General features: G+C 68.5%; 49 protein-coding genes, 2 tRNA genes and 1 pseudogene (1 of these 52 only partly in view). 26 read left to right on the top strand and 26 right to left on the bottom strand.

Annotated elements, in window-relative coordinates; all coding sequences use genetic code 11:
- From HMPREF0321_RS12735 to HMPREF0321_RS12715, 5 genes are all read right to left on the bottom strand, one after another.
- Nucleotides 1-694, bottom strand: the 5' portion of a protein-coding gene (locus HMPREF0321_RS12735; RefSeq protein WP_006947054.1) for an MFS transporter. 527 nt of this gene lie to the left of the window's left edge; 694 of the gene's 1,221 nt are visible here — the first part of the coding sequence; its start codon is at nt 692-694; the stop codon falls past the left edge of the window.
- Nucleotides 695-890: 196 nt separating this feature from the next.
- Entirely contained in the window at nt 891-1,979 is a 1,089-nt protein-coding gene (gene cydB, locus HMPREF0321_RS12730) for a cytochrome d ubiquinol oxidase subunit II (RefSeq protein ID WP_006947079.1), read from the bottom strand.
- Between the two features lie 16 nt (nt 1,980-1,995).
- Nucleotides 1,996-3,534, bottom strand: a complete 1,539-nt coding sequence (locus HMPREF0321_RS12725; protein ID WP_006947034.1) for a cytochrome ubiquinol oxidase subunit I — start codon at nt 3,532-3,534, stop codon at nt 1,996-1,998.
- A gap of 138 nt (nt 3,535-3,672) precedes the next feature.
- Nucleotides 3,673-4,362: a hypothetical protein gene (locus HMPREF0321_RS12720; protein ID WP_139023662.1), complete on the bottom strand. Its 690-nt coding sequence runs from the start codon at nt 4,360-4,362 to the stop codon at nt 3,673-3,675.
- Nucleotides 4,363-4,540: 178 nt separating this feature from the next.
- The gene (locus HMPREF0321_RS12715) at nt 4,541-5,287 is read right to left on the bottom strand and encodes a hypothetical protein (protein WP_006947109.1); all 747 of its coding nucleotides are present in this window, start codon (nt 5,285-5,287) and stop codon (nt 4,541-4,543) included.
- A 200-nt stretch (nt 5,288-5,487) separates the two neighbouring features.
- On the opposite strand from HMPREF0321_RS12715, the gene argS reads away from it, so the two are divergent.
- Entirely contained in the window at nt 5,488-7,272 is a 1,785-nt protein-coding gene (gene argS, locus HMPREF0321_RS12710) for an arginine--tRNA ligase (protein WP_006947076.1), read from the top strand.
- A 128-nt stretch (nt 7,273-7,400) separates the two neighbouring features.
- Here argS and HMPREF0321_RS12705 read toward each other — a convergent pair whose 3' ends face one another.
- From HMPREF0321_RS12705 to HMPREF0321_RS12680, 6 genes are all read right to left on the bottom strand, one after another.
- Complete coding sequence (locus HMPREF0321_RS12705) at nt 7,401-7,916, bottom strand: alpha-ketoglutarate-dependent dioxygenase AlkB (protein WP_006946980.1); 516 nt, start codon at nt 7,914-7,916, stop codon at nt 7,401-7,403.
- Nucleotides 7,917-8,044: 128 nt separating this feature from the next.
- Nucleotides 8,045-8,680, bottom strand: a complete 636-nt coding sequence (locus tag HMPREF0321_RS12700) for a bifunctional 2-polyprenyl-6-hydroxyphenol methylase/3-demethylubiquinol 3-O-methyltransferase UbiG (protein ID WP_006947104.1) — start codon at nt 8,678-8,680, stop codon at nt 8,045-8,047.
- 167 nt (nt 8,681-8,847) lie between these two features.
- A complete protein-coding gene (gene galE / locus HMPREF0321_RS12695) occupies nt 8,848-9,867 on the bottom strand; it encodes a UDP-glucose 4-epimerase GalE (RefSeq protein WP_006947110.1) in 1,020 nt (339 codons plus the stop codon).
- Nucleotides 9,868-9,992: 125 nt separating this feature from the next.
- Nucleotides 9,993-10,721 carry a histidine phosphatase family protein gene (locus HMPREF0321_RS12690; RefSeq protein WP_006947105.1) on the bottom strand — a complete coding sequence of 243 codons (729 nt, stop codon included), beginning with the start codon at nt 10,719-10,721 and terminating at the stop codon, nt 9,993-9,995.
- Complete coding sequence (locus tag HMPREF0321_RS12685; protein ID WP_006947134.1) at nt 10,718-11,890, bottom strand: phosphotransferase family protein; 1,173 nt, start codon at nt 11,888-11,890, stop codon at nt 10,718-10,720. Before HMPREF0321_RS12685 ends, HMPREF0321_RS12690 begins: the two co-directional genes overlap by 4 nt.
- On the bottom strand, nt 11,887-13,164 hold the full coding sequence (locus tag HMPREF0321_RS12680; protein ID WP_006947022.1) for an acyl-CoA dehydrogenase family protein: 1,278 nt from the start codon (nt 13,162-13,164) through the stop codon (nt 11,887-11,889). The genes HMPREF0321_RS12685 and HMPREF0321_RS12680 overlap by 4 nt, the downstream gene beginning before the upstream one ends.
- A 40-nt stretch (nt 13,165-13,204) precedes the next feature.
- Between HMPREF0321_RS12680 and HMPREF0321_RS12675 the strand changes: the two genes are divergently transcribed.
- The 3 genes from HMPREF0321_RS12675 to HMPREF0321_RS12665 all read left to right on the top strand — a co-directional run bounded on the left by HMPREF0321_RS12675 (nt 13,205) and on the right by HMPREF0321_RS12665 (nt 15,777).
- Nucleotides 13,205-13,918, top strand: coding sequence for a TetR/AcrR family transcriptional regulator (locus HMPREF0321_RS12675; RefSeq protein WP_006946931.1), 714 nt, complete (start codon nt 13,205-13,207; stop codon nt 13,916-13,918).
- Between the two features lie 2 nt (nt 13,919-13,920).
- The gene (locus HMPREF0321_RS12670; protein WP_006947019.1) at nt 13,921-14,886 is read left to right on the top strand and encodes an NADPH:quinone oxidoreductase family protein; all 966 of its coding nucleotides are present in this window, start codon (nt 13,921-13,923) and stop codon (nt 14,884-14,886) included.
- A gap of 315 nt (nt 14,887-15,201) precedes the next feature.
- The gene (locus HMPREF0321_RS12665) at nt 15,202-15,777 is read left to right on the top strand and encodes a DivIVA domain-containing protein (protein ID WP_006947100.1); all 576 of its coding nucleotides are present in this window, start codon (nt 15,202-15,204) and stop codon (nt 15,775-15,777) included.
- Between the two features lie 56 nt (nt 15,778-15,833).
- On the opposite strand, the pseudogene HMPREF0321_RS17470 reads toward HMPREF0321_RS12665, so the two are convergent.
- Nucleotides 15,834-15,926, bottom strand: a pseudogene (locus HMPREF0321_RS17470) (hypothetical protein); the annotation flags it as partial.
- Here HMPREF0321_RS17470 and HMPREF0321_RS12660 point away from each other — a divergent pair.
- On the top strand, nt 15,895-16,488 hold the full coding sequence (locus tag HMPREF0321_RS12660) for an NUDIX domain-containing protein (protein ID WP_371168047.1): 594 nt from the start codon (nt 15,895-15,897) through the stop codon (nt 16,486-16,488). The pseudogene HMPREF0321_RS17470 and the gene HMPREF0321_RS12660 sit on opposite strands and share 32 nt — an antisense overlap.
- Nucleotides 16,489-16,491: 3 nt before the next feature.
- Here the strand turns inward: HMPREF0321_RS12660 and HMPREF0321_RS12655 are convergent, their stop codons facing one another.
- Both HMPREF0321_RS12655 and HMPREF0321_RS12650 read right to left on the bottom strand, forming a co-directional pair.
- The gene (locus HMPREF0321_RS12655) at nt 16,492-16,896 is read right to left on the bottom strand and encodes a phage holin family protein (protein ID WP_006946934.1); all 405 of its coding nucleotides are present in this window, start codon (nt 16,894-16,896) and stop codon (nt 16,492-16,494) included.
- A gap of 68 nt (nt 16,897-16,964) precedes the next feature.
- A complete protein-coding gene (locus tag HMPREF0321_RS12650) occupies nt 16,965-18,020 on the bottom strand; it encodes an esterase family protein (RefSeq protein WP_006947057.1) in 1,056 nt (351 codons plus the stop codon).
- A 100-nt stretch (nt 18,021-18,120) separates the two neighbouring features.
- Here HMPREF0321_RS12650 and hisC point away from each other — a divergent pair, with 100 nt between their 5' ends.
- The 4 genes from hisC to HMPREF0321_RS12630 all read left to right on the top strand — a co-directional run bounded on the left by hisC (nt 18,121) and on the right by HMPREF0321_RS12630 (nt 23,213).
- Nucleotides 18,121-19,227: a histidinol-phosphate transaminase gene (gene hisC, locus HMPREF0321_RS12645; RefSeq protein WP_006946968.1), complete on the top strand. Its 1,107-nt coding sequence runs from the start codon at nt 18,121-18,123 to the stop codon at nt 19,225-19,227.
- A gap of 250 nt (nt 19,228-19,477) precedes the next feature.
- Nucleotides 19,478-20,695, top strand: coding sequence for a thiamine pyrophosphate-dependent dehydrogenase E1 component subunit alpha (locus HMPREF0321_RS12640; protein ID WP_081873553.1), 1,218 nt, complete (start codon nt 19,478-19,480; stop codon nt 20,693-20,695).
- Nucleotides 20,692-21,732, top strand: a complete 1,041-nt coding sequence (locus HMPREF0321_RS12635) for an alpha-ketoacid dehydrogenase subunit beta (RefSeq protein ID WP_006946950.1) — start codon at nt 20,692-20,694, stop codon at nt 21,730-21,732. Before HMPREF0321_RS12640 ends, HMPREF0321_RS12635 begins: the two co-directional genes overlap by 4 nt.
- Nucleotides 21,733-21,746: 14 nt before the next feature.
- Nucleotides 21,747-23,213: a dihydrolipoamide acetyltransferase family protein gene (locus HMPREF0321_RS12630; protein ID WP_006947082.1), complete on the top strand. Its 1,467-nt coding sequence runs from the start codon at nt 21,747-21,749 to the stop codon at nt 23,211-23,213.
- Between the two features lie 45 nt (nt 23,214-23,258).
- On the opposite strand, the gene HMPREF0321_RS12625 is transcribed toward HMPREF0321_RS12630, so the two are convergent.
- The 3 genes from HMPREF0321_RS12625 to HMPREF0321_RS15095 form a co-directional block, all read right to left on the bottom strand.
- Nucleotides 23,259-24,191, bottom strand: coding sequence for a hypothetical protein (locus tag HMPREF0321_RS12625; RefSeq protein ID WP_006946946.1), 933 nt, complete (start codon nt 24,189-24,191; stop codon nt 23,259-23,261).
- A gap of 282 nt (nt 24,192-24,473) precedes the next feature.
- A complete protein-coding gene (locus tag HMPREF0321_RS12620) occupies nt 24,474-26,369 on the bottom strand; it encodes an MDR family MFS transporter (protein ID WP_006947141.1) in 1,896 nt (631 codons plus the stop codon).
- Between the two features lie 18 nt (nt 26,370-26,387).
- Nucleotides 26,388-26,879 carry a MarR family winged helix-turn-helix transcriptional regulator gene (locus HMPREF0321_RS15095; RefSeq protein WP_006947128.1) on the bottom strand — a complete coding sequence of 164 codons (492 nt, stop codon included), beginning with the start codon at nt 26,877-26,879 and terminating at the stop codon, nt 26,388-26,390.
- A 213-nt stretch (nt 26,880-27,092) separates the two neighbouring features.
- Between HMPREF0321_RS15095 and HMPREF0321_RS12610 the strand changes: the two genes are divergently transcribed.
- The 3 genes from HMPREF0321_RS12610 to HMPREF0321_RS12600 all read left to right on the top strand — a co-directional run bounded on the left by HMPREF0321_RS12610 (nt 27,093) and on the right by HMPREF0321_RS12600 (nt 32,846).
- Nucleotides 27,093-29,273: a cytochrome c oxidase assembly protein gene (locus HMPREF0321_RS12610; RefSeq protein ID WP_006946962.1), complete on the top strand. Its 2,181-nt coding sequence runs from the start codon at nt 27,093-27,095 to the stop codon at nt 29,271-29,273.
- A gap of 2 nt (nt 29,274-29,275) precedes the next feature.
- Nucleotides 29,276-30,301, top strand: coding sequence for a nitrilase-related carbon-nitrogen hydrolase (locus HMPREF0321_RS17150; protein ID WP_006947062.1), 1,026 nt, complete (start codon nt 29,276-29,278; stop codon nt 30,299-30,301).
- 634 nt (nt 30,302-30,935) lie between these two features.
- Entirely contained in the window at nt 30,936-32,846 is a 1,911-nt protein-coding gene (locus tag HMPREF0321_RS12600; RefSeq protein WP_040015046.1) for an NHL domain-containing thioredoxin family protein, read from the top strand.
- Nucleotides 32,847-33,006: 160 nt separating this feature from the next.
- On the opposite strand, the gene HMPREF0321_RS12595 is transcribed toward HMPREF0321_RS12600, so the two are convergent.
- The gene (locus HMPREF0321_RS12595; RefSeq protein ID WP_006946988.1) at nt 33,007-33,369 is read right to left on the bottom strand and encodes a nuclear transport factor 2 family protein; all 363 of its coding nucleotides are present in this window, start codon (nt 33,367-33,369) and stop codon (nt 33,007-33,009) included.
- 149 nt (nt 33,370-33,518) lie between these two features.
- Between HMPREF0321_RS12595 and HMPREF0321_RS12590 the strand changes: the two genes are divergently transcribed.
- From HMPREF0321_RS12590 to HMPREF0321_RS12565, 6 genes are all read left to right on the top strand, one after another.
- Entirely contained in the window at nt 33,519-34,901 is a 1,383-nt protein-coding gene (locus HMPREF0321_RS12590; RefSeq protein WP_006946954.1) for an MFS transporter, read from the top strand.
- A 77-nt stretch (nt 34,902-34,978) separates the two neighbouring features.
- Nucleotides 34,979-35,422 carry a type II 3-dehydroquinate dehydratase gene (gene aroQ / locus HMPREF0321_RS12585; RefSeq protein WP_006946921.1) on the top strand — a complete coding sequence of 148 codons (444 nt, stop codon included), beginning with the start codon at nt 34,979-34,981 and terminating at the stop codon, nt 35,420-35,422.
- 97 nt (nt 35,423-35,519) lie between these two features.
- Complete coding sequence (locus tag HMPREF0321_RS12580; protein ID WP_136788130.1) at nt 35,520-35,864, top strand: hypothetical protein; 345 nt, start codon at nt 35,520-35,522, stop codon at nt 35,862-35,864.
- A 95-nt stretch (nt 35,865-35,959) separates the two neighbouring features.
- Nucleotides 35,960-36,892: a DDE-type integrase/transposase/recombinase gene (locus tag HMPREF0321_RS12575; protein WP_006946973.1), complete on the top strand. Its 933-nt coding sequence runs from the start codon at nt 35,960-35,962 to the stop codon at nt 36,890-36,892.
- 162 nt (nt 36,893-37,054) lie between these two features.
- On the top strand, nt 37,055-39,130 hold the full coding sequence (gene pta, locus HMPREF0321_RS12570; protein ID WP_006947093.1) for a phosphate acetyltransferase: 2,076 nt from the start codon (nt 37,055-37,057) through the stop codon (nt 39,128-39,130).
- Entirely contained in the window at nt 39,127-40,362 is a 1,236-nt protein-coding gene (locus tag HMPREF0321_RS12565) for an acetate/propionate family kinase (protein WP_006947118.1), read from the top strand. The genes pta and HMPREF0321_RS12565 overlap by 4 nt, the downstream gene beginning before the upstream one ends.
- Before the next feature lie 164 nt (nt 40,363-40,526).
- On the opposite strand, the gene HMPREF0321_RS12560 is transcribed toward HMPREF0321_RS12565, so the two are convergent.
- The gene (locus tag HMPREF0321_RS12560) at nt 40,527-42,374 is read right to left on the bottom strand and encodes an acyl-CoA dehydrogenase (protein ID WP_006946982.1); all 1,848 of its coding nucleotides are present in this window, start codon (nt 42,372-42,374) and stop codon (nt 40,527-40,529) included.
- Between the two features lie 257 nt (nt 42,375-42,631).
- On the opposite strand from HMPREF0321_RS12560, the gene HMPREF0321_RS12555 reads away from it, so the two are divergent.
- Nucleotides 42,632-43,147 carry a Fur family transcriptional regulator gene (locus tag HMPREF0321_RS12555; protein ID WP_254653998.1) on the top strand — a complete coding sequence of 172 codons (516 nt, stop codon included), beginning with the start codon at nt 42,632-42,634 and terminating at the stop codon, nt 43,145-43,147.
- Nucleotides 43,148-43,191: 44 nt separating this feature from the next.
- On the opposite strand, the gene HMPREF0321_RS12550 is transcribed toward HMPREF0321_RS12555, so the two are convergent.
- A tRNA-Gly gene (locus HMPREF0321_RS12550) sits at nt 43,192-43,265 on the bottom strand.
- 200 nt (nt 43,266-43,465) lie between these two features.
- On the opposite strand from HMPREF0321_RS12550, the gene dcd reads away from it, so the two are divergent.
- Nucleotides 43,466-44,041 (top strand): dCTP deaminase, encoded by a 576-nt coding sequence (gene dcd, locus HMPREF0321_RS12545; protein WP_006947114.1) that lies wholly within the window; start codon nt 43,466-43,468, stop codon nt 44,039-44,041.
- A gap of 2 nt (nt 44,042-44,043) precedes the next feature.
- Nucleotides 44,044-45,276, top strand: a complete 1,233-nt coding sequence (locus HMPREF0321_RS16825; protein ID WP_006947111.1) for an alpha/beta hydrolase — start codon at nt 44,044-44,046, stop codon at nt 45,274-45,276.
- A gap of 115 nt (nt 45,277-45,391) precedes the next feature.
- Here the strand turns inward: HMPREF0321_RS16825 and HMPREF0321_RS12535 are convergent, their stop codons facing one another.
- The 4 genes from HMPREF0321_RS12535 to HMPREF0321_RS12520 all read right to left on the bottom strand — a co-directional run bounded on the left by HMPREF0321_RS12535 (nt 45,392) and on the right by HMPREF0321_RS12520 (nt 50,391).
- The gene (locus HMPREF0321_RS12535) at nt 45,392-46,867 is read right to left on the bottom strand and encodes a hypothetical protein (RefSeq protein ID WP_131940421.1); all 1,476 of its coding nucleotides are present in this window, start codon (nt 46,865-46,867) and stop codon (nt 45,392-45,394) included.
- Nucleotides 46,864-47,298, bottom strand: coding sequence for a hypothetical protein (locus HMPREF0321_RS12530; protein WP_006947121.1), 435 nt, complete (start codon nt 47,296-47,298; stop codon nt 46,864-46,866). The genes HMPREF0321_RS12535 and HMPREF0321_RS12530 overlap by 4 nt, the downstream gene beginning before the upstream one ends.
- Nucleotides 47,295-47,675, bottom strand: a complete 381-nt coding sequence (locus tag HMPREF0321_RS12525; RefSeq protein WP_040015042.1) for a hypothetical protein — start codon at nt 47,673-47,675, stop codon at nt 47,295-47,297. Before HMPREF0321_RS12525 ends, HMPREF0321_RS12530 begins: the two co-directional genes overlap by 4 nt.
- 370 nt (nt 47,676-48,045) lie before the next feature.
- Nucleotides 48,046-50,391: a (Fe-S)-binding protein gene (locus HMPREF0321_RS12520; RefSeq protein ID WP_006947058.1), complete on the bottom strand. Its 2,346-nt coding sequence runs from the start codon at nt 50,389-50,391 to the stop codon at nt 48,046-48,048.
- A 219-nt stretch (nt 50,392-50,610) separates the two neighbouring features.
- Here HMPREF0321_RS12520 and cysK point away from each other — a divergent pair, with 219 nt between their 5' ends.
- Nucleotides 50,611-51,543, top strand: coding sequence for a cysteine synthase A (gene cysK, locus HMPREF0321_RS12515; protein WP_006946929.1), 933 nt, complete (start codon nt 50,611-50,613; stop codon nt 51,541-51,543).
- A gap of 116 nt (nt 51,544-51,659) precedes the next feature.
- A complete protein-coding gene (epsC, locus tag HMPREF0321_RS12510) occupies nt 51,660-52,259 on the top strand; it encodes a serine O-acetyltransferase EpsC (RefSeq protein ID WP_050786596.1) in 600 nt (199 codons plus the stop codon).
- Between the two features lie 171 nt (nt 52,260-52,430).
- Here epsC and HMPREF0321_RS12505 read toward each other — a convergent pair whose 3' ends face one another.
- Nucleotides 52,431-52,706 carry an HU family DNA-binding protein gene (locus HMPREF0321_RS12505; RefSeq protein WP_006947090.1) on the bottom strand — a complete coding sequence of 92 codons (276 nt, stop codon included), beginning with the start codon at nt 52,704-52,706 and terminating at the stop codon, nt 52,431-52,433.
- A 171-nt stretch (nt 52,707-52,877) separates the two neighbouring features.
- Nucleotides 52,878-53,312: a hypothetical protein gene (locus HMPREF0321_RS16175; protein WP_006946922.1), complete on the bottom strand. Its 435-nt coding sequence runs from the start codon at nt 53,310-53,312 to the stop codon at nt 52,878-52,880.
- A 195-nt stretch (nt 53,313-53,507) separates the two neighbouring features.
- Here HMPREF0321_RS16175 and HMPREF0321_RS12495 point away from each other — a divergent pair.
- The 3 genes from HMPREF0321_RS12495 to HMPREF0321_RS12485 form a co-directional block, all read left to right on the top strand.
- A tRNA-Ser gene (locus HMPREF0321_RS12495) sits at nt 53,508-53,592 on the top strand.
- 308 nt (nt 53,593-53,900) lie between these two features.
- Complete coding sequence (locus HMPREF0321_RS12490; protein WP_006946936.1) at nt 53,901-55,097, top strand: pirin family protein; 1,197 nt, start codon at nt 53,901-53,903, stop codon at nt 55,095-55,097.
- Between the two features lie 123 nt (nt 55,098-55,220).
- The coding region (locus tag HMPREF0321_RS12485) for a GNAT family N-acetyltransferase (RefSeq protein WP_006947083.1) at nt 55,221-56,613 on the top strand (1,393 nt) is incomplete at its 3' end.

Here is a 56,613-nt window from a genome sequence, read left to right as displayed (position 1 = left end):
CGACCTGCGCTGAGCGAAAACGGGCTTCATGACCTGGTCGGACGACGGCGCGCTGCGGTCGATACCTCGGGCGCTCGTTCGCCGGTGTTGCCGGGTTGGTCTCGGGAACCAACGTGAGCGCGAGGCCCACCCCGGCGAGCAGGACGAAGAAGACCACGTAGGGCGTCCTCAAGGGGGCCGGGGCCCACTGCACGAGGACTCCACCGACGAGGGGGCCGAGGGCCAGCCCGCCAGTGTTCACGCTCGAGGCCACCGTCGAGGCGAAACTGCTCGGCTCGTGCGGGCGATGAACGCGCCGCAATTCACCGAGCATCGCCGTTGCTGCCGGAGTCAGTATGCCGATCCCCACACCACACAGCAGCCGGGCGACCAACAGCGCCGGCACGGACGGCGAACCGATGAAGATCGCGGCGCTCACCAGGGAGACGGCGGTGGCGATCGCGATCATGCGGCGTCGCCCGAACTGGTCGCTCAGGTGGCCCGCGAGGTAGAGGCTTGCCATGACGCCCAGCCCGTAGGCCGCGAAGATGGCGGTGATCATCACGGTGGGGAAGTGATCGTGGTGTTGGTAGAGCGGATAGATCGGCGTCGGCACGGTCGAGTAGGCCATGAGGATGGGAAACGCCGCAGCAAGCAGCCAGAAACCGCGGGCGTGGCGCTCAGCGGCCGCAGGCGCGGTGGGTGTCGTGGTCACGGGGTCAGGATGATACGGGAGCGTCGCGAGAACGACGGCACGAGCTCTTTCGCTTCGTTCTTGTTGATCCCATGCACTCGTCGGTCCATGGCGGACGACGCAGCAAGCGCCACCATCCCGCTCGGGGTGGTGGCGCTTGCTGTTGCACCTTCGCTCACAGCGAAGTCATGGGGCGATCGTGGCCTGACGTGAGTCGTCAGTGGACCTTGATCGGGTCGGGGCGGCTCGGGTCGACCGCCTTGGGGATGTGACGCGTCGTGATGCGCTTGCGGAACACCCAGTACGTCCAGCTCTGATAGATGAGGACGATCGGGGTGAAGATCAGCGCGACCCACGTCATGATGACGAGCGTGTGGTGCGAGCTCGCCGCGTTCGTCGTCGTCAGCGACCACGCCGGGTTCGTCGAGCTCGGCATGACGTTCGGGAACAGCATGAGGAAGTACGTCAGCACGAACAGGGCGATCGCGACGAACGTGCACAGGAACGCCAGGCCCTCCTTGCCGCGCATGTTGAAGAACAGCCCGGTGAGGAAGATGACGGCGAGTGCGACGGTCGTGATCCACGACCACACCGACCCGCCTTCGATGCCCAGCCACAGCAGCAGGACGACGGCGGCGACGGCGGCCGCGAGGCCGATCTTCGTGCCGAGCGCGCGAGCGTCGTGACGGATGGCGCCGTCGGTCTTGAGCGCGACGAAGAAGCAGCCGTGCGTCATGAACACGAGCATCGTCGTGACGCCGCCGAGCAGCGACACCGGGTTGAGCATGGTGAGCAGGTTGCCCGTGTACTCCATGTCCTGGTTGATCGGCAGGCCGTGGACGATGTTCGTCAGCGCGACGCCCCAGAGGATCGCCGGCAGGAACGAACCGAACACGATGGCGGCGTCCCAGCCGCGGCGCCAGCCGTCCGAGTCACGCTTGTGGCGGTACTCGAAGCCCATGTTGCGCACGATGAGTGCGACGAGGATGAGCAGCAGCGGCAGGTAGGCGCCCGAGAACAGCGTCGCGTACCAGTTCGGGAACGCGGCGAAGGTCGCGCCACCAGCAGTGAGCACCCACACCTCGTTGCCGTCCCAGACCGGGCCGATCGTATTGAGCATGACGCGGCGGCGTCGCTCGTTCTCGCCGATGTGGTCGGTGACCGGGTCGGTGACGCCCGTCGCCTCCGCCTTGCCCTTGCCGAGCACGGGAAGCAGCATGCCAACACCGAAGTCGAAGCCCTCGAGGACGAAGTAACCCGTCCAGAGCACGCCGATGATGATGAACCAGAAAGTGGTGAGTTCCATCGTTCAACCTCGCCTATCAGTACGCGAACGCGAGTTCGTCATCGTCGGAACCGGCGGAGCCGTGGCCATCGTCGTGACCACCGGGCAGATCCTCACCGTCGGAGGCGACGGGCTCGGCGCCCTTCTTCATGTAGTCCATGAACAGCTTCACCTCGACGACGGCGAGTGCGCCGTACAGCAGTGTGAAGACGATCATCGACGTCAGCACCTCACCCGAGGTGACGCTCGGACTGACGCCCTGCTTCGTCGTCATGAGGCCGTTGACGATCCACGGCTGACGGCCGATCTCGGTGAAGATCCAGCCGATGCTCATCGCCGCGACCGGCGACAGCGCGCCGACGAGGGCGGCCGGTCCCATCCAGCGGTTCGTCGCGTTGCGGCCCTTGCGGGTCAGCCACAGCACCCAGCAGGCGATGAGCATGGAGATCGCGCCCCAACCCATCATCCAGCGGAAGCTCCAGTACGACCACATGATGTTAGGCGCGTACGTGTCCGCCGCCGTCAGCTCGTTGCCGCTGTACTTGGCCCTCTGGGATTCCTCGAGGTTGTTGATGCCCTCGACCTTGCCGTGGAAGTCACCCGTCGCGAGGAACGACAGCAGGTTGGGCACGGTGACCGCGAACTTCTCCTGCTTGCCGTCACGCGTACCGACGGTGAAGATCGAGAACGGCGCGTCCTTCTCCTGCGTCTCGTACAACGCCTCGGCGGCAGCCATCTTCATCGGCTGCACCTCGGTCATGACCTTGCCCTGCAGGTCGCCGGTGATGACGACGAACAGGCTCGAGACGAGCAGGACGATCGCGCCGACGCGCGAGCCCTTGCGGTACATCGTGAGGTCGTCGGAGGTCGACGCCAACTTCGTCGCGCCCGTCGAACCGTCGGAACGGCCTTCGAGAGTTTCACCCTTGATTGCTTCGGCAGCAAGAGTGCGCTTGCGCAGATTCCACAGCATGACGCCCATGACGACGGCGCCACCGACCATGTACGAGCTCGCGATGACGTGCGGGAACGTGACGAGCTGGACCTTGTTCGTCAGGACGGCGACGAAGTCGGTGAGCTCCGCGCGGTGCGTCGTCGGGTTGTACTTGTAACCGACGGGGTTCTGCATGAACGAGTTCGCGGCGAGGATGAAGTACGCCGACAGCACCGTGCCGATGTGGACGATCCAGATCGTCGCGGCGTGCAGCTTCTTGGGCAGTCGGCCCCAGCCGAAGATCCACAGACCGAGGAACGTCGACTCGAGGAAGAACGCGAGCAGCGCCTCGATCGCGAGCGGCGCGCCGAAGATGTCGCCGACGAAACGCGAGTAGTCGCTCCAGTTCATGCCGAACTGGAACTCCTGCACGATGCCGGTGACGAGACCGAGCGCGAAGTTGATCGTGAACAGCTTGCCGAGGAACTTCGCGACCCTCAGATGCTGCGTGTTACCCGTGCGCAACCATGCGGTGTGGTAACCGGCGACGACGGCAGACAAGCCGATCGTGATCGGCACGAACAGGAAGTGGTAGACCGTCGTGATGGCGAACTGCCATCTCGCCAGCTCCAAGGCATCCATGAGTGACCCCTCGACGAGACGAATGTGAAGACTTTCACAACCACGCTACGGGGTGAGTTCCGCAATCCGTGGGGACCATGGTCCTGACGTAGGCGTGTCGTGCCTCACGCGGCGCCCGAACCGGCGGCCGGCCACGCGTCAGGTCGTGGCCTCGCCGGACGGTGACGGGTCCGGCGCCATCTCCCCACCGTCGAGAGCGCCGACGGGGCGCGGCACCGCGATCTTCTCGTTCCAGCGTGAGAACGTCGCCGTGCCCAGGTCGTCCGTGCCCGCGGCCTCGTCGACGACCTTGAGGAGGTCGTGCGTGTCGTCGGTGGTCACCCAGGCGCGAGTGTCTCCGTCAGCGCTGACGATCTTGTACGCCGGCCTGCCGTCGAGCGTCTCGGGCGTCAGGGTGCCGTCGCCGAGGTGACCCCACTTGGCGTCGGTGGTGTCGCCCATGGCCTCGATGTACGACTTGGCGCTGAGGTCGGACAGGTCCTTCTGGGCGAAGGCGCTTTCGGGCACCTTGATCCACCGGTTCGCCGGTGGGCTCGAGCCCTGGAGGGACGGGTCGTCCTTGTCGACGGAATCCCAGTACGTGCGATCGCCCTTGAGGTAGACGTCATGGGAGATGCGACGCATCGTCACGTGGCCCACCTCGTCACCCTCGTAGGACATCTCCGACGGCTCGCCGTCCAGCTCGCCGAGGAAGGTGGCCCTGGGGCCGGAGCCGTCCGCGCTGTCCGTTCCTGTCAACGACAGGGAGGTGTAACCGCACACCGACTGTTGGGTGCGCGACCAGACATCCTTCGCGCTCGGCTGTTCCGCAGGGGCCGAGGCGCTCATCGATGCGGTGCCTGGTGCCGTCGAGCTCCCCGACGGGCCCTTCACCGGACCCGACGCGGGCTGCCCCGCGTCATGCCCCATCGTGCAGCCGCTCAGCACCACCGCCGTCACGGCGATGGTGCTGAGCGTGCGGGACGTGGGCAACGCGGTCGTCCTGTCAGGGAGGTGGAGGAACAGCTCAGCTGCCCATTGCGTCCGTGATGGACGTGGCACCGCTCGGTGCCTTGATGCCGTAATCCTTGTCGTGCGACAGGAACGTCACCGTCTTCATCGACTCATCGGACTTCGCCGACGAGCCCGACGTGGAGGCGACGGAGGCGCTGTCGAAGCCCTCGGTCTTGAGGATGTCGCGGCGATCCTCTTGCGACACCCACGCGGTGACCTTCTTGTCCTCACTCTGGATCTTCCAGGCATCCTTGCCGTCGATCTTGTCCTCCGACACGGTGGCCTTGTCGGAGAGCAGCTTCTTGTTCGGCTCCGAGGAGTCGTTCTTGATGTTGTCGATGAGTTCCTTGAACCCGGTGTTGGACGAACCGTCCGCCGGCATCTCGAGCCACTTGTCGGCGATCTTGTCCGTGTTGGATGCCGCGGGCGAACCCGAACTCGTCTGCGTGAAGAAGGCCTTGTTGGCCTTCATGTAGTTCTTGGAGTCAACCGTGATGAGGTCCATCGTGCCGTCGCCGATCTTGCCGCTCATCTCGAGCTTGCCGCCGTTGACGTCGCCCTTGGCCGTCATCGTGGCCGGCTTGCCGTCCGAGGTGCCTTCGCCCTTGAGCTCGAGGCTCTTGTAGGCGCCGGCGGTGTCCTGGGCCTTGTTCCAGGCGTCCTTGGCCTTCGGAGCCTCCTTGCTCGAGCAGCCGGTGACACCGGCTGCCGTGCCGGCCGCGAGGACGAGGGCGAGGGCGGACGTGCGGAGCTTCGTCATGGTTTCCTCTCAGAGAAGTTGGTTGTGCCCCCAGTGTTGCAGGTGGCCTTCACCGTTCAGACGTGTCGGGCGCCGTCATCGTGCCCTTCGTCGCCGAGGGAGTCGAGCGGTGGGTGCCCCGGCATGATCGTTTGCGTCGTTCGGGCCGCGCGCTGCCGGCGTGCGGAAAGGAATTTGCGCGCGCCACTAATCTTGACGTCATGGACGCCATCTCCGCACTGACCGGTCATCTGAGCAACGCGATCGCCTCGGCCCTCGGTGACGAGTGGCGCGACGCCGACCCCGTCATCCGTCCTGCGAACAAGAAGCAGACGAGCGCCGACGTGCAGGTCAACGCGGCGATGGCACTCGCGAAGAAGGTCGGCAAGAACCCGCGCGAGGTGGCGTCTGCGATCGTCGAGGCGCTGCGCGCGGACGACGAGGTCATGGCACTCGTCGACGACGTCGAGATCGCCGGGCCCGGCTTCCTCAACATCACGCTGTCGACGGATTGGGTCGCGGCGCAGGCGTCGACGATCCTCGCGGACGGCTCGCTCGGCGTCGCGCCGGCAGCGAAGACCGAGATCATCCCGATCGACTACTCCTCGCCGAACGTCGCGAAGGAGATGCACGTCGGGCACCTGCGCACCACCGTCGTCGGGGATTCGCTGGCGCGTGTGCTCGAGCGGCTCGGGCACACCGTCATCCGGCAGAACCACGTCGGCGACTGGGGCACGCCCTTCGGGATGCTCATCGAGCACCTTCTCGAGGTGGGCGAGGATTCGCCGGAGGCGGCGCTGCTCGAGAGCGACCCGAACGCGTTCTACCAGGCGGCGCGCACCAAGTTCGACACGGCCGAGAAGGCCGAGCCCGCCGGTTCGAAGGGTGACTTCAACACGCGGGCCCGCAAGCGCGTGACGTTGCTGCAGGGCGGTGACCCCGAGACGCTCGCGCACTGGAACAAGCTGATGGAGCGCTCGAAGGCGTACTTCAACAAGGTCTACGGGTTGCTCGGCGTGACGTTGACCGACGCCGACCTCGCTGGTGAGTCGACGTACAACGACGAGCTCGCGGGCATCTGCGACGACCTCGAGTCGCGTGGCATCGCCGTCGTCTCCGACGGGGCGCTGTGCATCTTCCAGGACGAGTTCACCGGGCGCGACGATGCGCCGGTGCCGCTCATCATCCGCAAGTCCGACGGCGGGTACGGCTACGCGACGACCGACCTCGCGACGGTGCGTCACCGCTCGTTCGACCTCCAGGGCGATCGGATGGTGTACGTCGTCGGCGCGCCGCAGAACTTGCACTTCCGCATGACGTGGGCCGCCGCCGACAAGGCCGGCTACATCCGCCCCGAGTCGACGCCGATCCACGTGCAGATCGGGTCGGTGCTCGGCAAGGACGGCAAGATGTTCAAGACGCGCTCGGGCGACTCGGTGCTGCTCATGGACCTGCTCGGCGAGGCCGTCGACCGCGCCGCGGGCGTCGTCAGCGAGTCGAAGGCGGAGATGAGCGACGAGGAGCGCGCCGTCGTCGCGCGTCAGGTCGGCATCGGCGCGGTGAAGTACGCCGACCTGTCGGTCTCGCACGACTCGGAGTACATCTTCGACTTCGACCGCATGCTGGCGTTGACGGGCAACACCGGCCCCTACCTCCAGTACGCGGCGACGCGCATTCGCTCGATACTCGCGCGTGCCGCCGAGGCGGGGTACTCGCCGGCGGCGGAGATCACGCTGGGCGAGGACGCCGAACGCGCCCTCGCGTTGAAACTGCTCGACTACGGCGCCGTCGTGGCTGCCGTCGGCGAGTCGTTGGAGCCGCATCGCCTCGCCGGTTACCTGTTCGAACTGGCGACGACGTTCACGGCGTTCTACGAGAAGTGCCCGGTGCTCAAGGCTGATGACGACGACGTCCGTGCGTCGCGTCTGGCGTTGTGCGAACTGACGCTGGGCGTCCTCGTCGACGGATTGTCGCTGCTGGGCATCGAGACGCCCGAGAAGATGTGACGCTCGGGGCCCTCTCGAACCTGCCCCATCGGCGATTTACCTCCACATTCGCTCGATCCTGCAGGAGCGTCAGGGATGTTCCGGGCGGGGCTCGAACCAACGGAACGTCAGGTTGATGCGGGGTTCGGTCACTCGCGTGCGTTCGGAACGGCGTGCTGCCAGGCGCTCTGCGAGTCGTCGCGCATGACGACGAGGCTCCCGTGCGTGAGTGCGAGCGTCTCCTTCACGGTGTGATCGTCCTTGCGGCGCATGACGAAGTCGCGCGTGGCGCCGAGCGAGACACTTGCGATGGTGGGCGCAGGGCCCAACTCGGCTTCGTCATCGCTGTGCCAGGAGATGGAGTCCTGGCCGTCGCGGTAGAGGTTGAGCAGCACCGAGTTGTAGGGCGCTCCGGTGTCGGCGGCCAGACGCTCCCGCAGCGCGGCAAGCTTGGGCGTCCACGCGTTCGGCGGCTGTGTCGAGCCGGAGAAGGTGTACGGCGCGTCGGCGTACCAGGCGATGAGGCGTGGCATCGCGATCGTGCGGCCGTACATGGTGAGCGACGACGTCCGCCAGGGTGTCGCGCCGACGAGGTGCGACATGAGGTGGTCCGCCTCCTCCGTCGACAGATACGTCGCGCGCAGCTCGATCGGTGGCTTGCCCATGCCGCCCCTTCCCTGGCAGGTGCCCGCCCCCATGATGCGGCACGACGCACGAGTGGGGCATCCCCGACGTCGCCCTTCCTCACTCGAGCGATCCCACGCATGGGTGGGGCATCACGAGGCGCGTAACCTCACCTCGGCGCGACAGCGGTGAAGACCGCGACGACGAAGCCGTCGTCATGCGCGGGGGAGCGCATCTCCCACGTCGAGAAGCGCGCGTCGAGGCGCCAGCCGGCGGCGTCGGCGTCGTCGAAGAACTGCTCGAACGTGTAGCCGCGGCCCGCGCCGAAGCCGACGGCGAGGCGCCCGCCGTCACGCACGCACTGACGCATCGCGGCCAGGCCGTCGCGGCGTGCGTCGTCCGGCATGAACGGCATGACGTTGCCCGCGCAGACGATCGCGTCCAACGGCGTGACGTCGAGATCGTCGAGGGACAGCCGTGCGAGGTCGACCACCTCGAAACGCAGCGACGGGTGGTCCTCGCGTGCGGCGGCGATGAGGACGGGGTCGAGGTCGACGCCGACGACGTCATGCCCGAGGGCACTCAACGCGGCGGCCACACGTCCCGGCCCGCAACCCGCGTCGAGAATGCGTGAGCCGGGCGTGACGAGCGCGTTGACGAGCCGCGCCTCGCCACCGAGGTCGTCGCCGCGCGCCGCCATGGCGCGGATGCGGTCGACGTACCACTGCGAACGCGTCGGATCCTCGCTCACCCACTCCGCCCAGCTCGGGTTCTCGCGTCGCGACTCGCGCGTCGGCTCGGTCATGCCAGTCTCCTCGTCGTGGGTCGCACGTCTGCTTCCATCATCGGGGCCGGGGCCGGGGCCGGGGCCGGGGGCATAGGACGGGGCGTGGTTCGGCGCCTCGCCGAAGCCTGAACATGCGGGGCACGGACTCGAGAGACCGTGCCATGCGGTTTCCGAACGGCGTCGGCTCAGCCCCCGAAGCCGTTCGGGTTGGCCGACTGCCAGCGCCACGTGTCGGTGCACATGTCGTCGATGGTCTTCTGGGCCTTCCAACCGAGTTCTTCGCGAGCGCGCGTGGGGTCGGCGAACGTCGTCGGCAGGTCGCCCGCACGTCGCGGCCCGACCTCGTAGGGCAGTTCGCGGCCGCACGCCCGCTCGAACGCGTGCAGCAACTCGAACACGCTCGTGCCCTCACCCGTGCCGAGGTTGAACGCGCGCGCCGAATCGTCCATGGCGTCAAGATGATCCAGCGCCGCGACGTGCCCTGCCGCGAGATCGACGACGTGGATGTAGTCGCGCTCGCCGGTGCCGTCCTTCGTGTCGTAGTCGTCGCCGAAGACCCCGAGCTTCTCGCGGCGCCCGACGGCGACCTGCGCGATGTACGGCATGAGGTTGTTCGGGATGCCGCTCGGATCCTCACCGATCAGCCCCGACGAGTGCGCGCCGATCGGGTTGAAATAACGCAGCAGCGCGGCCTTGAAACCGGGCGACGCAGCGGCGACGTCGGTGACGATCTGCTCGATCATCGCCTTCGTCCAGCCGTACGGGTTCGTGGCGCGCAGCGGCTCGTACGTCTCGCTGTACGGCAGCGGCGCGTCGGGCCCGTACACCGTCGCCGACGACGAGAACACGAACTTCTCGACGCCGTGCGCCGTCATCGCCGACAGCAGCGAGAACGTCGAGTCGAGGTTGTTCGTGTAGTACATGAGCGGCTTCTCCACGCTCTCACCGACGGCCTTGTACCCCGCGAAGTGGATGACGGCGTCCGGCTTCACCGAGGCGACGAGGGCACTCGTCGCGGCAGCGTCCGTCAGGTCGATCTCGTGCAAGTCGATCGAGCGGCCGGCGATCTTCTCCAGGCGCGGCAGCACGGCCGGGCTCGAGTTCGAGAAGTTGTCGGCGATGACGGGTTCGTGCCCCGCCTCGATCAGGGCAAGGACGGTGTGGGATCCGATGTAGCCGGCACCACCGGCAACGAGTACGCGCATGACCTCAGCCTAGGCGCCCCACCCGCCGAGAACGATGAGACGCGGCTGTGCGCCGGCCCAGGGCATCTCGGGCATCAAGGACGCCGCGGCCGCAGCCGACATCCGCAGCGCCCCGCGGCGAGGGCTCACCGATACGTGATGAGCGAACGATCCCCGCCGAGATGAGCGTGGTCGTTGAGGCTCACTGCGGTGAGCGCCGACCCGGCAAGCACCGTCGTCACGCCCGTGTTGACGGTCACCTCGTTGAGGCGCCGCCACACCGTCGCCGCACCGTCAGGCAACGCCGCGGGCAGCGTCGATGCCGGTGACGGCGCCGTCAGCAGCCCCGCGGCGACCCACGCGATCGGCCCGCCGGAGCTGACGACGACGGCGCTGCGCCCCGACTCGAGGCGTGAGGTCACGCGCCCGAGCGCGAGCGCGACGCGGTCGCGGAACTGCGAGAACGTCTCGGGATAGTCGTCGTCGAAGTCGCCACTCGCCCAACGCGATGCGGCCGCGACGAACATCTCCTGAAACGCCTTGCGCGGGTGACGGTGACGCGCGAGGTCGGCGCGCATGACGGCGTGGTTGCGGTACGCGGGCTTGTACGCCTCGATGATCGCGTCGTGGTCGTACTCGTTCCACCCCGCATCCGTGCTGACGTCCGACTCCCACCCGGCGGCTTCCCACAGTCGCGACCCGGTGAGTTGCTGACGCCGCATCGTGCCCGTGACGAGGACGTCGGGCGTCACGCCGCGCGCCGCCAACCCCTCGCCGGCGAGGCGTGCCTGACGTTCGCCGAGCTCCGACAGCTGGTCGTATACCGCGCGCGAGGGCCCGGCCTGCCCGTGCCGCACGAGGTGGATGACGCTCACGACAGCCGTCCCGCGCGTCGCATGAGGCGCCGGCAGCGCCATTCGAGGTAGATCACCAAGCCGCGAAACTGCTTGAACGCGGGGTTGCTCGTCTGACCGTTCGCATACCGGTAGTAGATCTGCTGGGCGATGACGGCGAGTCGGAACAGGCCGAAGATCTCGTAGAACAGCTGATCCTTGGGGCTGATCGCACGCCCTGACGCGTGCGCGTAGTACTGCCACACCTCGTCGCGCGTGAGCATGCCGGGCGCGTGCGTGGGCTGACGGCGTGAGCCGCGCATGATGCGGTCGTCGTCGGCCTGCACCCAGTACGCGAGGGCGCCGCCGAGATCCATGAGCGGGTCGCCGAGCGTCGCCATCTCCCAGTCGAGGACACCGATGACGCGCGTCGGGTCGTCGTGCGCGAGGACGAGGTTGTCGAAGCGGAAATCGTTGTGGATCAGGCAGTTTCCGACGTCGTGTGGCTGGTGCTCGTCGAGCCAGGCCATCACCTTCTCGAACGATCCGGTGCCGTGACGCACACCGTGCGTACGTGCCTTGCGGTAGCGCGCCGACCATCCGTCGACCTGCCGCTTGACGTACCCCTCGCCCTTGCCGAAGCGCTCCAGCTCGGTGCCGGCGACGTCGATCGAGTGCAACGCGACGAGCTGGTCGATCGCGGCGGTGCACAGCGCCCGCACCTCGGCCTCGCCGAGACCCAGCTCAGCGGGAATGTTCTTGCGCAGGATGATGCCGTCGAGGCGCTCCATGACGTAGAAGTCGCTGCCGATGACGCCGGCGTCGTCGCAGAACGCGATCATCGGCGCGACGGCGGGGAACACGGGCGCCAGCGCGCGTTGGATGTCGTGCTCGCGGCGCATGTCGTGCGCGCCCTTCGCCTTCGTGCCCGCCGGCGGACGACGCAGGATGAGGTCACGGGTCGGGTAACGCAGCAGATACGTCAGGTTGCTCGCGCCGCCGGTGAACTGCTTGACCTCCGGCGTCGCGTCGAGTCCGCTCGTGTCGGCGTCGGGGTGCGCGTGCTCACGCAGCCATGCGGCGACGCGTTCGACGTCGAACGCATCCTCGCCGCGCACGTCGGAGGCGTTCGTCGCGACGTCGTCGACGGGCGCCGCCGTGGGGGCGGCGGGGGCCGCGGGAGCGCCAGGAGTGTCGGGGGCCGGGCTCACTTGGCCTCACCCTTCGCGGCGGCCAGGTAGGGCTTGAGCTCGGCGCGCGCGACCATGCCGAGGTGCACCTCGTCGGGGCCGTCGGCGAGACGCAGCGAACGCGCCGTCGCGTACGCGGACGTCAGGGGGAAGTCGTCGCTCATGCCGCCACCGCCGTGCATCTGGATGGCGAAGTCGATGACGTCGCAGGCGATCTGCGGCACGACGGCCTTGATGGCGCTGACGTCGACGCGCGCGCCTTCGGTGCCGTAGGCGTCCAGCTTCGCTGCCGCGTTCTGCACGAGCAGACGCGCCATGTCGATGTCGATGCGGGCCTTCGCGATGCGCTCGCGGTTGCCGCCGAGCTGCACGAGGGGCTTGCCGAACGCGACGCGCTCGGTGCCACGACGGCAGGCGCGTTCGAGCGCCATCTCGGCGAGCCCGATGAGGCGCATGCAGTGATGGATGCGGCCCGGGCCGAGGCGTCCCTGCGCGATGGCGAACGCCTGACCCGGCCCCGACAGCACGTTGGACGCCGGCACGCGGACGTTCTCGAGCGACACCTCGCAGTGCCCGAGCGGCTCGTCGAGCTGACCCATGACGGGCAGCGCACGCTCGATCGTCACACCGGGTGCGTCGGCCGGCACGAGAACCATCGAGTGCTGGGCGTGACGCGGTGCGTCCGGGTCGGTCAGACCCATGAAGACGAACACCTTGCAGTCGGGGTGCGCTGCACCGGAACTCCACCACTTGCGGCCGTTGATGACGATCTCGTCGCCGTCGACCTCGGCACGCGCCGCCATGTTCGTCGCGTCCGAACTCGCGACCGCGGGCTCCGTCATGAGGAACGCCGAACGAATCCTTCCCTCGAGCAGCGGCACGAGCCACTCCTCCTGCTGCTCGCGTGTGCCGTACTTGAGCAGCACCTCCATGTTGCCGGTGTCGGGGGCGTTGCAGTTGAAGATGAGCGGCGCGAGCGCCGTGCGGCCCGTCTTCTCCGCGATGGCGGCGTAATCGACGTTGGAGAAACCCTTGCCGCCACGCGTGCCGAAGCGTGCGGCCCACTCGTCGCCGTGCTCGCCGGCGGGCAGGAACAGGTTCCACAGCCCCGCTTCGCGCGCCTGCGCCTTGAGCTCGTCGATCTTCGGGTGCACGACGAACGAGTTCTCGCCGCGAGCGCGCATCGCGGCGTAGTCGCGCGTGATCTCGGCCTCGGCGGGCTCGATCCTCTCGCGCACGAAGGTGTCGACGTCTGCGGCGATCTCGGCCGCGCGGGGCGAAACGGTGAGGTCCATGTCTTGACCGTAACCCCTTTGTTGAGCAATGCTCAATAGAGTGAGCGAGAAAGATTCCAGACCCCGTCAGCGCCTGACCCAGGACGAGCGCCGCCGTCAGCTGCTCGGCATCGGGCTGAAGATGCTCACCGAGCGACCCATCCAGGACGTCGCGCTCGACGCCGTCGCCGAGGAGGCCGGCATCTCGCGCGGGTTGCTCTTCCATTATTTCCCGTCGAAGACCGCGTATTACGAGGCTGTCGTCGCAGCCGCGGGTCGCCGCATCCTGCGCAACGTCACCCCGCCCGACGACGTGACGGGCCACGCGGCGCTCGCCGCGATGGTCGAGGCGTTCGTCGCTCAGATCGAACGCCGACACGAGCTCTATCGCGCCCTCGTCGAGGGCAGCCTCGCCGACGTCGGGGGAGCCGAGGTCGCTGTCACCCTGCGGGAGCGCCTCACCGACATCGTCCTCGATTCGCTTGCCACAGAACCCGATTCGACGACGCCGCACCCCGCCGTCGTCCACGCCTGGCTCGCGTACGTCGAGGATCTTGCCGTCCAGGGCACACGCCCCGCCGTGCGCGAGCAGTTCGACGCCGGCGCCACCGTCCGTCATGCGCTGGCGGCGCTCGACGCGTTGAGCGGCGTGGCGATCACGCCGTCGCAATTCTCCCCCCAGGACGACGGCGTGCCCCGCCACGACTGCGGGCCTGACGTGCCCCAGCCCGTCACCCCTCACGATCACACCTTCCAGATCCCCACCAAGGAGTAGCCATGCGCGCAGTTCAGGTCGTCACCCTCGACGGGCCCGGCGCCGTCCGCATCAACGACGTCGACGCCCCCACGCCGAAGCCGCACGAGGTGCTCATCGACGTGCGCGCCGCCGGGTTGTGCTACCCCGACGCGTTGCTGACGCGTGGGCTGTACCAGATGAAGCCCGAGCCGCCGTTCACGCTCGGGGCCGAGGTGGCGGGCGTCGTCGCCCAGGCGCCCGAGGGGTCGGGGTTCAGCGTGGGTGACCGTGTCGTCGCCTTCCCCGGCTTCGGGGGGATGGCCGAGCAGGTCTGTGTCGCCGCGCCGTTCGTCTTCCACCTGCCGGACGACGTCAGCTTCGAGACGGGTGCGGCGCTGCCCATGAACTACCTCACCGTGCAGTTCGCCCTCGACCGACGTGGGCGCCTGGCCGAGGGGGAGACGGTGCTCGTGCACGGTGCGGCCGGCGGCATCGGCATCGCCGCGATCCAGCACGCCAAGGCGCGTGGTGCGCGCGTGATCGCCGTCGCCTCGAGCAACGACAAGCGCGCGATTGCCACCCAGGCCGGCGCGGACGACGTCATCGCGCCCGACGGGTTCAAGGACGCCGTCATGGAGCTGACGGACGGCCGCGGCGTCGACATCGTCGTCGACCCGGTCGGCGGCGACCGCTTCACTGACTCGCTGCGCAGCCTCGCCGTCGAGGGCCGCCTGCTCGTCATCGGGTTCACCGGCGGCGCGATTCCCGAGGTGAAGGTCAACCGGCTGCTGCTCAACAACGTCGACGTCGTCGGCGTCGGGTGGGGTGCGTTCTGGATGCCGCGCCCCGAGACGGTGCCCTCGCAGTGGAAGGCGATCGAGGCGCTCGTCGCCTCCGGTCAGCTCTCACCCGTGCTCGGCGAGGTGCGCCCCCTCGAGCGTGCCGGCGAGGCCATAGCCGAGATGGAGGAACGCCGCGCGACGGGCAAGCTCGTCCTCACGCTGTGACGGTTCGGGTGCCGCCCGGTGCCGAGCAGGGCGCACTCGCCTCGTTCTGCTCGGGATCCGCTCTGCGGGCCCGGCGCACGAGCAGGCCGGTGGCGCCGATGAGAACGCCGGAACCGGCCGCGCACAGACCGATGACGCCCAGGCGCGCACGAACCTGCGTGGGTCGTGACGTACTCGCTCGTCGGCAACATGGCCTGCCCCTCAGCAGCCGTGTCGCCTGCGCCGATCGCGCGGAGGGTGCGACTCGCGCTCTTGGCTCAACCGAGCACGGATCGTCGACGGGCGGGGTTTGCGAGGACGTGAAAAGGTGGGGGCATGTCGTGGAGTCCCGAGCAGATCGCCTGCGTCGAAGGAGCGCGTTTCGCGCCGAGCACCATCGGGTACGAACGTGAGGACGTCGAGCGCCTGCGCCGTCGCGCCGTCATCGCGATGAGAGCCGGCAAGCCGCTGCCCGACCTCGATGCGATGGTGCTGCGGCGCACCGCGCGCGGCGGGCTGAACCTCGGGCAGGTCGACGGTCTGCGCACCGTGCTGTCGGTGTGGCGACGCACCACGCCGATCGAGGATCCACAGGACGTGGCACGTCGCGCTCAGGAAGCCGAACTGGCGGCCTTCGCTGGGGCGCGTGACGGCGCGCCGCGGTGGAGTTCACAGCAGATGGATCGCGTGCGCGACAAGCACTTCACGCTGCTGCGGCGCACGGCGACGAGCTACGACGAGAGCGACGTCGACGACTATCTCGACTCCGTCGTCGTCGCGATGCGCCGCGGCGTCGAGCTGCCCGACCCGGCGCAGGCGCGTTTCGCGTCGTCGGGCTTGCGGCGCGGATACGACCCGAAAGAAGTCGACGACTTCCTCGACGAGATCGCCCACCTGCGACCGGAGGGATGACGAGCGATGACCGATCCCGACAAGCCCGCCCACGACAGCCGGGCCCCTGAGAACCAGGCTCCCGAGAACCGCGCCCTCGAGAACTCAGGCGATGAGAAGTCGGCCCCCGCGACGAGCGTGCCGGTCGACGACGCCGCGCAGAGCGGCACACCTGCAGGGGCCGACGAGTTGCGTCGTGCGACGCGCGCCGAGGTCGACGCCGAGGGCCTGCCCGACGAGAACACTGTCTCGAAGGCTGCGGTCTACCTCAACCGGAAGCTGCCGCGCACGCGCACCATCACCCAGGGGCTCGTGCGTGACGCCGAGGGTCGGGTCATGCTGTGTCAGTTGTCGTACAAGAAGTTCTGGGATCTGCCCGGCGGTGTCGTCGACCCGTACGAGTCACCGGCGCACGCCCTCGTGCGGGAGATCGCGGAGGAACTCGGCGCGACGGCGACGATCACAGGTCTGCGTGTCGTGTCGTGGCTGCCGCCGTGGCGCGGCTGGGACGACGCGATGCTCTACCTGTTCGACGTCGAACTCGACCGTCCGGCAGGCGAATTCGCGCTGCAGCGCAAGGAGATCGCCGGCATCCACTTCGTCGGCCTCGACGAACTCGACGACCACGTCGCGGCCTACACCGCCAAGGTGATCCGGCGCGCCGTCACGGCGATCGAGAACGGCGAGAGCGGTGTCTACCTCGAGAACGGTGACGAGCCGGGCTGGGCCTGAGCCTCAGACGCGGTAGTCGCTGCGCTCGTCATCCGGGTCGATGATGAGCCCGAGGATCCATGACACGACCGACACGATGGTGGCTCCGACGACAGCGGTCGGCCAGAAGCGGTCGATGTGGAACGCGACGCCGAGCTGACCCGCGAGCCACGACGTCAGCATGAGCATCGCCGCGTTGATGACGAAGATGAACAACCCGAGCGTCAGGACGAGGAACGGCAGCCCGAGCAGCTTCGCGAGCGGCCGCACGAGCGCGTTGACGACGCCGAAGAGTGCGCCGACGACGAGTGCCGTGACCAGCTTCGTCGAGTTCGTCGTGAACCCGTCCGCGAGCGTCATGCCCTCGAGCAGGGCGGCGGCCACCCAGATGGCGGCCGCGTTGATGGCGACCTTGACGAGTGTGCGCATGAACCCACTCTGCCCCGCAGGGCTGAATGTTTCCTCGATCTGAGCGGCGCGCTCGCTGACGGCCGGCCTCAGGTCTGCGGTTGGGTGAACGCCCACTGGATCATCTCGCCCAGGTGGGGGACGTACGTGTTGTAGTTGTGCCCGCCGTGCGCGATCCACATCGCCGACACGTGCGGATCGGCCTTGGCCAGGTCGGCCATGCGCTTCGAGGTGGTCCAGGTCTCCTTGTCCTCACGGCTCGCGACGAGGAGCATGCGCGTCGTGGGCATCTGGTAGAGGCGGTAGAGGTAGGACGGGGAGTTGAGGTCGCGCTCACTCTTCGAGCGGTAGAGGTCGCCCGTCGTTCCGTCCGTCATCGATTCGAAGTACCCACCCATCGAGACTGCCGAGCCCCATGGTGAACCGGAACGGGTGTAGAGCGCCTTGGCCGCGCAGTACCCGCCGGTGCTCCAGCCCAGCGCCGACCACTGCTTCGACTCCTTGGCGACTCGCAGGTGCGAACGGATGGCGTTGGGCACCGTCCGCGTCAGGAACGTCAGTTCCTGGGGGCCGTGCGTGATGTTGGTGCACTCGGTGTCGCGTCCCTGCACCGTCTGGTAGGGCGCGAACACGGCGACGAACGGGGCGGTCGTCCCCTTCTCGACCAGAGCGCTCGCCGTCTGACCGAAGTTGAGGTTCTCGACGGTGGAGCCGACCGTGTTGGCGTAGCCAGGCAGCACGACGAGGACGGGGTAACGCTTGTTGGCGTTCGCCTTGTCGTGGTAGCCCGGCGGCAACCACGCGACGCTCTGCGCGGTGCCGCCGCCCGGCGTGGTGATGGGGAACGACTCGAAGCGGCCGCTGCCGGCGGAGCTGGCGTCGACACCACCGGCGGCGATGGCGGCCGCGCCGTTGTCCGTCTTGCCGAGCGCGTCGTCCCAGCTCGAGTAGAAACCGTACTGACGGTTGACGTACAGCCCGAGGGAGGCGACGGCGAGCACCTGGGCGACGACGACCGCCACCCAACTGCCGACGGCGCGCTGCCACGTCGCCTTCGTGCGCTGGCGCACCAGGACGAGCGCCAGTGGCACGATGACGGCACCGATCACCACGAGGGTGAGCAGCGTCGGGCTGGTGATGGACAAGGTGGCCTCCCCTGATCTGATTCTCGGCGTCATTAAAGGTGCCCTTGCTGGGGGAACGATGAAGAACATCTGGAAACCTCGCGCGGCCTAGGCTGGGAGCATGAGCGAATCGCTGGAGACCCCCGTCCGTCTGCGCACCACCCTCGACTCCGTGCCGGGTTACAAGCCGGGCAGGCCGGCGGCCACGGCCGCGGAGGATTCGGAGCGCGGCGTCACGAGCGTGTTCAAGATCTCCAGCAACGAGAACCCGTACCCGCCGCTGCCGTCCGTGCTCGACATCGTGCGCGAGGCCGCGTCGACGATGAACCGTTACCCGGACATGGCGTCGTCGGAGTTGACGCACGCCCTGGCGCAGCGGGTGGGTGTGAGCGCCGACGAGGTGAGCTTCGGCACGGGCTCGGTGGGCGTCCTCGCCTCCCTCATCCAGATCACGTGCGAGCCGGGCGACGAGGTCGTCTACGCGTGGCGCTCGTTCGAGGCGTACCCGATCGTCGTCGCGCTCGCGGGGGCGCGCTCGGTGCAGGTGCCGCTCGACGCCGACGCGCGGCACGACCTCGATGCGATGGCGGCTGCCGTCACCGATCGCACGCGGCTGCTCATCGTCTGCACACCCAACAATCCGACGGGCCCGAGCGTGCGTGCTGACGAGTTGCGCGCGTTCCTGCGGTCGCTGCCGGAGGATCTGCTCGTCGTGCTCGACGAGGCCTACCTCGAGTTCGTCGTCGCGGACGATGCGCCGGACGCGCTCGCCATCTACCGCGAGTTTCCCAACGTCGTCGTCCTGCGGACCTTCTCGAAGGCCTACGGCCTCGCGGGGCTGCGCGTCGGTTACGCGTTGGCGCGCCCGCGCATCACGACGGCGCTGCGCAAGGCGGCCACCCCGTTCGGCGTGAGTGACATGGCGCAGAAGGCCGCCATCGCCAGCATCGCAGCGTTCGACGAACTGCAGGAGCGCGTCGTCGCCCTCGTCGCTGAGCGCCGACGCGTCGTCGACGCCCTGGGCGAGGCGGGCGTCGACATCCCCGACACGCAGGCCAACTTCGTGTGGCTGCCGCTCGGCGAGCGGGCACTCGAGTTCGCTGCCTTCGCGGACGAGAACGGTCTCGTCGTGCGCCCGTTCGACGGTGACGGCGTGCGCTGCACGATCGCCGAGGTCGAGGCCAACGACCGTCTCATCGACGTCGTGACGCGCTTCTACGCGGGGTGAGTCGTCTCTTCGGGCTAGATTCGAGTGGTGCCGATCACATCGTGAGACGGGGTTTCGCGCCTCGATACCACTGTGAACTCGGACGAAGAAACCGTCATTCGGATGCGAATTACTCGTCGGTAGCCAGGTAGCGTCTCCTAGGTGGCGTGACCTGCGTCACAAGCCCTGTGGTGGCGTCCCGCACTCCGTGACGTCACCCCCGAACGCCTCGCGCCCCGCACTCAGGGCGACGTCGCGCAAGGAGGAAACGATGACGATTCCCGACGCTTCGCGCACCAATCACGCAGCGCACCTCGATGGGGTGACGCACGTGGCCGGTCATGCCCTCGACGGCAAGCCGGACATCACCGACGGCGGCCCCGACATGGTGCAGCTCATCGCACCCAACGGCACCCGCTCGCCGATGACGAGCGTCAATGAGCCCTACATGGAAGCGCTCAAGGCCATCACGGCCGAAGAGGTGCGCGCGATGTACCGCGACATGGTGCTCGTGCGCCGATTCGACATCGAGGGCTACAGCCTGCAGCGCCAGGGCGAGCTCGGCCTGTGGCCGCAGCTGCTCGGCCAGGAGGCCGCCCAGGTCGCCGCCGGCCACGCGCTGCGCGAGCAGGACTACGGCTTCCCCGGCTACCGCGAGCACGGCGTCGCGTTCTGCCGCGGCATCCAGCCGAGCCAGGTCTTCGCGCTCTACCGCGGCGTCACGCACGGCGGCCACGACCCGCGCAAGCACAACTTCAACACCTCGACGATCGTCATCGGCAACCAGATGCTCAACGCCGTCGGCTATGCCATGGGCCTGCGCCTCGACGGTGTCGTCGGCACGGGGGACGTGAACGTCGACGCGGCCGTCATGGCATTCACCGGCGACGGCGGCACGAGCCAGGGCGACTTCAACGAGGCGATGGTCTACGCGGCCGTCAACCACTCGCCGATGGTCTTCTTCATCCAGAACAACGGCTGGGCGATCAGCGAGCCGAACACGCGTCAGTTCATCATCCCGCCCTACAAGCGCGCTGACGGCTTCGGCTTCCCCGGCGTGCGCACCGACGGCAACGACGTCCTCGCGACGTACGCCGTCACCCGTCGCAGCCTCGACAACGCGCGCAGCGGGCTCGGCCCGACGCTCGTCGAGGCGTTCACCTACCGCATGGGCGCGCACACGACGTCCGACGACCCGTCGCGCTACCGCGACTCGGCACACGTCGAGGCGTGGAAGGCAAAGGATCCGATCGCACGTCTGCGTTCGCTGCTCGAGCGCGAGAACCACGCCGACGCGGCGTTCTTCGACGACGTCGACGCCGAGGCGAAGGAGCTCGCCGCCGAGTGGCGCCGCTCGTGCCTCGAGATGCCCGACCCAGAGATGACGGCGATGTTCGACCACGCCTACACGGTCATGGACGACCAGCTCACCGCTCAGCGCGACGAGTTCGCGGCCTACCTCGCCTCCTTCGAGGACGATGCAGCATGAGCGGCGCTTCCACGAGCACGGCCCCCGGCGCCGAGAAGGCCGCGAAACCCAAGAAGGCCCCGAAGCTCTCCCTTGCCAAGGCGCTCAACGCGGCGATGCACGACGCGATGGCGGCCGACGACAAGGTCGTCGTCATCGGTGAGGACGTCGGCGAGCTCGGTGGCGTCTTCCGCCTGACCGACGGGTTGAAGAAGGAGTTCGGCGAGCGCGTCATCGACCCGCCGCTGGCCGAATCCGGCATCGTCGGTTCGGCCGTCGGCCTCGCGATGCGCGGGTACCGCCCGATCGTCGAGATCCAGTTCGACGGGTTCGTGTACCCGGCGTTCGACCAGATCGTCAGCCAGGTCTCCAAGGTGCACAACCGTACCGAGGGCGCCGTCAAGCTGCCCATGGTCATCCGCATCCCGTTCGGCGGCGGCATCGGCGCCGTCGAGCACCACAGCGAGTCGAACGAGGCGTACTTCGCGCACACCGCTGGCTTGCGCGTCGTCGTGTGCTCGCGCCCCGTCGACGCGTACTGGATGATGCGTCAGGCCATCGACTGCGACGACCCGGTCATCTTCTTCGAGCCCAAGCGCCGCTACCACGAGCCCAGCCCCGACCAGCTCGACCTCGCCGCCGGCCCCGCTCGCGGCCTGTTCGAGGCCGAGGTGCTGCGCGAGGGCACCGACCTGACGCTGCTCGCGTACGGCCCGATGGTGCGCACGTGCCTCGACGTCGCCGCGGCCGCCGAGGCGGAGGGTCGCTCGCTCGAGGTCATCGACCTGCGCACGCTGTCGCCGATCGACGAGGAGACGATCTGCGAGTCCGTGCGCAAGACGGGCCGCGCCGTCATCGTGCACGAGGCCGCACGCTCGTACGGCGTGGGCGCCGAGTTGGCCGCGCTCCTGCAGGAGCGCTGCTTCTATTCGCTCGAAGCGCCCGTGCAACGCGTCACCGGCTATGACATCCCCTACCCGCCGAGCCGCCACGAGCGCGAATACCTGCCCGGGCTCGACCGCATCCTCGACGCCGTCGACGCGTCCTTCAGCTTCTAGGAGTACCGCCGAACATGGCCATTCAAGAGTTCACCCTGCCCGACCCCGGTGAAGGGCTCGTCGAGGCCGAGATCGTGACGTGGCACGTCGCCGCAGGCGACACCGTCGACGTCAACCAGGTCGTCCTCGAGATCGAGACGGCGAAGTCGCTCGTCGAACTGCCCATCCCGTGGGCCGGGACGGTCGCATCGATCCTCGTACCCGAGGGCGAGACGGTCGAGGTCGGCACGCCGATCGTCACGATCGACGTCGGCGGCGATACAGCACCTGCGGACGGTGGCGCTGCCGGTGCCGCCGATGACGTTTCCGGAGCTGCTGACGGTGGCGAGGTCGCGGCCGAGATGCAGACGGCGGCCGACGTCGCGCCCGCCGAGACCGGCGAGTCGGATGACGAGCCGCAGCAGAAGACGCTCGTCGGCTACGGCCCGACGCCGTCGAGCTCGACGCGCCGCGCTCGTCGCGGCCGTGGGGCCGGTGGCGGCGCGTCGGGTGGCGGCACGCTCGCCGCCCCCGCGACGCGCGGGTTCGCGAAGCAGCAGGGCGTCGACATCGATACTGTCGAACCCTCGCGCGACGACGGCGTCGTCACTCGGGACGACGTGAAGAAGGCCGGGGGTTCAAACGCGCCCGCGGCGATGTCGACGCCGAGCGTCGCGTCGAGCGCCCCATCAGCGCCGAGTGCGGACACCGTCGCGAAGGCTGCGGCCAGTGCCCCGTCGGTGCGCCCCGACAAGCCGACGGCTGCCGCTCCGGCCCCGGCCGGTCTGAGCGACGAGCGCATCCCGATCAAGGGCGTACGCAAGGTGACGGCGCAGGCCATGGTGAGCAGCGCGTTCACGGCGCCGCACGTCACGGAGTTCCTCACCGTCGACATGACGCGCACGATGGAGTTCGTCCGCGAACTGCAGGGCATGCGCGAGCTCAAGGACATCAAGGTGACGCCGCTGCTCGTCGTCGCGAAGGCGTGCCTCATCGCGATGCAGCGTGAGCCGATGATGAACGCGTTGTGGGACGACGCGAACGGCGAGATCGTCATGCGTTCCGAGGTGAACCTCGGCATCGCCGCGGCCACCGACCGTGGGCTGCTCGTGCCGAACGTCAAGGACGCCGGCCGCTTCGGCCTCGGCGACCTGGGGCGTGAGATCGCGAAGCTCGTCGAGATCGCACGCCACGGCAAGCCGAGCCCGGCCATCCTCAACGGCGGCACGTTCACGATCTCGAACATCGGTGTCTTCGGCGTCGATTCGGGCACGCCGATCATCAAGCCCGGTGAGAGCGGCATCCTCGCCATCGGCACGGTGCGTCCGATGCCGTGGGTCGTCGAGAACGAGCGCGGCGAGCAGGAGATGGTGATCCGCCAGATCGCCCAGCTGTCCTTGAGCTTCGACCACCGCATCATCGACGGCGACGTCGGATCGCGGTATCTGTCGACCGTCGGCCAGATCCTCGAGAACCCCGCGAAGGCGTTGCTCTGGGGCTGATTTCGCTCCCTCGTTCGGCCGGCTGAGTCACGCGTGCCACCTGCGTCAGTCCTGACGGACTCGCGTGGCACGAAGTGACTCAGCTGCGCCCTGAGCGTCCTCGGTGCGTGAGTCGTGGAGGGCGTGCAGATCGGCCGCGAGGCGCGCGTAGGCGTGACGCTTGGCCCACTCGGCCTTCTTGCGCTCCGAGCGTCTGCGGTTGCGATTCGCGGTGACGCCCCAGAACGCGGCCGCGACGATGGGTACCCACACCTTCGGGTGCTCGAGCAACCATGCGAGCCAGCCCGGTGGGGTCCACGACGGCAGCCTGGGCCACGGGATCGACGGCAGGTCGACCGAGGGCCACGAGACGCTCGGCCATGGGATCTCGGGCCAGTCGATGTCCGGCACGAGTGATGCCATCCACGCGATGATCGGGCCGAAGATCCACGCGAGCAATCGCGCGGCGAGGGGACCGAGGACGAGCACGCTGACCGCCCATCCACTCTTGCCGAGCCCGCCGAGGATCGGGTAAAGCACCCGCTTGAGCGGCGACGAATCCATCGCGGCGTACCGGTGTGCCGCCATCGAACCCACCGGCGCATCGAAGGCGGTGACCCCGCCGTCGTCGCGCAGCTGGACGTCCATGACGTACCCGCGCACCGGGTTGACGCTCACCTCGACGCGCGGCTTTTCCGTCGCCTGGGTGTGCTCGGTGAAGTGCCCGTCGGGTGTGGAACGCATGAGGCGGATCTTGACGTTGCCGATGCTGCGGCGGCGGGCGAACACCACCCCGTCACGCATGAGCACGAGCCCTGGGCGCGCCCACTCATCGTCGAGGCCGAGGTGGGTGCGCAGCTTCTCCTTTCGCCCCGGCGAGAGGGGCAGACGCTCGCCTGCCCGGCGGCGGGTGCTGCCGCGGGCGCGACTGGCACCGGCCGGCGTGACGACCGGCGCACCCGTCGAAGATTCTTTGACCCCGTGCCCCTCGACGCCCACCGGCGACGCGCCCGTGCCGTCATCGTCGCGGCCGGGATCCGGTGCGCCGGGTTGAATCCCGGGTCGACGGTACGGAGTTCGTCAGCCGACCCGGCGTAGGCCTCCAACGTTCCGCATACGGGGTGATCGAGCTGCCAGTGCTCCATGCCTGTCCCTCCCTCGGCCCGGCGTGCGGCGCCGACGATGAACCGCCCATTCAAACATCGGGTGCGCCGAAGACGAGTGATGCCCACCCCGACCAGGTCGGGGTGGGCATCACTCAGCGTGCGTCGCGAGCAGCCGTCACTCGTCGTGGGAGGCGTGACGAGCGACCGAGTGATCGACCTGCTCGCCGTGCTTGCGCGCCTCGACGCGCGCGATGGCAGCGGCGACGGCGTCGCTCACGTCATCGTGCGTCTCGTCGGCGGGCGTCGAACCTGCGACCACGCCACCGTCGGCTGCGGCGTCGGCGCGACGTGCCGCGCCACCGTCAGCGGCGAGCTCGGCGTTCGACTTGTCCTGCGCCGCGGCCGCGGCCATCGCCGATTGCTTGCGCAACTCGATCTTCGGCAGGAACAGCAGGGTGATGAAACCGAGCAGTGCGATAGCGGAGGCGAGCAGGAACACGTGGTCCATCGACTGCGCGAAGCCTGCCTCGAACGGGTGAGCAACAGCCTTCGGCAGGCGAGCGATGACGGAGGAGTCCTCGCTCACGTTGTTCAGGGCGCCGCCGCCGGACTTCGGGTTCGCCAGGCTCTGCAGGATGCCGTAGGCGTGTTCGTCCTTCATGAGCTCCTTGTCGGCGAGACCACTCTTGAGGGCCTGCTGGAACGCGGGCGTCTTCGCCTCGTCGGTGAGGTTCGTCTTGATGTTGCCGCCCACCGTCGAGAACAGCATCGACAAGAAGATGGCGACGCCGACGGTTCCACCGATCTGACGGAAGAACGTGGCGGACGAGGTGGCCATGCCGATCTCGCGGGGGCTGACGGCGTTCTGCACGATGAGCGTCAGCGCCTGCATGCAGTTGCCGAGGCCGATGCCGACGATGGCCATGAACACCATGACCTGCCACAGCGGCGTGTCGGCGCTGATCGTGTGCAGCAGGAACATGCCGACGGTGACGATGGCGGTGCCGATGATCGGGAACTCGCGCACGCGACCCGTACGAGCCGTCAACTGGCCGGCTGTGATGGAGGCCGTCATCATGCCGGCGACGAGCGGCAGCATCATGAGGCCCGACTTCATCGGGGAGGCGTTGTGCACGATCTGCATGTAGAGCGGCAGCATCATCATGGCGCCGAACATCGCCATGCCGATGATGACGGAGGCGACGACGGTGACCGTCACGGCACGGTGGCGGAAGATGCGCAGCGGGATGAGGGCCTCGTCCTTCATCTTCGCCTCGGCGAGGACGAAAGCGATGAGGCCGAGGATGCCGATGGCGAAGCAGGCGATCGACTTGCCCGAACCCCAGCCCCACGTGCGTCCCTGCTCGGCGACGATCAGCAGCGGCACGAGGCCGACCGTGAGCGCGACGGCGCCCCAGTAGTCGATGCGGTGGTCCTGACGCGTGTGCTCGAGGTGCAGGGTGCGGGCGACGACGAGGAAGGCGACGATGCCGATCGGCACGTTGATGAGGAAGACCCAGCGCCAGCCGGTGAGACCGAGGATGTGGTCCTGCTCGGCGAAGAAGCCACCGATGACGGGGCCGAGGACGGAGCTCGTCGCGAAGACGGCGAGGAAGTAACCCTGGTACTTGGCGCGTTCGCGCGGCGGCAGGATGTCACCGATGATCGCGAGGGCCAGCGACATGAGGCCACCGGCGCCGATGCCCTGGATGGCGCGGAACGCGGCGAGCATGTACATGCTGTTCGCGAATGAACATGCGAGCGAGCCGATGACGAAGATGACGATCGCGAACAGGTAGAACCCGCGGCGGCCGAAGATGTCGGAGAGCTTGCCGTACAGCGGGGTCGCGATGGTCGAGGTGATGAGGTAGGCCGTCGTCACCCAGGCCTGCGCGGAGAGGCCGTGCAGGTCGTCACCGATGGTGCGGATGGCGGTGGAGACGATCGTCTGGTCGAGTGCGGCCAGGAACATGCCCATCATGAGACCCGCGAGGATCGTCATGATCTGGCCGTGCGAGAGCTCTGCCGAGCTCGATTGCTGCGCGGGTGGCGCAGCGGTCTGTGCAGACAAGAGGGTGCCTTTCGACGTTCAGGCTGGGGGACGGAGTTGAGTGGGTTGCCCGGCGCGGGGCGTGCAGCCGCCCTGGTAGGCATCGAGCGATGCGGTGAACTTGAGCAGCAGGTGCTGGAACTCGCGGGCTTCCGCGGTGCTCCAGTCGGTGAGCAGGTTCTGCATCCACGCGGCGCGATCCTCGCGCAGTGTGCTGACGAGTTCGCGCGCGTCGGGCGTCAGGGTGACGAGTTGCGCGCGTCCGTCCTGCGGATCACAGATCTTGGTGACGAGGCCGCCGTCGGTGAGTGCGCTCACCTGGCGACTGACCGTCGAGACGTCGGAGTGGACGATGTCGGCGAGGGCCGAGACGCGCAGCGGCTCCGCCTCGAGGGCGTAGAGCAGGGGCAGCGCGCCGTGGTCGGCGTGCGGGTGGGGTCGTGGCAACTTGCGCTTGTGCGCGCTCATCGCCTTCGCGGCCCCGACGAAGGATGTCGCGATGTCGCGTGCGACGGGGAGGTCGACGGTCACTTCGGTTCCTTGAGGGGAGGGAGTGCCCAAGAATGCTTGGGCTGCACAACTATATGTTTGGTTGTGCCATGCAAGCAAATTTATTGGGGTGCGCTCGATCGGATGGATGGATGGGTCGCCGGGCCGCGCGGGCCCTGTCGGGCATGACGACGCCGGACGTGCGGGGATCGGGTGGCGCGAGGGGTTGTCACCGGGCCCACGTAGGCTGGGCGCATGAGTTCGAGCGCCACGAAACCCACCCCGTCTGCCCCCACAGGGCCGCTCGGTGGCGGGCGTCTGCTCGCGGCTGCGATGGCGCTCGCGGTCGCCGTAGCAGCCGGCGCCGTCGTGTTCACCGGGGCGAGCAAGCCGCAGCAGCTGCTCGACGCCGGCGCGATCGTGCGCTGGGGCATCGCTCTGTTCAAGCCCGCGGCGGACGTCGCGATGGCGGCGACCATCGGCTTCACCGGGCTCGGTGCGTTCCTCGTCGCCGAGGGCCACAAGACGATGCGGGTCGCGCGCATCGGGCGCTGGGCCTCGATCAGCGCAGCCCTGTGGTTCGGCGCGACCCTCGTCGTCAGCTACCTCAGCTACGGCGACCTGGCCGGCATCCCCGTCGGTTCGCGCGGGTACACGGGTCAGTGGTGGAGCAACACGTGGCAGCTGGAGATCCTGCGCAACCCGATGCTGACGGCGATCGCGGCGCTCGTCATCGCGGTGGCCTGCTGGTGGCACTCCTCGCGCACGAGCCTGGCATGGATGACGGCACTCGGTCTGCTCGCGCTGTGGCCGATCGCGTTGAGCGGCCACGCCGCCGGTTCGAGCGATCACGAGACGGCTGTCGACTCGCTCATCATGCACCTCGTCCCCGTGACGCTCTGGGTGGGCGGCATCATCGCCCTCGGCGTCATGTGGGGCCGCCTCGGCAAGGCCGCGGCGGCGTCGGTGCGGCGCTACTCGAGCGTCGCGACGTGGTGCGTCGGCTTCGTTGCTTTCTCCGGCGTGCTCGCCTCGACGCTGCGCGTACCCGACCTCAGCCAGTACGTGACGACGCGCTACGGCCTCGTCATCGTCGCGAAGGCACTGTGCCTCGTCGTGCTCGGTGCGCTCGGGCTCATGCAGCGACGCCGTGTCGTCGCCGTCCTCGAACGTGACGCGACCGACCGGCCGAGCAAGGCGCTGTTCGCCCGGCTCGCCCTCGTCGAGGCGCTCGTCATGGGCGCGACGATGGGCCTCGCTGCGGCGCTCGCGCGCTCCGCGCCGCCGTCAGGGCAGGTCGTCGAGAGCGCCGACCCGGTCGTCGCGCTCACCGGATACCCGGCGCCGCCCGCTCTGACGCCCGCGAACTTCTTCTCGCAGTGGCGCATCGAGTGGCTGATGACGACGTTCGCCGTCATCGCCATCGTCCAGTACGTGCGCTGGGCTGTGCGCCTGCACCGCCGCGGCGACCACTGGCCGATCCACCGCACGATCCTGTGGGTGCTCGCTTGGCTCGTGTTCATCGTGACGATCGACAGCGGCGCCGGGGTCTACGGGCGCGTCATGATGAGCGTCCACATGGCCGGACACATGGCCATCTCGATGACGGTGCCGATCCTGCTCGTCATGGCCGCGCCCGTCACCCTCATGCTGCGGGCATGGCCCAAGCGCTCCGACGGCACACGCGGACCGCGCGAGGTGCTGCTGTCGGTCGTGCACAGCCGTTACCTCAACGTCGTCGCCAACCCTGCTGTCAGCTCGGCCCTGTTCTTCGTCAGCCTCATCGTCTTCTACTACACGCCGTTCTTCGAGCTGGCGCTGCGCACGCACACCGGTCACATCCTCATGAACATCCACTTCCTCGTCAGTGGCTACCTGTTCGCGTGGGCCCTGATCGGCATCGACCCCGGCCCCAAGAAGTGGCCGGCGCCGCTGCGGCTGCTCGTGCTGCTCATCACGATCACGTTCCACGCATTCTTCGGTGTCGCGATGATGACGGGTAGCACGTTGCTCGCGCCCTCGTTCTTCACCGCCCTGCACTACGTCTCGGATCCGCTGCGCGACCAGCAGGCCGCCGGAACGATCACGTGGGGCTCCGGTGAGGGCCCGACATTCTTGCTCGCCATGGTCGTCGCCGCGCAGTGGTACCGGTCCGACCGCATCGAGGGTCAGCGCGCGGAGCGTCGTGCCGAACGCGACGGTGACGCTGAGCTCAAGGCCTACAACGCCTACCTCGCCTCGCGGGGTGGTCAGGGTGGTCAGGCTGCGTCCCCCGGTCAGGCGGAGGGTGAAGAACCGGCCCGTCAGATGTCGTCGAGCACGACGGAAGCATCGTCGTCGACTACGGTCGAGGGTGAGCACGACGAACGTCCCGAGCAGCCCTCCGGGCGCGCCGAATCCGGCCGCGTCACCGTCGGGGGCATCGACAAGGAGTAGCCATGCGCGTCGCCGTCATCCAGCTTGCCTACACCGATTCGGAGCCGATGGGGGCGCGCATCGAACGCGTCGCGTCGCTCGTCGAGTCGCAGAAGGGCGCCGACCTCGTCGTGCTGCCGGAGCTGTGGAGCGCCGGAGGTTTCGACTACCCGGCGTGGAACGAGAAGGCGCAGAGCGTCGAAGGGACCGTCGCGCGGGCGTTGTCAGAGGCCGCGGCGAACGTCGGCGCATTCGTTCACGCCGGCTCGATCATCGAGAAGCCCGGCGAGAAGGGCCCCGAGGGGCGCGGGCTGTGGAACACCTCGCTGATGTTCGACCGTGACGGCGACCTCGTCGGCACCTACCGCAAGATCCACCGATTTGGCTTCGGCAACGGCGAACCCAAACTGCTAGAAGCCGGCGAGGAGGTCATCGTCCTCGACCTGGCGCTGGGTGACAGGGCCGGTGGCGCCATGGCCGCCGAAGTCGCAGCCGACGACGGCGCCGTCTGCGACCCGGCGAACCCCGAGGCCTGCGTCGAGGCGTCACAGAGCGAATGGGCGATGGGCGCCGAACTGGCGGGGGTCAACCTCGACGGCGACATGAGCACCTCCAGCGAGGTGGACGATGCCCCCGCCGCGAGTGTCGCCGACGATGCGAGGGGTGGTGCGGCTGCGCCCGACGGCCACGTCAAGGTTGGTCTGTCGACGTGCTACGACCTGCGTTTTCCCGAGTTGTACCGCAAGCAGGTCGACGCGGGCGCCCAGGTGTTCGTCATCCCTGCCGCTTGGCCGGCTGCGCGCATCGCGGCGTGGCGCACGCTGCTGCAGGCTCGCGCCATCGAGAACCAGGTGTTCGTCATCGCCTGCAACACCGCCGGCACGCACGCCGGTACGGAGATGGGCGGCAACTCGGCCATCGTCTCGCCGACCGGTGAGGTGCTCGCCGAAGCCGGGCGCGGCGAACGCACCATCACCCTCGACATCGACCTCGACGACGTCGCCGCGACCCGCGAGGCCTTCCCCGTCCTGAGCGACCGTCGCCTCTGACCGCGGCCCCGGATGTTGTGTCATGAACGCGCGCCATACCGCGCGTTCATGACCCAAGGTCGGGTTGTCCACAGGGCCTCAGCGCGCGCCACCCCGATTCGGGCACCCTCGGAGGGTGACTTCAGCGCAAGCGACCCACGTTGACGCCTGCGAACTGGCGTCGAAATGTTCGGGGTGGTGTCGCGGGGGCAACTACGTCAGCTGGGCATCACGCGTCATCAGATCCGGACGCACGTGGTCGCGGGGCGATTCCGCGTGCACGGGACACAGGCGGTGCACGTGCTCGCAGCTGGGTGGTGAGACGAACGATCACCCATCTTGGCCGCCGTGCTCAACGCCGGCAATTCCGCCTGGGCTGACGGCGAGAGGCGGTGATGCTGGCAGGCCTGCGCGGTTGGCGTCATGGCCGCGCAGTGATCGTGCGGCGGCGGCCGTCCTCAGCATGGTGGCGCAACGACGAATGGCGCGGTCCGAGGCGATGATGCACGCCCTGCGGCTGCTGCCCAAGCTCAAGCGTCAGGTGTTGATCGGCGACGTGAGTCAGCCTTGGCCGGTGTAGCCGCTGATCTTGCGTCGTGAACGCGCGGTATTGCATGCGTTCGTGACGCAAGATCGGGCGCGTAGGGTAGCGGTCATGAAACTTCGGGCGCCGGAACTGACGGGGCGGGGCTGGCTCAACACCGGCGGCGCCGACATCACGCTGACGAGCCTGCGCGGCAAGGTCGTCGTCCTCGACTTCTGGACGTTCTGCTGCATCAACTGTCTCCACGTGCTCGATGAATTGCGCCCGCTCGAGGAGAAATACGGCGACCAGCTCGTCCTCATCGGCGTGCACTCGCCGAAGTTCGAGCACGAGGCCGATCGCGATGCCCTCGAAGCCGCCGTCGAGCGGTACGCGGTGCACCACCCCGTCCTCGACGACCCCGACCTCACGACGTGGCAGGCGTACGCGGCGCGCGCGTGGCCGACGCTCGTCGTCCTCGACCCGGAGGGCTACATCGTCGCGTCGATGTCCGGTGAAGGACACGCGCACGGATTGAGCGTGCTCATCGACGACCTCATCGCCGAGCACACGACCAAGGGGACGCTGCGTCGCGGTGACGGTCCGTACGTCGCGCCGCCTGCCCCCGAGACGTTGCTGCGTTTCCCGGGAAAGGTCATCACCGCGCCGGCGCGCCCGGTGCAGGCGCAGCCCACGGGCCGTCAGAGCGCGGACGACGCCGCCTCTTCCGCGGGTGCCGGGGAGCACCTGACGAGCGGGGGTTTCTTCGTCAGCGACACCGCGCACCACCAGGTCGTGCACCTCGCCGAGGACGGCGAGACGGAGCTCGCGCGCTACGGCGGCCCGGGGGTGTTCAACGAACCACAGGGGCTGTTGCTCCTTCCCGAAGAGGCTCGCGCACGCACCGGCGACGACCTGCTCGTCGCGGACAGCGTCAACCACGAGATCAAGGCGATTCGGTTGAGTGACGGGCGGATTCGCACCGTCGCGGGCACAGGCGAGCAGCTGCGCGAACGTGACGGCGGCGGCCCGGCGCTGCGTCAGGCGCTGTCGACGCCGTGGGATCTCGCGTGGTGGCACGACCGCGTCATCATCGCCATGGCGGGCACGCACCAGCTGTGGGCGCTGCATCTGGGCGAGAGCCCCGAGCTCAACACCGTCGCCGTGCTCGCAGGCACGAGCAACGAGGGGATCCGCGACGGCGCCGCCCACGACGCCTGGTTCGCGCAGCCCAGCGGTCTCGCGACGAGCGCGGACGGCTCACACGTCTGGGTCGCCGACTCCGAGACGAGTGCCTTGCGCAGCCTCAGCGTGAGCGACGAGGGTTTCGAGGTGACGACCCACGTCGGGCAAGGGTTGTTCGACTTCGGCCACGTCGACGGCGCGGCTGACGCGGCGCTGCTGCAGCATCCCCTCGGTGTCACGGAACTACCCGACGGATCCGTCGCCGTCGCCGACACGTACAACGGCGCGATTCGGCGCTTCGACCCGTCGAGCGGCGAGGTGACGACGCTCGCCACGGGCCTGGCCGAACCGAGCGACGTCATCGTCGTCCCGGGGGAGGTGGACGCTGATGCACACCTGCTCGTCGTCGAGTCGAACGCCCATCGTCTGACGCCGGTGGCGCTGACCGCCGAAGCGCAACGCATCGAGGGCGATGCGCAGCAGACGCAGCGCCCGCCGAGCGAGATCGCCTCGGGCGCAGTGGAACTCGTCGTCACGTTCACGCCGCCGGCGGGGCAGAAACTCGACCACCGTTACGGCGACCCGACGATGCTGCAGGTGAGCAGCTCTCCCGAGGCGTTCCTCCGCGACGGAGCGGGCAAGCAGCAGGGGCTCACGCGCACGCTGACGATCGACGAGAGCGTCGGCTCGGCCATCCTGCACGTCAGCGTCCGCGCAGCCGCCTGCGACGGCGACCCCGACACCGGCGAGGTGCCCGAGCACGCCGCCTGCCATCTTTACCAACAGGATTGGGGCATCCCCCTCGTCATCACCGGCGACGGCCCCCGCACGCTGACGCTCGACCTGCGCGGCGTCTGACGATCACGTCTGCTCTTGCCGGCCCCGGGAGCTGCAACTCGGCGATGCGGGGTTGCCGCTCTCAGGCAGTGCGCCCGCGTGGGCGGTGTTAAGCACGTCGAGTGATCGATGCTCCGCCGACGTGACGTCAGCACCCCTTCGAAGCGTGCCCCCCCGGGCGTCAGACGAGCGGAGCGTAGAAGTACGTCTGGCGGTAGGCGATGCGATCGCCGGCGCCGAAGCGGAAGAAGTCGGCGAACTCGAGGTGCGCGTCGCTGCCGTCCTTGAGCACCCCGTTGAACTCGCCGCGCACGAACGCCTCGTCGCCGTCGATGAGCAGTGACGTGACGCTGTGGCGCCCCGATTCGATGACGCGATCGCCCGAGTAGAACGCCCGCAGCGCCTCGCGGCCGGCCATGGGTTCGTATCCGGGGCGGCAGTAGGTGGCGTCGTCGGTGAAGATGTCGAGCACGCCCTCGACGTCGCCGGCGTCGACGACCTCGTAGTAGCGGCGGATGTGAGCGTCGCGGGATTCGCGCTGCATTCGGGTGTCCTCTCGTCACGTGGGTGTGGCGGCCGAGCATCGTCCGTCCGTCGCCACCGCCATGCGGTCGGCCCGAGCCGACCGCATGCCGTGTATCGCTGTCCGACCTCAACCTAGTGCGCGAGTCTCACCGCGGCTAGGCTGCCGCGATGACAGAAGCATCGCTGCCCAATGCGTCGGTGGCACCCGCGACGGGGACGTCGGTCGCCGCACGCCTCGACCGGCTGCCGATCACACGCAAGCATCTGCTCGCCACGGGCGTCATCGGCCTCGGGTTGTTCTTCGACGCGTACGAGAATTTTCTCGCCTCGACGATCGCAGCGGTGCTGAAGGAAGACTTCGCGCTGAAGGGCGACGTGCTCAAGTGGGTGCTCGCGTCGGCGTTCATCGGGCAGTTCATCGGGGCGCTGTTCATGGGGCGCCTCGCCGACCGCATCGGGCGGCGCAAGGCGTTCATGGTCAACCTCGCGCTCTACTCGGCGTTCTCGCTCGCGGGCGCGTTCAGCCCGAACGCGGCGTGGCTCGTCATCACGCGGTTCTTCGCGGGCATCGGCATCGGCGGCGAGTACGCGCTCGGCGACTCCTACCTGTCCGACATCCTGCCGAAGAACAAGCGCGGGCAGTTCATCTCGTGGGCGTACACGATCAGCTTCCTCGGGGTGCCGACGGTCGGCTTCCTCGCGCGCTGGCTCGTGCCGATGACGCCGTTCGGCATCGACGGGTGGCGCTGGCTGTTCGTCTTCGGCGCGATCGGCTCGATCGTCGTGTGGGCCGTGCGTACCGGGTTGCCCGAGTCGCCACGCTGGCTCGAGGCGCAGGGCCGTCACGACGAGGCCGACGCGATCACCCGCGAGTTCGAGGACGCCGCGCGCGCCGAGGGCCACACCCTCGCCGAGCCGGACGCGTCGCTCACGCCCGTCGCGTCCCGTCAGGTCTCGATGGCGTCGCTGTTCAAGGCGCCGTACACGAAGCGCACGATCATGTTGTGGCTGCTGTCGGCCCTCGAGGTGTTCGGCTACTACGGCTTCGGGACAGTGGCGCCGCTCGTCCTCGTCGCGAAGGGCTACAGCGTCACGAGCTCGCTGCTGTTCGTCGCGCTCAGCTACCTCGGCTACCCGCTCGGGTCGCTGCTGGCCGTGCCGATCGTCGAGCGCATCGAGCGCAAGTACCTCGTCATGGCGACGGCGACGCTCATGGCGATCTTCGGCCTGTGGTTCGGATTCGCGTCGTCGACGGCTCAGATCATCGCCGCCGGCTTCCTGTACTCGTGCGCGTCGAACCTGTTCTCGAACGCGTACCACGTGTATCTCGCCGATTCGTACCCGACGGCGATCCGTGGCACGGCTGCCGGCGCGGCGTACTCGTTGAGCAAGCTCGTCACGGCGTTCTTGCCGTTCATCCTGCTGCCGGTGCTCGAAGACCACGGCAGTACACCGGTATTCGTCATCGTTGCCGTCGCGATGGGCTTGCTCGTCGTGACGGTGGGGGCGCTCGGTCACCGCAGCACGGGGCGTAGCGCGGACGCGGTGTGACGGATGCCCGAGGCGTCGCGGAACCACCACCGAGGCACCACCTGGATCCGTCGCCCGAACCCGACGACAATGGGCCCATGACTCGCACGCTGCACGTCCTCAACGGCCCGAACCTCAACCTGCTCGGTGAGCGCGAACCGTCGATCTACGGCGCCGACACCCTCGCTGACGTCGAGACGCTCGCCGCGCGGGTCGGTGACGAGCTGGGGTTCGGCGTCGAGTGCTTCCAGAGCAACCACGAGGGGGCGCTCGTCGACGAGATCCAGCGCATCCGTCACGACAGCGCGGGCATCGTCATCAACGCGGGGGCGTACACGCACACGAGTGTCGCCATCCGGGATGCTCTCGCGAGTGTCGAGGCGCCGTTCGTCGAGGTGCACATCTCGAACGTCCATGCGCGCGAGGCGTTTCGGCACCACTCGTACTTGAGCGACAAGGCGGTGGCCGTCATCGTCGGGTGTGGTGTCCAGGGCTACGAGTTCGCGCTGCGCCGCCTGGCTGCGCTCGCCGCGAACCCCTGACCCATCTGCGATTCCTGTCCACCCCTGACTGTCAGCCTGGGTGTGAGTCACTCAGGAGGTGGGTATGCGCAGATGGACTGCGGAAGAGAAGACCGCGTTGGTGCAGCAGTATGTGGCGTTGCCGCATGGCACGAAAGCGGCGTGGTTGCTCGAGCAGGGTGTGTCGCGTCATCAGATCATGACGTGGCGCAAAGCGTTCTACTTCGGAGACCTCGAACGAGACCTCGTGCCCCGCGATACTTCACACATGACAGTTGCTGACGGCGCGCGTTTGGCGCGCGTGGAACAAGAACTCGCCGCCGAACGCGCAGCCCGCGCGCGGGAGGCGCAGACGCATGCTGAGCAGGTTGCGCGGCTGGAGGCATCGAACGAGGCGCTGGGAAAAGCTATCGGGCTCTTGCACGAGTTGAACGCGCCGCAGGAGCCCACGCCCGAGTCCTGAACGAGGCCGATGCCGCCCGCCATGCGGCGTTCCTCGAAGCGGAGAACACCCTGGTCGCCGAGCATGTCGCGGCCGGCTATTCCCAGCGTGAAGCGTTGAAGATCATCGGTGTGGCGACCTCGACGTGGCACTACCGTCACCATCCACGCGCTCGCGTCGCGGACCCGATCGCGCACACCGAGCGGTATCAGCCGTGCGCGCTCAGCTCTGAGGAGCGCGCCCAGATCGTGTCCGCGATCCGTGACGGTTGGCACGAGCAGCGCAGCGTGGAGCAGTCGTTCTACGACGCGTTCGATGCGGGGCGGCCGGTGGCGTCTTTGTCGACGTGGATGCTGTGCGCGCGTGGCTTGCACGGGCCACGGCCGGTGCGTCGACGCCGTACGCGGCGCACGGTCGCGATGCCGCAGTGGGAGGCGTCCGCACCGAACGAGGTGTGGTGCTGGGACATCACGAAACTTCCCGGGCCATACACGGGGGTCTGGTATCAGCAGTACACGATCATCGACGCGTTCAGCCGCACGATCATCGCCAGCAGCGTCGAGACAGATGAGTCCGACGAACTCGCGGTCGCGTTGTTCCAGGCCGCGACAGAACGTGAGGGTGTTCACCCGCGGATCGTGCATTCCGATGGTGGGCCGGCGATGAAGTCGGTACTGCTGGCCGACTTCTACCGTCATGCTGGGATCAGCGCGAGCCGGAATCGTCCGCGCGTGTCGAACGACAACCCGCACATCGAGTCCTACTTCAAGACCGAGAAGTACCGTCCCGACTACCCGAGCCAGTTCACCAGTGTTGAACACGCGCGCGAGTGGGCCGAGCACGTCGTGCACGATTACAACACGCGTCATCACCACAGCTCACTGGCCGGGTTCACGCCCGAACAGGTCCACACCGGCACCTGGGTCGATGTCCACACCGAACGCCAAGCCGTCCTGGATGCGCAGTACGCCGCGAACCCCGAACGCTACCGAGGCCGGCGCCCCATCGCCGCCACAACACCCGAAATCACCCAACTCAACCCCACGTGACTCCAATCAGGTTGACAGCTTCCGCACACCTGCGATTTTCTCCACATTCGTCGGGTGTGGTGTTCGGTACCGCCGCACGGCTGACTCAGGCGGACGCGTCGCCCGACGCACAGGACCAAGGTCGCGGGCGGGTTGTCACCGCTCTCGCCTAGGGTGGAAACCATGACGCGCAGTGTCTTCGTCACCTCAGCCGAAGGTGAAACCGGCAAGTCCACCGTGGCCTACGGGCTGCTCGACCTCCTCTCGCGCCAGGCCGGGCGCATCGCGATCTTCCGGCCCGTCGCCACCAGCTCCCGCGACAAGGTCGTCGACCTGCTGCTGTCGCACCCGGCCGTCGACCAGGCCTACGAGGACGCGCTCGGCGTCACCTACGACCAGATGCACGATGACGAGTCGGGCTCGCTCGCAACGATCCTGGCCCGTTTTGACGAGGTGTCCGCCGACGCCGATCTCGTCATGGTGCTCGGCAGCGACTTCGCGGACGTCTCGACCGGCCGCGAAGCCGAGATCAACGCCATGGTCGCCGCGAACCTCGGCGCGCCCGTCGTCCTCGTCGTCCACGGGCGCGAGCGCACCCCCGAGCAGATCGCGCAGGTCGCCGTCATGGGTTGCGAGCAGTTGCGCGCGAGGCACGCAACGCCCGTCGCGATCGTCGTCAACCGCGCCACGAGCGGTGACGTCACCGGCATCCGCCTCGCACTGACGAAGGACGCCGAGACGGCGTCCGTGCCCGTCGCCGGCGTCATTCCCGAGGTTCCGTTGCTCGTCGCACCCACCGTCGCGGCGCTCGCAGAAGCCGCCGGCGCCGAGCTGTGGCGCGGCAATCCTGAGTGGCTGCAGCGCGAGTCGCGCGGGTTCGTCGTCGCTGCGATGTCACTGCCGAACGTGCTGACGCGCCTCGTCGAGGACGTCACCGTCATCGCCCCCGGCGACCGCTACGACATCCTGCCCGGGCTCGTCCTCGCGCATCAGTCCGGCACGTTCCCCGGGCTCGCCGCCATCGTCCTGACGGGCGGTTATCGCCCGCCGGAGAGCGTGCAGCAGCTGCTCGACGGCACGAAGCTCGACGTGCCGATCCTCGTGACAGATTCGGGCACCTTCGAGACGACGGCAGCCCTGGCGCGCACGCGCAGCGCCCTCAGCTCCGGCAGTGTCGTGAAGAAGCAGACGGCGCTGCGTGCGTTCGGCGAAGCCATCGACGCCGACGGCCTCCTCGCCGCCATCGACATCGACGAGGCGGCCGCCGTCACGCCACTGATGTTCGGCCACCGTCTGCTCGATCGCGCGCGCAGCGCCCGCAAGCACATCGTCCTGCCCGAGGGTGACGATCTGCGCATCCTCAAGGCTGCCGACGAGGTGCTGCGCGGCGGCATCGCGCAACTGACGATCCTCGGTGACGAGACGCAGATCAAGGCGCTCGCGAGCAGCAACGGCCTCGACATCTCGTCCGCCTCGATCGTCTCCCCGCACGACGAGGAGCTCGTCGAGAAGTTCGCCGCCGAGTACGCCGAGATCCGCAAGAAGAAGGGCGTGACGATCGAGCTGGCCCGCGAGACGGTGCAGGATGTGTCGTACTTCGGCACGATGATGGTGCACCTCGGGCTCGCCGACGGCATGGTGAGCGGCGCCGCGCACACGACGGCCCACACGATCAAGCCGAGCTTCGAGATCATCAAGACAGCCCCCGACGCGGACATCGTCAGCTCCGTGTTCCTCATGGCGCTCGCCGATCAGGTGCTCGTCTACGGTGACTGCGCCGTCAACCCCGACCCGAACGCCGAGCAACTCGCCGACATCGCGATCAGTTCGGCGAAGACGGCGTCGGCGTTCGGCATCGAGCCGCGCGTCGCGATGCTGTCGTACTCGACGGGCACCTCCGGCAGCGGCGCCGACGTCGAGAAGGTGCGGGCCGCAACCGAACTCGTGCACGAGCGCGCGCCGGAACTCGCCGTCGACGGGCCGATCCAGTACGACGCGGCCGTCGAACCGAGCGTCGCGAAGTCGAAGATGCCCGACTCGCCCGTCGCAGGGCGCGCGACGGTGTTGATCTTCCCCGACCTCAACACCGGCAACAACACGTACAAGGCCGTGCAGCGCTCGGCGGGTGCCGTCGCCATGGGCCCGGTGCTGCAGGGGCTCAACAAGCCCGTCAACGACCTGTCGCGCGGCGCGCTCGTCGAGGACATCGTCAACACCATCGCCATCACGGCCGTGCAGGCGCAGGAGGAGAAGGCATGAACGACGTGGCGCAGGCGCCGAGCAGCGAGCGGGACGGCGGGGCCGGCAACGTCCTCGTCATCAACGCGGGGTCGAGTTCGCTCAAGTACCAGATCGTCGACCCGGTGACGGGGGAGTTCGTCGTCAAGGGCCTCGCCGAGCGCGTCGGCGACTCGGGCGGCACGATCACGCACGAGTACCGCAGCGAGAAGACGACGCACGACGTCGACATGGCCGACCACGGCGTCGCCCTCGAGGAGATGACGAAGGTCATGGCCGAGACGGGGTTGCCGATCGAGGACGCGGACGTCGTCGTCGTGGGTCACCGCGTCGTGCACGGCGGGCGCAACTTCACGGGCCCCGAGATGATCACCGACTACGTGCTCGACGAGATCAAACGCCTCGGAACCCTTGCGCCGCTGCACAATCCGGCGCACGCGCTCGGCATCGAGGCGGCTCGGCGCATCTTTCCCGACCTGCCGCAGGTCGCCGTGTTCGACACCGGGTTCTTCTCGACGTTGCCCGCCTCCGCGTACACCTACGCGATCGACGCGAAGCTCGCGAAGGAGCACGCCATCCGTCGCTACGGCTTCCACGGCACGTCGCACGAGTACGTCTCGGCGCGGGTCGCACAGTTTCTCGAACGTCCCGTCGAGGGGTTCAAGCAGATCATCTGCCATCTCGGCAACGGCGCGTCGATCTCGGCGATCGACGGGGGCCGCGCCGTCGACACGTCGATGGGCATGACGCCGCTCGAGGGCCTCGTCATGGGCACGCGTGGTGGCGACATGGACCCGGCCGTCGTCCTGCACCTCAACCGTGTCGCGGGGCTCGGCGTCGACGAGATCGACACGCTGCTCAACAAGAAGTCGGGCATCCTCGGGCTGACGGGGTCAGGCGACTTCCGCGACCTCATGCGGCGCGTCGACGACGGTGACGAGACGGCGCAGCTCGCATTCGACGTCTACGTGCACCGGCTCGTCAAGTACATCGGCGCGTACGCGGCGGCGCTCGAGGGCGTCGACGTCATCACGTTCACCGCCGGCGTCGGCGAGAACAACGCCGCCATCCGCGAGGCCGTGTGTCGCCGTCTCGGGTGGCTCGGCGTGACGTTCGACGCAGTCGCCAACAGCGCCGACGATCATGACGCGCGCATCATCTCCGCGGCAGGATCGCCTGTGACCGTGTGCGTCGTCCCGACGAACGAAGAGCTTGCCATCGCGCGTCACGCGGTGGCGGCGATCGACGCCTGACGCGCGCCCCCATTCGCTGCAGTTGCGCACCGAGTGGGTCGCGGTGCGCCTCCCCACATCGTGCGTCTACGCGTCATGTGGGGCGTCGCGGAATCGCTGCGGCCCGGCTCCCTTCGTGAGGGAGCCGGGCCGCAGCGGTTCTGGTCGAGACCGGTGAGGTCAGATCAGAAAGCGCTCTCCGGGACGTCCATGAGCGAGCCGTCCTCGGCGATGGTGATGGCCTTCTCCGACGCCATGCGCGGCAGCACGGTGCGCGCGAAGAACTGCGCCGCGGCAACCTTGCCGGTGTAGAAGTCGGTGTCCTTGCCGGCGTCGCCCGCCTCGAGGCGGGCCTGCGCGACGATGGCGGCCCGCAGCAGCAGCCAGCCGATGACGACGTCGCCCGCAGCGAGCAGCAGACGCGTGGACGTCAGGCCGATCTTGTACGCCTCGGCCGGCTTCTCGAGCGAACCCATCGCGGCTCCGAACATGAACTCACCCATGTCCTTGAGGTCTGTCGCGGCCTGCGCGAGCAGACCCGCCTCACGCTTGAGGGCCTCGGGAGCCTGGCCGATCGTCGTCTCGATCTCCTTCTGCAGCATGCCGAGGGCGACACCCTGATCCTTGACGATCTTGCGGAAGAAGAAGTCGAGGCCCTGGATGGCCGTCGTGCCTTCGTAGAGCGTGTCGATCTTTGCGTCACGCACGTACTGCTCGAGCGGGTACTCCTTGAGGAAGCCCGACCCGCCGTACGTCTGCAGCGACTCGGTGCCGAGCAACACCCACGCGCGCTCCGAACCGACGCCCTTGACGATGGGCAGCAGCAGGTCGTTGAGGCGCGCCGCCATCTCGGCGGGGCTGCCCTCCTCGAGCTCGGCGGCCGGGTTGCCCTTCGTCGCCTGGTCGACGACGTCCTGCTGGCACGCGGTGTACATGACGAGCGAACGCAGACCCTCGGCGTAGGCCTTCTGCAGCATGAGGCTGCGGCGCACGTCCGGGTGGTGCGTGATCGTGACGCGCGGCGCGTCCTTCTGCGGCGTCGTCATGTCGGCACCCTGGACGCGCTCCTTGGCGTACTCGAGCGCGTTGAGGTAGCCGGTCGACAGCGTCGCGATCGCCTTCGTGCCGACGAACATGCGGGCGTTCTCGATGACCTTGAACATCTGTGCGATGCCGTCGTGGACGTCGCCGAGCAGCGTGCCGACGGCGGGTGCACCGTCACCGAACGTCACCTCGCAGGTCGTGGAGACCTTGAGGCCCATCTTGTCCTCGACGTTCGTCACGTATGCGCCGTTGCGCTCGCCGAGCTCACCCGTCTCGAGGTCGACGTGGAACTTCGGGACGATGAACAGGCTGAGGCCCTTCGTGCCGGGGCCGGCGCCCTCAGGGCGGGCGAGGACGAAGTGGACGACGTTGTCGACCATGTCCGACTCGGCCGAGGTGATGAAGCGCTTGACGCCCGTGATGTTCCACGTACCGTCGTCGTTCTGCGTGGCCTTCGTGCGGCCGGCGCCGACGTCAGAACCGGCGTCGGGCTCGGTCAGCACCATCGTGCAGTGCCAGCCACCGTCGACGATGTGCTTGGCGAGCTTCTTCTGCTCGTCGTTGCCCATGAAGTACAGCAGCGACGCGAACGCGTAGCTCGCGGAGAACATGTGGACGGCCGGGTTGGCGCCGCAGACGAGTTCGGCGAGCGACCAGCGCACGGACGGCGGTACCTTCATGCCGTCGAGCTCGACGGGGGCGTCGAGCATGCCCCAGCCGGCGTCGATGTACGACTTGTACGACTTCTTGAACGACTCCGGCATCGTGACCGACTTGGTCTCCGGGTCGTAGACCGGGGGGTTGCGGTCGGAGTCGATGAGGCTCGCCGCGAGGTCACCCTCGGCGAGCTTCGCGACCTGGCCGATGATGTCCTTCGCGACGTCGACGTCGACGTCCTCGTAGATGCCGGTGCCCAGCACGTCCTGACGGTTGAAGACCTCGAAGAGGTTGAACTCAAGGTCGCGAACGTTGCTCTTGTAGTGAGACAAGATGTCCTCCGAGATCGGTAGGGGTGCAGCGCGATGGTCCAGGCGCTACTCGCCGGTAAGTCTACTCATGAGTACGTGAGGTTGTGCTGAGTGCTCGGTTTGCCTCGCCGGTGGGGAGCCCGGACGATGGAGGCATGACCCCTCGAAGCCCTGACGCACGTGGTGCTGCAGCGAACGCTGACGTGCCCGCGGGCGCGATCCCGAGCGAAACACGCCGCGACGCAGCGCTAGCGCGACTGCGGGCGCGCGGAGAACGCGTGACGCCTGGACGACGAGCCGTCCTCGACGTGTTGAGCCGCGAACCGGGTCACATCGACGCCGACGCCGTCGCGGCGCTCGTCGACGAGGTCGAACCGGGTATCCACCGCGCGACGATCTACCGCTCGCTGCAGGCTCTCGTCGACGCTGACATCGTCACGCACACCCACGTTCCGGGCGGCGCGACGATCTACCACCTGGCGGCCGACGTGGCGCGTGAGGGGGCGAAGGCCGATGTTGGTGCATCGGATGGGGACTCGGGGGAGGGCGATGCCGCCGGGCACGAGGTCACCGGGCACGTGGCCGAGCCTCACGCCCACGCGCACCTGCAGTGCGACACGTGCGGGCGCTTCGTCGACGTCGACGTGGCCGAGTTCGCGCCACTCGCCGCAAGAATCAAGGAGCTGACGGGGTTCACGCTCGACGCCGAGCACGGGGCGCTGCTGGGGCGGTGTGCGCAGTGCTCGAAGGAGCCACAGCCGACCTCGCGTCCCGGCGAGGCCGAGCAAGAATGACGAAAGGGGCCGGATCCCATCGGATCCGGCCCCTTTCACATGCTTGGAGCGAGTGACGAGAATCGAACTCGCGTATTCAGCTTGGGAAGCTGATGTTCTACCATTGAACTACACTCGCGAGCCCCGCCACGGCGGGGTTCTTGCCTGTCCGGCGCCCGTCCTGGTGAACGTCCGGCGCGTCGATCAAGCGCCTCGTACTCTAGCGCGTCCGCGCCGTACGTGCATGTCATGACGGACGGTGTGTCGGTCTCTCGCCACCGACGGCGCCGATGAGTGAGAGCGGGGCCGCGGCAGACGCGCGTCGATTACCGTAGCCGTGTGCTGCTTTCGGACCGTGACATCAAGAGCCAGATCGATTCCGGCCGGGTCGTGCTCGACCCGTACGAACCGTCGATGATCCAGCCGTCGAGCATCGACGTGCGCCTCGACAAGTTCTTCCGGTTGTTCGACAACCACAAGTACCCCTTCATCGACCCCGCCGCCGAGCAGCCGGAACTGACGCGCCTCGTCGAGGTCGACGCGTCCGAGCCGTTCATCCTGCACCCCGGCGAGTTCGTCCTCGGCTCGACCTACGAGCAGATCACGCTGCCCGATGACGTCGCCGCTCGTGTCGAGGGCAAGTCGTCGCTTGGTCGCCTCGGATTGCTGACGCACGCGACGGCGGGCTTCGTCGACCCCGGTTTCTCCGGCCACGTGACGCTCGAGTTGAGCAACGTCGCGACGCTGCCCATCAAGCTGTGGCCGGGCATGAAGATTGGCCAGCTGTGCTTCTTCCAGCTGACGTCCCCCGCCGAACACCCTTACGGCAGCTCCGAATACGGCTCGCACTACCAGGGCCAGCGCGGCCCCACCGCGAGCCGCAGTTTCTCCTCCTTCCACCGCACCGACGTCTGACGATGGCCGACGAGAGCGACGACGACGTCACGTCGCTGCCGGCGCGCGCGGCCGTCGAGCTCAGCCGTCGTCTCGGCTCCGAGCTCGAGGTCGAGGTCGCCCCGGGGCAAGCAGATTCTCCGCGCGTACCGGACGGTGAAGCCACCCCCGTCGACGAGACCTCCCTCGGCGACAAAGTGGTCGGCCTCGCCGCCGACGCCGCCGATGCGCTGCTGCGCGACGACGAACTCGGCGACGAGGCGCTCGACGGTGTCACCGTCGATGACGACGCCGACGCCGTGAGGGCACCGCAGCGTGCCGCAACGACGCGTCGCGAGTCCGACGTGCTGGCGTCCACCAACCCGCCGACGCCCATGCCGCACGTGCATCGTCCTGAGGGTGAGGACGACGGGGACGAGCAGGATGACGGCAGGGCGGACCGCGACGGCGGGCGGGCCGGCGCCGGGGGTGCCGCCGCTCCTGACGCTCCCGCGCAAGACGGTTCGGCTGCCGTCGACGCCCCCCTGAGCGTGGAGGCGCCACAGCGTCCGGCGACGACGAAGCGCGGTGGTGCGGCCGTCGTCGCGAGTCCGTTGCTGACGATGCCGCGCGTGCGTCACCCCGAGGCGATCGTGCTGTTCGTCCACGGAGGCGACGTCGAAGGTCACCTGCGGATGCGTCGCGGTGACCCCGCCTACCTGCGCATCGTGCCGTTCGCGCGCGACGTCGAGCGTCGTAGCCACGGCCGAATCGGGGGTGCGACGCTGCGCCTCGCCGTCCGTGGGTGGAACGAGCCGGAGAAGCCGGCCGTCGAGGACACACGCTGGGCTCTCGGCGAGCTGCGCGATCGCTACCCGGGCGTGCCGATCGCCATCGCCGGCCACTCGATGGGTGGGCGGGTCGCGCTCGACATCGCGAGCAGCGAGGACGTCGCCGCCGTCGTGGCGCTCGCGCCGTGGGCGGCAGAAGCGTCCGAGCCCGCGACGTTCCGCACCATCCCGCTGCTCGGCATCCACGGCCGACGCGACACCGTGACCAACCCCGTCGCGACGAAGAAGCTCATCGACGACGTCGCGGCCCTCGGGGGCGACGCCCGCTTCGTCTCGATGCCGGGCTGGCACGCGATGCTGTGGGGCGCGCCGCGCTGGCACCGTGAGACGTCGCGGTTCCTCATCGACCACTTGCTCGACGGTGCCGCCCCGGGTGACGGCGACCGCGCCATCCCCGCAACCGGTGTGGAGAACGTCGAGACGTAGAGCGCCGGGGACGAAACCGTCAGCCCGGCCTCCAGGCCCTGACGGCGCACCGGCAGCGGCCCCGCGACTGCAGACGAAAATCGCCGGTGGGGACAGTAATCGCGGAGGGGCGCGGTCATGGCGAGGTCACCCGGTACTGCCCGGCGGGGCCGACGCCGAAGTTCGGCGTCGGTGACGGCTTGTGCGTCGTCTCCGACGTGCACGTCAGCGTCGGCGTGACGGCGTTCTGCGTTGCTTCGACGCCGGGCTCGCGCGAGGCGTCGTACCGGTAGGTGCGAGCCTCGCCCTCGAAGAACGGCGCCGCGCTGGTCTCGAAGTCGACGGCGGCGCTCGGCGGGCCGGGGCGTCCGCGTTCCTGACCCATGACGGCCTCGTAGTTCCACCGATACTTCTCGTGCGAGTGCGGCTCGATGATGCTCGTCGAACCCTTCGCGGTCACCGCCGACGTCGGGTCGTCGATGACGAGTCGGACGCGTCCAGGGTCGCCGTCACCGGTGGCCCGCCCGTCGATGCGATGGATGAAATCAGCCGAGTTCTCGATGTTGAGCGTACGCACCCCCGCGGGGAGCTTGGCGGCCCCGACCGGCGAACCGTACGTCGTGACGTGGGTGACGTTGAGACCGTCGGAGCGACGGCGCGCGAGGTTCGTCATCACCATGCCGCCCTGCGAGTGACCCACGAGCATGACCGGCTCGCCCTTGCCGAGCACGCCCTCACGCTGCATCGCATCGCGCAAGGCATCCCGGACGGCGACTTCGCCACCGCTGACGAGACCCGCCGCGGCGGCAACGTTGCCGGAGCCGTCGAGTGGCGTGCGGGCGTTCCAGGAGAACGTCGCGGTGCCGGGGATCATCGCGATCCAGCGGCCCTGGCCAGTGGCCGGGTCGACGACGCGCTGCACCTGGATGTGGGCGGAGTCGTTGCCGTTCTCGTACAGATCGTCGATGCGTCCCATGCTCTGGCCGACGCTGCGCACTGCGGGTGCGGGCCGGGGCGCATCGGGCCCGCTGACGATCGAGGTGGTGACGGGGTTCGGAGTGCCCAGCGCACGCACGAGGCCGATGTTGATGCCGGCGACATTCTCCTCGTACGAACCCGGCAGTCTCGCGTCGATGATGGCGACGACGTCACCGACGATCATCGCGGTCGTATCGGGCGAGGGCGCGTTGCCGGTCCATTGGCGCATCGAGATCTTCGCCAGAGTCACCGTCAGCGAGTACGTCGCGATGGCTGTTTTCATGTGGGCGACGGCGCAGGCTTCGGCGAGCTCGTAGGCGTCGAGCGAGGCGCTCACGAGAGTGCTGAGCAACTGCGCGCGCAGCGCCGTGGCCGTCAGGGTGGCCGCCAGATCGAGTGACGCCGTGGCGCATGTCGTGGCCGTGCCAGGGGAGAGGGCATCCCCGGTGAACGGCAGGCCCCAGCCGATCGACAGGCTCGTGGTGGAAGCGCTGCTCGCGTCACCGTGCGCCGTCGTCAGCGCGGCGGCGAGGGTGCGCAGATCAGCGAGGTTGGCGTCGACGGCGCTCGGGCCGGCGCTCTTCTTAGCGATGACGGTGCCTGTCACCGACGAGCTGGGCGGGTCGACTCTCATGCGGCGTGCTCCCATCCGGCGTCGGGACGCATCTCATCCTGGGCGTCGCCAGCCGCGAGGCAGCCGCTCGGCGCGCCCGATTGCGCATGGAGGCCGACGAGTGCCGCCACGACCTCGGCGCGAACGTCGAACCAGTCGCGTGTTGCGTCGTCGAACCCGACGTCGCACCACTCGCCGCCTCGGCGCGCTGCGATGAGGCAAGGTGTCGCGACCTCGTCCAGACAGCCGATGACGACGAGGTCGGCGTCGGCGTCGGGCGGGGCGTCGACGACGAGCTGTAGCACGGCGCTGACGACGTCCTCGGCGGCGTGGACGCTCGCGCCCCGGGTGCTCGCGAGGCGGAACAACCCGTCAGCGAAGGTGACCTCGAGCAACGACGTGTGTTGCCCGGCACGGGCTCGCACGAGCAGGAACGGCTGCGTCATCGTCATCCCCGCCAGTCGCCGTAGTGGGAGTAGTCGTACGGACCCTCGCTCTCGTCGCGGTGCAGGGCCTTGCCCACCTTCGACAGGCCATCGCGCGCGAGATCGATCGGCGCCATGACGACGTTGGTCACGCTGGTCTGATGCGATTCGACCGATGCGGCGTGCCGGCCGATGTCGGTCGCGAACGACGCCGCGTCGTCACCGCAGGCGTCGAGGTCGCGGGCGAACGAGGTGAGGACGCTGCGGCAATGGTCGGCCGCACCGGACGTCCACTGCGTCGTCGTGATGGTCGTGCGCAGATCCGTGGCGGACTGTGCGAGGTCGCTCGAGAGCAGGTCGGCTCGCCGCTGCTGCGCCCGGATGTCGTCTCCGAGAGTGCTCATGACGGCGACGCTAGGTCCCTGCGTCGCCCCCGCGCAGCCCGGGCGCCGCGACCCTGTGGATCAGCCCTCCCGAGAGCGTCGAAACGGCCCGTGGCCGTCACTGCCTGTGGATGACGAGGCCGCGCCGCCGGTCCGCCTCGTCGTCCAGATGCACCCGGGTGCATCTGGACGCACGAGGCGGGGGCGTGAGTAGCGGAACCCTGGCAGGCGAACTGGGATGGACGAACCCCGCTCAACGAACCTCGCTCAACAAACCCCGCCCGAGGCGCCCCATGAAACGACGAACGGGGCGCCCGTCCCGCTGATCTCTCAGCGGAACGAAGCGCCCCGGGTGTCAACCCTCGTGCCCGTGACGGGCGGGTGCGGCGGCTCAGACGGTCTGCGTCGCGCCCTCGTCGACGGCCTTCGTGTCCTCACCGCGACGCACCGCGGCGAGCAGCATGTTGGCGACGTCGACGACCTCGACCTCTTCGCGCGCGTTGCCGTCGCTCTGCTCGGCCGTGAGGCCGTCCGTCATCATGACGCGGCAGAACGGGCAGCCGATGGCGATGCGGTCGGCGCCGGTGGCGACGGCCTCCTTCGTACGGTTGAGGTTGATGCGCTCACCGAGCTTCTCCTCCATCCACATGCGGGCGCCGCCGGCGCCGCAGCAGAAGGACTTCTCGCCGGAGCGTTCCATCTCCTTGTACTCGACGCCGGGCAGCGACGCGATGAGTTCGCGCGGCGGCGCGTAGACCTGGTTGTGACGGCCGAGATAGCACGGGTCGTGGTACGTGACCGACTTGCCCGTCGACGCAGCGCCCGACTTGTCCTTCGGCTGCTGCGCGAACTCCTCCGGCGCCGCGACGGGCGTCAGCTTCTTCTCGCGCACGAGACGGTTGAGCAGCTGCGTGTGGTGGACGACCTCGTACTCGCCCCCGATCTGCGGGTACTCGTTCTTGATCGTGTTGAAGCAGTGCGCACACGTGACGACGATCTTCTTCGCCTTCGCCTCGTTGAGCGTCGCGACGTTCTGGCCGGCGAGCATCTGGAAGAGGATCTCGTTTCCGGCGCGGCGTGCCGGGTCGCCGGTGCAGCTCTCGCCGTCACCGAGGACGGCGAAGTCGACGCCCGCTGTGTGCAGCAGCTCGGCGACGGCGCGCGTCGTCTTCTTCGCACGGTCCTCGTAGGCGCCGGCGCAGCCGACCCAGAACAGCCACTCGACCTCGTCGGCGGATTCGACGTCGGAGCCGATGACCTTGACGTCGAACGGCAGGCCCTTGGCCCACTCGAGGCGAGCCCGCGCCGACATGCCCCACGGGTTCGACTTGTTCTCGAGGTTCTTGAACAGGCCCGCGAGTTCGGTCGGGAACGCGGACTCGATGAGCGTCTGGTAGCGACGCATGTCGACGATGTGGTCGACGTGCTCGATGTCGACGGGGCACTGCTCGACACAGGCGCCACACGTCGTGCACGACCACAGGACGTCCTCGTCGATGATGGCACCGGCCGCGTCACCGTTCGCGGTGGTGCCGGCCGGGTTGTACGCCGTCAGCGGGTTCGCGATGTCGTAGCCGGTCGAGCCGATGAGCGGCGTGCGCAGCAGGTCGACGCCGGAGTGGTCGGCGACCGTCGGCAGGCCCTTCTCGTCGACGGGCCCGGACGCGGCCGCAGCGGCCTGCAGGAACGGCGCCTTCGCGGCGGAGTGGTCGCGCAGCGTCATCATGAGCAGCTTGGGCGACAGCGGCTTCTCGGTGTTCCACGCGGGGCACTGGCTCTGGCAACGACCGCACTCGGTGCAGGTGGAGAAGTCGAGCAGGCCCTTCCACGTGAAGTCCTCGACCTTGCCGACACCCAGGACGGTGTCCTCGTCGAGCTCGAGCTCCTCGACGTCCTTGAGCGGCTCGCCGTCGACCATCATGGGCTTCGCGGCGCCGAGGGCCGTGCGGCCGTCCGCGTTGCGCTTGAACCAGATGTTCGGGAACGCGAGGAAGCGGTGCCAGGCGACACCCATCGTCGTGTTGAGCGAGATCGTGATCATCCACGCCATCGAGATGAGGATCTTGATCGCGGCGATGACGACGATGAGCTGCTCGAGGCCGTCCTTGCCGATCGACTCGAACGGCTTGCCGAGGAAGAACGTCATCGGGAAGTGCAGGACGCTCGCGTGGTGGCTGCCGTCGACGCGGCCCAGCGCGTACTCGAGCGCGCGCAGGCTGACGATGCACAGACCGACGCCGAAGATCGTGAACTCGACGTAGTAGGCCTGCCAGAACGACGAACCGAAGAAGCGCGACTTGCGGCCGTCCTTGCCGGCCGAACGGCCCGGGTGGTTCTTGCGGCGGTTCCAGATGAGCCAGCAGATGCCGAGGAAGCCCGTCCACGCCATGAACTCGGTCAGCCACTCCCAGGGAGCGAACGTTCCGATGATCGGCAGCGTGAAGTCGGGGTTGAAGATCTGGCCGTAGGCGGTGACCAGGGTGAAGAACAGGATGCCGAAGCTGATCATCGTGAACCAGTGCGCGACGGCGACGATCGGCAGGCGGGACATGCGCGTGTGTCCGAGGAACTCGCGCAGCAACGTGACGGTTCGCGCACCGGGGTTGTCCGTGCGCTTTTCGGGTGCGCCGACCTTGAACCGCGCCACCATCTGTGCCACGGCGCGCACGAGCAGCGAGACGCCGATGACGGTGATGACGACGCAGATCACTGCGGCGACGATCTGGAGGGCTGACATGGGCCCCAGTCTAGACGGGGCTACCGGCCGGTAACCCGGGGGCGGGGCGATGTCGTGTCCATTTCGAATTAGTCAACGAGCACGTGTGCTATTGCCTGGCCCGTGGGCATAAACGTAGATAACGCAGAGTTGGTAAAGTCATAAGCAGTCATCGCACCGCGTCTGCTCGCCTCCTTGGGGCGAGATTGGACGCGCCGCCACCGTCGAAAGGCCCCCCTCATGCCCATCCTCGCCAACGTCACTGAGGCCATCGGCAACACGCCGCTCGTGCGCATCAACCGCATCATCGACGCCCCCGACGTCACCGTCGCGGCGAAGCTCGAGTTCAGCAACCCCGCCGCCTCCGTCAAGGACCGCATCGGCAAGGCGATCGTCGAGGCCGCGGAGGCCTCCGGCGAGCTGAAGCCGGCCGGGACGATCGTCGAGGCGACCTCGGGCAACACCGGCATCGCGCTCGCCATGGTCGGCGCCGCCAAGGGCTACGACGTCGTGCTGACGATGCCCGAGTCGATGTCGAAGGAGCGTCGCGCGCTGCTCAAGGGCTTCGGCGCCGAACTCGTCCTCACCCCCGCCGCCGAGGGCATGAAGGGCGCCGTGACGAAGGCCGAGGAGATCGCCGCCGAGCGTGACGGCGCCGTCCTCGCCCGCCAGTTCGCGAACACGGCCAACCCCGAGGTGCACCGCAAGACCACCGCCGAGGAGATCTGGCGCGACACCGACGGCGCCGTCGACATCGTCATCGCCGGCATCGGCACCGGCGGCACGATCACCGGCATCGGCGAGGTGCTCAAGGAGCGCAAGCCCGACGTGAAGATGATCGCCGTCGAGCCCGCTGAGTCGCCGATCCTCAACGGCGGTCAGGCCGGGCCGCACAAGATCCAGGGCATCGGCGCCAACTTCGTGCCCGACATCCTCAATACCGACATCTACGACGAGGTCATCGACATCGACGCCGAGACCTCCGTCGAATGGGCGCGCAAGGCCGCGACGCAGGAGGGGCTGCTCGTCGGCCTGTCGTCCGGCGCCGCACTCGCCGCAGCCTCGCAGGTGGCAGCGCGCCCCGAGAACAAGGGCAAGACGATCGTCGTCATCATCCCCAGCTTCGGTGAGCGCTACCTGTCGACGATCCTGTTCGAGGGCATCGTCGACTGACATCCGTCTCATCGGCCGGGCGCGTGGTGCTGCACCGCGCGCCCCGGCGTTCGGGCACCCCGGGCGGGTGCGCCGATGATGAGCAGAGCTGTTGGGCGAGAGTCGAGTTCGAGGAGATGACGGTGGCGAAGAACCCGTTGACGCGTGCAAGGGCTGCGCTGGAGACGATGAACGAGGACGTCGACGCGGCCCTCGCACGCGACCCCGCCGGGGGTTCGCGGTTGGAGATGGCGCTCGCCTCGCCTGGTCTGCACGCTGTGTGGAGCCACCGGGTCACGCATGCGATGTGGCAGCGCGGCGGCCGCTGGAAGCTGCCGGCGCGTCTCGGATCGCAGGTGACGCGGGCCGTCACCGGCGTCGAGATCCATCCCGGTGCGACGATCGGTCGGCGTTTCTTCATCGATCACGGCATGGGCGTCGTCATCGGGGAGACGAGCGAGATCGGCGACGACTGCATGCTCTACAACGGCGTCAACCTGGGCGGGCGGACGCTCGCGAAGGTCAAGCGTCACCCGACGCTCGGGGACGGCGTGACGGTGGGCGCGGGCGCTCGTATCCTCGGCCCGATCGTCGTGGGCGATGGCGCTCAGGTCGGCGCGAACGCCGTCGTCGTCAAGGACGTGCCCGCGACGGGCGTCGCCGTCGGTGTGCCCGCGAAGGTGCGGGTGCCCGCCGTCGAGCACGACCCGTTCAGCGACCCTGCCGTCTACATCTGATCGTGTGCACTGCCCCCGCGTTGACCTCGATGTTGCCCGGGTTTCTGGGGATCGATTGCCCGAAAGCCGGGCAACATTGTCGGGTGACTGGCGCGCGGCCAGGCATGACGAAGGGGGCCGTTTCACCCCGATGTGGTGAAACGGCCCCCCCTTCGTCTCAGATCAGGCAGTTCAGCCCTTGGCGGCGGCCTTGAGCTTGGAACCGGCCGTCACCTTCGCGGCGTAGCCGGCCGGGATCTCGATCTCGGCGCCCGTCTGCGGGTTGCGGCCCGTGCGGGCGGCGCGCTCGACACGCTCGATCGTGAGCAGGCCGGGGAGCTGGATCTTGTCACCGCGGCCGACGGCCTCGATGATGACGTCGTTGAGGCCGGCGAGGACGGCGGTGGCGTCCTTGACGCTGACGCCGGTGCGCTGGGCGATGGTGCTGGCGAGGTCACTGCGGTTCATGAATCAATCCTGTTCTATCCGACTGGTCGTGGCCGAGACAGCCACCCGAAGGGCTGTGTTAGGCCGCGCTGTCTGCGAATCTACGCGAAATCCCGCGAGATGTCGCGCCTGACGCGGGGTTCGTCGCACGTCGTGCGCCTCGAGCGTCAGGGCGAATCGAGTGGGTGGGGGTCAGGGGAGCTTCTCGCCGCCGGGGCCGAAGCCGCTCGTGTCGGCGTGAAGGTCGCCCTTGGAGTCGCGGTGGATCGTCTCGGGCAGGTCGCTGTCGTCCTTCGCAGCGTGCTTGCCGCCGGACGTCTTCGACGAGACGGCGTCCTTCGCGTCGGCGGCCTTGGAGGTCGTCGCGTCCTTGGCGTCCGACGCCTTGCTCGCGACGCCATGCGCTGCGTCCTTGCTGACGTCAGCGGCCTTCTGGCCGACAGCCGCGGCGACGACGGGCGCCTTGGCCTTGACGGTCTCCGTCGCGGCGGTGACCTTGTCCTGCACGGCAGGGTTGCTCCAGGCCTTGTCGGCCTGCTTCTTGATCTGCTCGTAGCGCTTCTCCCCAGCGCGCGTACCGAGGACGTAGCCGACGACGCCGCCGGCGAGGAAGGAGATCTTGCCCATGATGTGGCTCCATTTCATGTGAACGGACAACTTGCCGTCGAGCCTACCCAATCTGCGTTGGCGCGCCAGTGCCTTACGATGGTTTCTCGTTGCCCGGTTGCCGTGCGACGCCTGGGTTCGGCCCTGCTGGGAGCGTCGATGACGATGCGCTCGAAGGGTCGTTGCGCGTGGTGTTCGCGGTTGGTGCAGCGACGAGGAGGGCTCGCATAGTGGCCGAGTGCACCGGTCTTGAAAACCGGAGTTGGGAAACCAACCGTGGGTTCAAATCCCACGCCCTCCGCAGATGAGTAGGACCCCCGCCGGATCAGCGACGAAGTCGCCCGGCGGGGGTCCTACTCATCTGCGGCATGACAGGCTGGGGATTTGGCAGGAGCGACGCGCGAGTGAGTGATAGCGAGCCTGCGCGGCGCGACGGTTCCCACGACCTCCCTCCTAACGGTGCAGAGCGACCCAACTGCGATTTTCGTCCACATCTGCGATTTTCGTGCACAACGATCGGCCGACTGTTGCTCCTGCACACCGTGGGTGCTTGGGTGACATGAGGGCCCCATTCGTCGGGGCTGACGGTCGACACCAGGGAGCGCTGAAATGCTCGACGACACCCAGGACACAGGCGCCCGCACCACCGCCACGCATCACGCCGGCGCCGGCGCCTACCCGTCCGGCATCCAGGGCGACGGTGTTCACGACAACACCCACCCGCCATACCCGCGCGACGGCGCTCTTGGAACCACTACCCGCGACGTCGGTGCCCGCACGTCAGGCGCCGACGCCGACGTCAGGGCCGCCGGTGGACTCGACCCTGCAGGTGCGATCGTCGCCCAGGCGAACGAGGCGCCCACCGCAGAACGCCCCGTCGAGGGCGTCGTTCAGGTTCTCTCACCCCGCCAGGTTCCGCTCGGCGGGCTGCGTGCCCTCGAGGTGCGACGCACCCTGCCGCACCGCGACCGCTCGTTCGTCGGGGCGTGGTGCTTCGTCGACCACTACGGCCCGGAACGCGGCGTCGGCATGGACGTGCCGCCGCACCCCCACACCGGGCTGCAGACGGTCTCGTGGTTGTTCGAGGGCGCCATCGAACACCATGATTCTGGTGGCGCGCACGCCGTCGTCCGCCCCGGCGAGGTCAACCTCATGACGAGCGGCCACGGCATCGTCCACTCCGAGGTCTCGACGCCCGGCACCGAGACGCTGCACGGCGTCCAGCTCTGGGTGGCACTGCCCGACGTGACCCGCGACGGCGACCGCGCGTTCGAACATCACGCGCCCGAGTGCGTGCCGCTACCGAGCGGTCAGGGTTCGGCGCTCGTCTTCATCGGCGAACTGCGCGGCGTCGCCGGTTCGCCGATCGTCACGCACACGCCGCTGCTCGGCGCCGAATTGCGCCTCGACGCGGGCGCGCGTGTCACCCTCGATGTCGACGAGGGGTTCGAGCACGGCATCCTCGTCGACACCGGCACGGTCACCCTCGACGGCGCGCGCCTCGAACGCGGCGACCTCGGCTGCGTCGACGAAGGCCGCGCGACGCTGACGCTCGACGTCGGTGATGAGCCCGCGCGCGTCATCCTGCTCGGCGGCACGCCGTTCGAGGAGGAGATCGTGATGTGGTGGAACTTCATCGGCCGCAGCCACGACGAGATCGTCCTCGCGCGCGACGAATACGAGGCGGGTGCAGAGCGTTTCGGCTCGGTCGAGGGATATGTCGGCGACGTCGAGCGCATCCCCGCGCCGACCATGCCCCCGGTTCGCCTGCGCCCGCGTAACCGTCGCGGGCGCGGCGGAGGGTGACGATGGCTCGCGAACGCGACACACGTCGCATCGCGACGAACCCGCCGACCATATGCCCAGCCCCGCAACGAGGACCGCCCGTCGCATGACTCGCTCAGCCCGACCCCATCGAAGGAGAACGCCGTGTCCGACCTGACGTTGACGAAGAACACCGACGCCAACCGCTACGAGGCGTGGGACGGTGACGCCCTCGCCGGGTTCGCCGAATATCAACTCACCGATCAGCTCATCGTGTTCACGCACACCGAGGTCGATCCGAGCTACGAGGGCAAGGGCGTCGGCTCACAGGTCGCGAGGTTCGCGCTCGACGACGTGCGCGCCGACGGCACTCACGACGTGCTGCCACTGTGCCCGTTCATCAAGGGCTGGATCGGGCGTCACCGCGAATACGTCGACCTCGTCCACGGCGCACCCGAGACCACGGCGAAGGACGGACGCATGCCCGCCGAGCCCAAGGGTCCTGACGGCGTGCCCCGCGTCGACAGTCCGGACGCGGCCACCGATCCTCACCGCCCGTCCGAGTCTGACGGCACTGACGGCGTGCGCCGCGTCGACGTCATCGTCATCGGTGGCGGGCCGACGGGCGAGAACGTCGCTCAGTACGCCCATGACGGTGGGCTGAGCGTCCTGCTGATAGAGGGCGAACTGCTCGGCGGTGAGTGCTCCTATTACGCGTGCATGCCGAGCAAGGCGCTGCTGCGCCCGCTCGACGTCAGGGCGACCAGCGAGCACCTGCCCGGCCTGCGGCCCGCCGAGCTCGACGTCGCAGCGCTGCTCGCACGCCGCGACGCGTGGGTCTCGCACTACGACGACACCTCCCAGCTCGACTGGGCGACGGGCGCAGGCCTCGACGTCATGCGCGGCCACGCGCGTCTCATCGGCGAGAAGACGGTGAGCGTGAGCTCGGACGGCGGCGCGAGCACCGTCGTCGAAGCGGACGTCGCCCTCGTGCTGGCGACGGGTTCGGTGCCCGTCGTCCCGCCGATGTTCGCCGACCTGCACGCCTGGGGGTCGCGTGACGCGACGGGCGTCGTCGAGGTGCCTGACCGGCTCGTCATCGTCGGCGGCGGGGTCGTCGCCTGCGAAGCCGCGACGTGGATGCGCGCCCTCGGCAGCAGCGTCACGATGCTCGTGCGCGGTGATGCGCTGCTCACGGACCAGGAACCATTCGCCGGCGCGGCCGTCCTCGACGCGCTGCGTACGGCCGGCGTCGACGTCCGCCTCGCCACCCGAATCACCGACGCCAGCCGCGCCGGCGCCGCCGACACCGGCCTCGGTCGCGTGCACGGCGGGCCGGTGACGCTCACCGTCGAACGAGATGAATCGGGCAGCGAGCGGATCGTCGCCGACGAACTCCTGCTCGCCACCGGCCGTCGCCCGCGCCTCGACGACGTCGGTCTCGACGCGGTCGGCGTCAACGCGGACGACGTGCGCGCCGGGCGCCTGCCGACCTGGCTGCACGCCATCGGTGACGCCGGCGGCGGCGGCCCCCTGACAAACAAGGGGAAAGAAGAAG

It is taken from the genome of Dermacoccus sp. Ellin185 (assembly GCF_000152185.1).
Taxonomy (GTDB): domain Bacteria; phylum Actinomycetota; class Actinomycetes; order Actinomycetales; family Dermatophilaceae; genus Dermacoccus; species Dermacoccus nishinomiyaensis.
This window is presented reverse-complemented; position numbering and strand designations above follow the sequence as displayed.

Excerpts from the sequence above, each read along its gene's own strand:
- HMPREF0321_RS16825 (WP_006947111.1), top strand. The coding sequence starts at position 44,044 with ATGGCCGACGAGAGCGACGACGACGTCACGTCGCTGCCGGCGCGCGCG.
- hisC (WP_006946968.1), top strand. The coding sequence starts at position 18,121 with ATGAGCGAATCGCTGGAGACCCCCGTCCGTCTGCGCACCACCCTCGAC.
- pta (WP_006947093.1), top strand. The coding sequence starts at position 37,055 with ATGACGCGCAGTGTCTTCGTCACCTCAGCCGAAGGTGAAACCGGCAAG.
- aroQ (WP_006946921.1), top strand. The coding sequence starts at position 34,979 with ATGACTCGCACGCTGCACGTCCTCAACGGCCCGAACCTCAACCTGCTC.
- HMPREF0321_RS12680 (WP_006947022.1), bottom strand. The coding sequence starts at position 13,164 with ATGGACCTCACCGTTTCGCCCCGCGCGGCCGAGATCGCCGCAGACGTC.
- HMPREF0321_RS12530 (WP_006947121.1), bottom strand. The coding sequence starts at position 47,298 with ATGACGATGACGCAGCCGTTCCTGCTCGTGCGAGCCCGTGCCGGGCAA.
- HMPREF0321_RS12505 (WP_006947090.1), bottom strand. The coding sequence starts at position 52,706 with ATGAACCGCAGTGACCTCGCCAGCACCATCGCCCAGCGCACCGGCGTC.
- HMPREF0321_RS12705 (WP_006946980.1), bottom strand. The coding sequence starts at position 7,916 with ATGGGCAAGCCACCGATCGAGCTGCGCGCGACGTATCTGTCGACGGAG.
- HMPREF0321_RS12610 (WP_006946962.1), top strand. The coding sequence starts at position 27,093 with ATGAGTTCGAGCGCCACGAAACCCACCCCGTCTGCCCCCACAGGGCCG.
- HMPREF0321_RS12565 (WP_006947118.1), top strand. The coding sequence starts at position 39,127 with ATGAACGACGTGGCGCAGGCGCCGAGCAGCGAGCGGGACGGCGGGGCC.
- HMPREF0321_RS17150 (WP_006947062.1), top strand. The coding sequence starts at position 29,276 with ATGCGCGTCGCCGTCATCCAGCTTGCCTACACCGATTCGGAGCCGATG.
- HMPREF0321_RS12630 (WP_006947082.1), top strand. The coding sequence starts at position 21,747 with ATGGCCATTCAAGAGTTCACCCTGCCCGACCCCGGTGAAGGGCTCGTC.
- HMPREF0321_RS12490 (WP_006946936.1), top strand. The coding sequence starts at position 53,901 with ATGCTCGACGACACCCAGGACACAGGCGCCCGCACCACCGCCACGCAT.
- epsC (WP_050786596.1), top strand. The coding sequence starts at position 51,660 with ATGACGGTGGCGAAGAACCCGTTGACGCGTGCAAGGGCTGCGCTGGAG.
- argS (WP_006947076.1), top strand. The coding sequence starts at position 5,488 with ATGGACGCCATCTCCGCACTGACCGGTCATCTGAGCAACGCGATCGCC.
- HMPREF0321_RS12655 (WP_006946934.1), bottom strand. The coding sequence starts at position 16,896 with ATGCGCACACTCGTCAAGGTCGCCATCAACGCGGCCGCCATCTGGGTG.
- HMPREF0321_RS12520 (WP_006947058.1), bottom strand. The coding sequence starts at position 50,391 with ATGTCAGCCCTCCAGATCGTCGCCGCAGTGATCTGCGTCGTCATCACC.
- HMPREF0321_RS12595 (WP_006946988.1), bottom strand. The coding sequence starts at position 33,369 with ATGCAGCGCGAATCCCGCGACGCTCACATCCGCCGCTACTACGAGGTC.
- HMPREF0321_RS12635 (WP_006946950.1), top strand. The coding sequence starts at position 20,692 with ATGAGCGGCGCTTCCACGAGCACGGCCCCCGGCGCCGAGAAGGCCGCG.
- HMPREF0321_RS12670 (WP_006947019.1), top strand. The coding sequence starts at position 13,921 with ATGCGCGCAGTTCAGGTCGTCACCCTCGACGGGCCCGGCGCCGTCCGC.
- HMPREF0321_RS12725 (WP_006947034.1), bottom strand. The coding sequence starts at position 3,534 with ATGGATGCCTTGGAGCTGGCGAGATGGCAGTTCGCCATCACGACGGTC.
- galE (WP_006947110.1), bottom strand. The coding sequence starts at position 9,867 with ATGCGCGTACTCGTTGCCGGTGGTGCCGGCTACATCGGATCCCACACC.
- HMPREF0321_RS12665 (WP_006947100.1), top strand. The coding sequence starts at position 15,202 with ATGTCGTGGAGTCCCGAGCAGATCGCCTGCGTCGAAGGAGCGCGTTTC.
- HMPREF0321_RS12715 (WP_006947109.1), bottom strand. The coding sequence starts at position 5,287 with ATGACGAAGCTCCGCACGTCCGCCCTCGCCCTCGTCCTCGCGGCCGGC.
- HMPREF0321_RS16175 (WP_006946922.1), bottom strand. The coding sequence starts at position 53,312 with ATGGGCAAGATCTCCTTCCTCGCCGGCGGCGTCGTCGGCTACGTCCTC.
- HMPREF0321_RS12600 (WP_040015046.1), top strand. The coding sequence starts at position 30,936 with ATGAAACTTCGGGCGCCGGAACTGACGGGGCGGGGCTGGCTCAACACC.
- HMPREF0321_RS12590 (WP_006946954.1), top strand. The coding sequence starts at position 33,519 with ATGACAGAAGCATCGCTGCCCAATGCGTCGGTGGCACCCGCGACGGGG.
- cydB (WP_006947079.1), bottom strand. The coding sequence starts at position 1,979 with ATGGAACTCACCACTTTCTGGTTCATCATCATCGGCGTGCTCTGGACG.
- HMPREF0321_RS12640 (WP_081873553.1), top strand. The coding sequence starts at position 19,478 with ATGACGATTCCCGACGCTTCGCGCACCAATCACGCAGCGCACCTCGAT.
- cysK (WP_006946929.1), top strand. The coding sequence starts at position 50,611 with ATGCCCATCCTCGCCAACGTCACTGAGGCCATCGGCAACACGCCGCTC.
- HMPREF0321_RS12700 (WP_006947104.1), bottom strand. The coding sequence starts at position 8,680 with ATGACCGAGCCGACGCGCGAGTCGCGACGCGAGAACCCGAGCTGGGCG.
- HMPREF0321_RS12525 (WP_040015042.1), bottom strand. The coding sequence starts at position 47,675 with ATGAGCACTCTCGGAGACGACATCCGGGCGCAGCAGCGGCGAGCCGAC.
- HMPREF0321_RS12720 (WP_139023662.1), bottom strand. The coding sequence starts at position 4,362 with ATGAGCGCCTCGGCCCCTGCGGAACAGCCGAGCGCGAAGGATGTCTGG.
- HMPREF0321_RS12535 (WP_131940421.1), bottom strand. The coding sequence starts at position 46,867 with ATGAGAGTCGACCCGCCCAGCTCGTCGGTGACAGGCACCGTCATCGCT.